Below are 57671 nucleotides of genomic sequence, written 5' to 3'. Positions count from 1 at the left end.
CAGTGACAAAAACCGGGTGGGAGCATGGGTGGTTTTAGGGAGTCATGAATTCTTCAATGATGGCCCTACCAAGCAGGATCTTTCCTCCGCTTCGGGGATCATCCACATCCACTTCGGCCGCAATCACTACGGCGGGTCTGGGACCCAGTTGAAACAAGGGGAAGCGTGGAGAAAGATCTACGGCCCCTATCTTCTTTACGGCAATGAAGGGGGCAATGCGGATCAGCTATGGGATGACGCCCGGAACAAGGCCGCCGCGGAGCGAGCCAAGTGGCCCTATGCCTGGGTGAAGGATGCGGAGCTCTACCCGCCTGCGGATGCGCGGGGGAGCGTGAGCGGACGCTTGGTCTTGCGGGATGCCCTCCACCCGAATCTCACGGCAGCAGGGGCATGGGTCGGACTCGCTCAGCCCGAGCCGGGAGGAAACTGGCAGAATGAGTCGAACCACTATCAGTATTGGACCAAAGCCGGATCCGATGGGTCATTCTCCATCCCTCACGTCCGCCCAGGGGATTACACTTTCAGTGCTTTCGTCGATGGCGTCGTCGAAGAATTCGAGATCCGTGGGGCGAAGGTCCAAGCCGGAGAGAACCAGACTGGAACCTTGGAATGGGAGGTGCCCCATCTCGGCCGGAAGCTCGCCTGGGAAATTGGAGTGCCCAATCGCCGTGCCGACGAATTCCGAGGCGGTGATGACTATTTCCACGGCTACGTTTGGTCTTCTTTTTCTGAGAAATGGAAGAATCCGTTGGTCTACACGATTGGAAAATCCCGCCCGGACACCGACTGGAATTTTGCGCAAGGGGCCTACCTCAAGGGTGACGAGTGCCAGCGCTGGCCGTGGGAGGTGAGGTTTCAGCTGGATGAGGTTCCCAAGGAAGGGACCGCGAGGTTGGTGTTCGCGTGGGCGTCCACGGATGCGGCGCGGATGGAGGTTGCCATGAACGGGCAGCGAATCGCCCGTTTCTACCCGAAGGTCTCGGGTGGCAACGCGTTGCTCCGGGAGGGCATCCACGCCAAGTATGGATACGACCTGATCGACTTTCCGGTGGAGCATCTCAAGCGTGGCACCAACCGATTGGAGTTGGTCCAGGCCCGGACCAACGGTGCTGCCTGCCATGTGATGTACGATTACGTCGCTTTGGAACTCCCCTAACTGCCGCTGGATCTCGACGAGCCGTGATCGGGGGATGGCCAGGGGGGCGTGGACAGCATCCATGGAGCCCCCGTTGTTTTGGCGTTTCGGTCGAGAATCTCGATGCGTCCCCGGTGTCCGGACATCCTCGACCCTCCCATGGGATCCGTGGGGATTTACGGGGTGATCTTCACTGGCTGTTTAGGGGAGGGAGCCGACGCCTCCTCTTACTTGACCCAGGGAAGGTGCTTCACCTGAAAGCGATGCTCACCCGGTTTCAGCAAGAGAGTGCGCTCGTTTCCAGAGGTGCCCAATTCGACCCGTTGATCGTAACGAGTCACCTGCAATCCTTCGCTGGCTGGCAGGCACAAGGTCGCCGTGCAATTCGCGGGCACGCTGGCGAAGATTTCGATGCCCTGAGCCGTCTTCCGCCACCCACTGCGGGCCATGCCTTGGGGGGTTTCCAGTTGGGCGGAGGCGTGCTCAAGGGGGCCACCGGGGCGCGGGCGCACAAAGAAATGCTGGTATCCCGGGTGCTCGGGATCCGGAGCCAAACCCGCGATGCGTTCATACATCCATTGGCCGATGGCTCCGTAGGCGTAGTGGTTGAAGGAATTCATTCCGGCATCCCCGAAGCCATCTTCGTGGCTATAGCTGTTCCAACGTTCCCACATGGTGGTGGCCCCTTGGTGGATCGAGTAGAACCATGAAGGATAGGTTTCCTTGAACAAGGCGGCATAGGCGAGATCGGTGCGCCCAAAGCGGTCGAGCACCGGTGCCAGCAGGGGAGTGCCGAGGAAGCCGGTGCGCAGGTGCCCCTCGGAGATTTCCAACAACTTCGCCAAATGAGTGACGGCTAGAGGGCGAACTTCTTCAGGGAGGAGGTCGAACCCGAGGGCCACCAGGTAGCCGGTTTGCGTTTCCACCGGGGTGGTCAATTTGCCTTGGGCGTCGAAGAACTTCGCGGTGAAGGCCTGGGCGATTTCATCTCTCAACTGCTCCAGCCGCTTCGCCTCATCATCTTTCCCGAGTACCCGCGCCGCTTTGGCGGTGAAATCAGCGGAGCGGGCAAAGTACGCCGTGCCTAAGAGATCCTTGGGCGTATCCGCCTTCGAGTCCTGATTGAGCGGATAGGGTTGCAACCAGTCGCCGTAAGCCGTGATGTCGACGATGCCATCATGAGCCTGATTCGCATAGTAGCCGACCCAGCGGCGCATCATGTCGAAATTCTCCTCCAGGAGCGTGGGGTCGCCCGTGCGCACATACAGCTCCCACGGAATCACCGTTGCGGCATCCGACCAGCCGGGGCCGCCACAGTGATCTTCGAGAATGTTCGGAATCACATTGGGGATCGATCCATCTTCGTGTTGGTCGAGTCGCATGCTTTCCAGCCAGCTGGCGAAGAATGCGTGGACGTCTGCATTGAAGATCGCGGCAGGAGCGAAAACCTGAGCATCACCGGTCCAGCCAAGCCGTTCATCGCGTTGCGGGCAGTCGGTCGGGATGTCGACAAAGTTGCCGCGGAGTCCCCATTGAATGTTGCTCTGCAGTTGCTTCAACAGGGCGTGGGAGCTCTCGAAGCTTCCTTTCCAGCTGAAGTCGGAGTGCAGCACCTCCGCTTTGACCCATGATGTTTCAGGATGGGCCCCTTCAGGCAAGCCACTCAGCTCGACATATCGGAAGCCGTGAAAAGTCAAACGTGGATGCCATTCGACGGTGCCATCGATGGCTGCGGTGTAGGTATCCGTCGATTTCGCACTGCGGTAGTTATCGGTGTAAAGTGTTCCATCCTTCTGCAGCATTTCCGCGAAGCGAATGGTCACGGTTTCTCCGGCCTTCACCGGGAGACGCAGTTTCGGCCATCCTACGAGGTTCTGGCCGAAATCGAAAACAAACCGGCCTGGGGTGGGCTCATTCACCGACACGGCGGGCAGTTCCCGGTCGATGCGCACGGCTTGGTGACGCTTGGGAGCGATCGTGATCGAATCGCCGACGGGGGATGTGGTGACTCCCCGCCATTGGGCGCTGTCGTATCCGGGTTGGTCCCAACCTGTCAGTTCCTTGCGGGCATCATAGGTTTCGCCATCATAGATGCCGGAGAAGCGAAGGGGGCCATCGGCAGTGGCCATCCAGCTATCATCGGTTACCAAAGTGGTGCGCTTGCCATTCTCATCCGTGATCTCGAGTTGCAGGAGCAACTCGGGATTGTGCAGCCCGGAGGCGTGTTGATCTCTCCAGCCGAGTCTTCCTGCATACCAGCCTTCGCCGAGGATGACTCCCAGGGCATTGGTGCCCTCGCGAATTTGCGCGGTCACATCATAGGTGAGGGATTCGAGTTTTTCCGTGTAAGGCGTCCAGCCGGGGGCGAGGTAGTCATTGCCAATTTTGGCACCATTCAAGTGCACCTCGAACAACCCGCGGGCGGTCACGTGGAGGCGGGCTTCGGCGATCTTCCCGGCGACGCCAAATTCTTTCCGGAGATACTCCGGAACAAAGGGGGGAACGGGAGCTGGCGGGGCACCGGTCGCCAAATCATAGGCTTGGTTTTCCGGGACTCGAACCTCGATGGTTTCTCCATTCCGAGCGTATTCCAGATGCAGCTGCTTCACCACTCCATACAATGGATCGCCTCCCGCCAACTCGTTGCCGGAACGAACAGATGTCTGGCCGGCGGCGAGGTTTTGACGGAGTTTGTCGGTCACATCGACCGCTTGATCAGGATGGCCGTCGGGCTCGTAGCGCGCGGAACGGATCGTGATTTTGGGTAATTCGGCGGCGGCGGGAGGAGCCATGCGAATCCATTGTGCCTGCCAATCCGAAGGGTGGAGGAGGCCGAGTTCAAAACCGGTGGGGGCACTCCATGCGGAGACGGCATCCGCACCGTCCCATAATTGTACCTGCCAGTAAACTTTCTGCCGGGAGCCGAGCGGTTTTCCCGCATAGGCCACCCAAGCATTGGTGGAGGAATCGACCTTTCCGCTGTCCCACAAATCCGCGTCATTCGGCAGTTTTTCTGGGGAACTGGCGGCCACGATCCGGTAGGCCGCCTGCATGCCTTCGGCCGCACTGGCAGGGACTTTCCATGAAAATCGAGGTGTGGCGTCGTAGAAGCCGATGGGTTCCACGAAGCCTTCGCTGACGCGAAGGTCATAGGCAGGGTCGGCGGCCAGCAGGGCCCACGTGGTACTGGCAAAAGTCAGAAAAAGGGAACGCATGAAGGAACTGGGTTTTCTTTCCCCAGCATACGCCGCTCGGCGCCCATGCTGTCAGATGAATTCTGTCAGCCTATCGAGTCAATTCGGCCGCAGCCCATAGCATGGCGGCCTGTCCGTGGAGGTCGCCAGTCGCTCTCGGGCGCTCAAGGTAAAACTCTCGGCTTGGGCCCTTGTCGGTGCCGATACAGACGCCTCGCAACTGACCATTGGGTTCAAGGTCTTCCACGAGAGCCAACCACGCCTTGCGCGCGGCTGGACCGTAAACTTCCGCATCGAGCCATTGGTTTTTCACACCTGTCGCGAAAGCAAAGGTGAACATGCCCGTTCCGGAGGTTTCCTCCCAGGATTCGGGATCGTCGAGCAATTGTCGCCACCGTCCGCTCTCCGCCTGGCAGGCGAGCAGAGCCGCCATCATGGTTCGGTAGCCGAGGAGCAACTCCGCCCGATCGGGGTCGTTCTGAGGCATCGAACGCAGCACTTCCGCCAAGCCCACGGCCACCCATCCATTGCCGCGGCCCCAGTAGAAACGCGAATCCGGACCGTGATAAAATAGTCCGTTTGGCTGTTGGAGCTTAGCAAGATAGGCCCGCAATGCCCGGCTCGCGTGGTGGAGGTAGTCGATCTTGCCGCTCGCTCGGTAAGCTTGAACCTGGAGAATCGGGATCATGTACATGTCGTCGATCCAGTAACGAGCCTCGGTCGTGATGCCATCTTCGGTGGTCGTCTCCCATTGGGCATTGGCGAAGCTCAGTCCCAACTCCAAACAGCGGGGATCGCCATTCATCGTGAAAATCTCCAAGGGCAAGGTGCCGAACATGCGGTAGTCCACATGCGCGCTGCGATTGATATGCTGTGCGAGATCTCCCGACACGTAGGGTTCGAACTTGGCAATCAAGGCTGCGGAGAGTTCGGGATCTTCCGCTTCATGTGCCAAGGCCAGGGCGCCATACCAGGCACAGATTTCCGGGTAAATCACTCCGAGGTGGGCCTTGGCGGGCTGCGTTTGGTAGCGGAATTCTCGCGTGAGGAAATCTTCGGCCAGGGTCTTACCAACTTTGGATGGCTCGGCTCCTTGAGGCCAATGGTCGAGTGGTCCAGCTTTCCCGATACCCAGCATCCATCCGGTCCAAGCGAGCACCATCCATGACAAGCATCTCATCTGCCCGTATTGAAGATTCAGCCACCGTTCTTGCTCAATCCCTCGAACGGGGCAGTTGAAGCCTCAGTGACGGGCCCATGGGCGAGCCTTCCGGTCGGAAGGCTGGAGCGTGAACGAGGGGCTCGCGGGAGAGACTCTGAATTCTACTCGAACCGGCCAATCAAGGCTCGGCCTTGCCGACCCCGGTGAGCAGGTAGACTGCGAACGAACCGAGCCAGTGATCCCCTTCGTAGTGGCCGCTTCCGATCCAGCGGAGTCCTGCCTCGGTGTGAGCTTTCGCGGCGGCTTCGAGAACGTTTCGTCGAGGATCGGTGTCATCAAGGGCCGATACGATCCCTCGCATGGTCCAGGCCCGACTGAGATTGAGACCAGCGAGGTGGATGAGGTGTCCATCGGAGGGGTCGCTGACGGTGACGGGAGTCAGAAGATTTCCGGCCTGCCCTTCGGCGAGATGAGGAAAGTAATCCTGGAGCCAGGAGCTGAAGGTCTCGGGAGGTAGGACACGACGCATCAGGTCGGCAACGTTGAGCCCTGGTGAAAAGAAGTCGTTGCCCGACGGTTCGTAGGCCACGGGGTAGTCCCGGTCTTTGCCATAAAACTGAAGAGCGCGGGTCCGTACCAACTCCGCCAGTTCGGAATCTTCGGTCAGTTGGGCGTAATCCCACATTTGAGCGAGGGGAAAGGACGACTCGGGATGGAAGCCACAGCGAACCGGCCAATCCAGTTTGGGCAGGTAGTCTTTGGCATTGCGGACGATGACTTTCTCAAGCGGGGCGTAGCGTTGGGCCCATGATTGGGCGAGTGGATCGTCCCAAGTGCGGAGTTCGGCAGCAAGCCGGAGGGCCCATGCCCACCCATACATGCGCTCGAAGCTCCGATTGTCCTTCTCTTCGAAGTAAGCCGCCTCTGCGGCCAGGGCATCGGCAGTGAATCGATGATCGAGCAGGTCTCGAACGGTGGGGGCGAAGTCGGCATCGGGGAAGAGCTTGAGAAGTCGAACCAAGGTCCAGTGGCCGTGCACGGAAGAATGCCAATCGAAGTGGCCGTAGAACACAGGATGCATTTGGCGGGGAGTCCGCAGGTCCTCAGGTCCGGTGGTGACGTGACTGGTTTTGTTGGGGAATTCGCGGTCGATGCCTGAGCGGGCGAGTTCCACGAAACCGTTGGCTTGCTCGAGGGTCATGGGCGTTTCCTGGGCCAGGGTGGTGCCTGCGACGACAGCCGCGAGGGCGATTTGACGGATCATGGGAGCAACCAATCCTGCGGAGGGGGAGGGAGGAAAGCCGGAAAATGCCGCCATTTCGGGCCCGAGCATGAGGGCGGGTCGAGGTGCTGAGCCTCAAAGCCGTTGGATTCGAAGTCCCCTCCGGAAAGGGGGTGAGCCCCGTTTCAAAATGGACGGATGAAGATCGTCAGCTTCCGTGAGGCGTGTTAGAGAGCGCTTGCATGATCGAGCGACTTTTCAGGCTGCGGGAGCACGGATCGACACCGGCTCGGGAGGTGTTAGCGGGATGCACGACCTTTGCCGCGATGGCTTACATTTTGGTGGTGAACCCGGCGATCCTGGCGGATGCGGGCATGCCGAGGGCGGCGCTGGTGACGGCAACGGCGGTGGGCGCTGCGATGGCGACTTTATTGATGGCCCTGCTGGCAAATTTGCCTCTCGCGATGGCGCCGGGAATGGGGATCAACGCCTTCTTTGCCTATGCGGTATGTGTGGGAATGGGCATCCCCTGGCAGAGTGCGCTTGGTTTTGTGTGCCTGAATGGGGTGATCTTCCTAGCGTTGTCGGTGGGAGGGGTGCGGAGGAAGATCGTCGAGGCGATTCCTCTGCCATTGAAGGCGGCAATTGCTGCTGGGATCGGGTTGTTCATTGCCTTCATCGGTTTGAAAAACGGCGGTTTGGTGGTGGCGAATCCAGCCACTTTTGTGAGCCTTGGGGATTTGACGTCGCCTCCCGTGGCATTGTTTGCAGTGGGGGTTTTGCTGACTTGCGGCTTGGTGGCGCGCCGGACTCCTGCCGCGATTTTGATTTCTGTGGGTGTGCTCGCGGTGATCGGCCTGTGGGTTCCGAATGGTCAAGGGGGCCGGGTGACTCAGCTGCCGGAGACCTGGGTTTCCCTGCCGGCTTCGATCGAGCCCGTGTTCCTGAAATTGGATTTTGGATACGTGCTCCGAGAACCGCTTCGGGCTCTTCCGGTGATTCTCACGCTGTTGCTGGTCGATTTGTTCGACAATATCGGAACGTTGATCGGGGTGACCAAGCGTGCCGGATTGATGAATGCGCAGGGGGAAGTGCCGCGATTGCAACGGGCTCTGACGGCGGACTCCTTGGCGGCGATCCTTTCGTCGCTGCTCGGCACGTCGACCGTGGTGAGCTACATCGAGAGCGCCACAGGAGTGCAGGCGGGGGGACGGACGGGGCTGACCGGGGTCACCGTAGCCGTTTTGTTTCTCCTGGCCTTGTTCCTAACGCCCATTTTGCTGGCCATCCCCGGGGTGGCGGTGGCGCCCGCGTTGGTGGTGGTGGGAATCCTGATGTTTGAAAGCATGGGGGAGATCGACCTGAAGCGGTTCGAACTCGCCGCTCCGGCGGTTCTGACGGTGATCGGCATGCCCTTTACCTTCAGCATCAGCACCGGGATGGGAATGGGGCTGATCGCCGCCGTGGTGGTTTCGCTGGTCAGTGGTCGGGGACGGGAAAACCTGACGCCCTTCACCTGCGGGTTGGCAGGGGTGTTCCTGCTCCATTTTCTCGAGCCGTGGTGGTTGCGGCACGGTGGGTGAAAAAAGTCCGTCGTCGTGCGGTGGATCCTGTTCGTCCTTGGAGGGTCGAACGAACAGGAGGAACAAGCCAAGATGAGTGAGCACCACGATCAAAGTGGCGCCGAGGCCGATCCAGATGGCGGGGCTCATGGGCTCGATGACAGCAGTCCTCATGGTCGGGGTCACGAGGGGAGCAAGTCATGGGGCAAGCCCTCTGGGCTTCAGGGGAGAGTCATGCGAAAGGGCGATGCCGGGAGGCCAGCGCCATTGATGAGGTTTGCGTCCGGAACTGCCGCCCAGCCGTAGCGAACCGAGACGGGGTTCGCCACTTCAGGGCTGGAAAGGCGAAGTTGATTACCGTCAATGGATCCCGTGGCCGGGTGAAAGCTCCCGTCGGATCCGGCAAGTTCGAATCCCTTCAGGGGTCCGCCTAGGGCCTTGAGACCGGCAGCGTGGTCAAACTGGAGCACGAGTTGCGAGCCATCCGCCTTGAGAGTCTTGGCAACGGGGCCTGAGTATTCGAGGGGATCGTTGTAGGCGAGGGCTCGTGCGGCGAGGGCGAGGCGCTCACCCACCGGGGCTTTGGCCGCGGGGTGGATGTCTTTGGCATCGCCAACGTCGGTGGTGACGATGAGGGCGGTGAAGGGGGTTTCCTGAACGGTTTGGTACTGCGCTTCTCGGAGTTCAGGAGACATGCGCTCGTTGGGTGCGATTTGGACGACGAGAAAGGGCATGTCGGGCTGTTTCCACTGGTCGCGCCAATCGGCGATGAGGTTGGGGAGGAGTTGGCGATAGAGCGCGGGATGAGGGTTGTTGGATTCTCCCTGATACCAAAGGACTCCCTTGATGGGGAAGGGAGGGAGAGGTGCGATCATCCCGTTGAAAAGAACCGAAGGGCGGTCGATTTCACGACGCGCTGCCGGGATGTCGGTCGAGCCTTCCATTTTCTGAAGGCGTTGGATGGCCTCTTGGCTGGTCCAGGCTTCGGCAAGGGTGCCGCCCCAGGCGGAGTGGATGATGCCCACGGGGACGTCGATGGCGGAAAGTAGGCTGCGACCGAAGAAGAAGCTGACCGCTCCGAATTGTGGCGCGGAGGAGGGGGAACAAACGGCCCATTCTCCGATCTCGACATCGTCCAGCGGACGGTCACTGAGGCGGTGGCCGAGGTGAAATTCTCGAAACTGAGGGAGTTCGGCGGTCGCCGCAGCTTCACGCCAGCCGAGGATGGGTTTTTGCCCACCGCGGGGGCCGAGTTGGCGTTCCATGTTCGATTGCCCGCTGGCCAGCCAGACGTCTCCGACAAGAAGGTCGTGGACGGCGAGATGACGGTTGCCGGAGACTTCGAGCGTTTGGCCCTCGGCGTTGGCCGTGAGGGGGCGGAGATCGACTTGCCAATGCCCGTCGGCTTGGGCGGTGGTGGTGTGACTCTGGCCTGCAAAGCGGACGGTGATGGAATCGCCCGGTGTGGAGACTCCTAGGATGGGCACGGCGACATCGCGCGGAAGCACCGCATGGTCGGAGAATAAGCGGTGAAGTCGCAGCAGGGTCGCTGAAGGTTCTGCGGCGCCGCTGAGGGAGAGGGCGACCGTTTCCGCCATGATGCCGGCACCTTCGCTGTTGGGGTGGACGCGGTCGGGAATGAGGTCGTCCTTGCCTTCAAGCGGAGCATGGAGGTCGATGAGATCGATCTGGAGGTCGTGAGCAATGCGGTCGATGATGGCGATTTCTTCCTGCACGGCCGGCTCGTTGATGCCGAAGTTGCCTTCGCCGATGACAGGGATGGGGCGACAGACAAAGATGCGGGGCTGGGATGTGAGCTTTTGGAAGACGGCGACCAGATCGCGGTAGTCTTTTTCGAATTGCTCTTTGTGGACCCAGTTGTGCGGCTTGGTGTCGTTGGCTCCGAGGAGGATGATCACCGCGTCGGGAAGGAAGTTCCGCGCTTGCTGAAGTGTGGGTTCTTTCCAGTAGGGACGATCCCCTGATCGCATCAGAGTGCGTCCGCTGAGGCCGAAGTTGCGAACGGTCCAATTGTCCCCCAGCAAGTCCTGAAGTTGGGCTGGGTAGGTGCGACCATTGGTGATGCCAGAGCCGAAAGTGATGCTGTCGCCGATGCAGGCAACGCGGACGGGTTCAGTGAATTTTGTGGGGTCGAGCGGCGCGGCAGTGACCTGCAGAGTCAGGAATAGGGCGAAGAGAAACGTGAGGAGGCGCATGTGGGCTTCTGGGATCGGGTTGCCTTAGGGCTACTGTCCAGGGCGCGGGCTGTCGATGGACATCTCCGATCGAGTTTCAGGGGCCTCAGATGGCCAGAGAATTTCCGTTTCAAACCTGCCATCCGGGGAAGGGCGTGCTGAAACCGTGCCGCCGAGGAGGTGGACGCAAGCCCGGACGATGGACATGCCGAGGCCGGAGTGTCCGGTGCGGGTGTGCGCTGCGTCTTTCTGCCAAAAGCGCTCGAAGACATGCTCGAAATCGGTGGCATCCCATCCGGGTGCGGGATTGGAAATTCGGAAGTGGTGGGGGCTGGCGTCGATCTGGAGGTCCGTGCCTTGAGGAGCGTGGGCAAGCGCGTTGCCGATCAGGTTTTGAAGGATCGTGGACCAGAGCACGGGGTCCGTGTTGAAAGGGCCCTCGGTGATGCGTGTGGCGAGGCTCATTTCCCGTTTTTCGGCGAGCGGCTGGAAGCGCTGGAGTTGGGCTTGAATGGAGGGGCCCAGAGGCAGGATTTCACGATGGATGGGCTGGCGTCCGGAATCGGCACGGGCAAGCAGGGAAAGCTTTTCGAGCAGGGCTTGCATTTCATCGCTCACCTTGACGATCTCGGCACAGCGCTGGGGGGTGGCCTCTTCGGGAAATAGGGTGCCCAGTTCGGCGAGGCTGCGGATCTCAGCTAGGGGAGTACGGAGTTCGTGGGCAGCGTGGCTGCTGAAGCGGCGCTCGCGATCAAAGGAGCTTTCGAGACGGGTGAGCCAGTCGTTGAGCCCGTGAGCAACAGGGGCGAGCTCGCTGGGCATTTGAGAAAGGGATAGGCGCTGGTGGAGGTTGCCGGGGTGAATGGCTTCGACGTCGTCGGCGAGCTGATGGAGAGGTTTGAGCCCACGGCGGAGTCCGAGCCGAATCAGCGGCACCATGAGGATGAGGGCCGCGGCGCCGGCAATGGTGAGGACCGTGGCCAGGAGCGCGAGCTGGAAATGCATGCCGGAGGTGGGACTCGCGACAATGAGGTAAAGGTTTTGGAAGCGCTTCTTTTTGTCGTCTTTTGGGTAGAAGGTTTGGACGTAGAAGCGCGCCCGCCGACCGTCACCCAGCCGAGCCGCGAAGATGCGGGCAAGGTCATCATGGGGAGGCGCGACTCGCGAATCGGAGGAAATGCGAAACGCCCCATTCTCCAAGGATGGAGAGCGGAGAAAGAGCTGATCGCTCAGTCGGCGGATCTCGAAGTAATCTTCACCGCCGGTGCCGAATCCGGCGAAGTTCTGCACGGTGAGGTCGATTTCGAAATCACCGTCGTCGATTTCCGAGGCGGTGATGAGGGCGCTGGCCTTGGCGCGGAGCGTTTCGTCGAATTGATGCTCCAGTAAGCCATGCATGGCGATGAAGACGCCGAGACCCGTGCCCACGAGTAGCGAGCCGACGGCGAGGCAGAGGAGGAGGGTGAGCCGGCGGCGGATGGAAATCATCATTCGAGAACGTAGCCGAGACCCCGCCGGGTGTGAATCAAGGGAGGGGTGCCGGGCGGAGAAAGTTTTTTACGGAGCGAGTAGATCGCTGCGTCGACGGCGTTACTGAGCGGGCCACTCATCTCGCCATAGAGGTGGTGTTCGATTTGTTCGCGGCTGAAAATTTGTCCGGGGCGTCGAACGAGGAGCTCCAACAACGAAAGTTCGCGGGCAGTGAGGCTTAAGGGAACCCCATCGCGTTTCACGGTGCGGGAGCCCGTGTCAAAGACCAGGGGTCCAACTTCGAGGACAGGATCGGGCTGGTCATAGCGACGTCGAACGAGGGCCTCGAGGCGGGCGACCAGTTCTTCGAGGGCAAAGGGTTTGGTGAGGTAATCGTCGGCTCCATGCCGGAGGCCCTGAACTTTGTCTTCGAGGTCGTCGAGAGCCGTGAGCAAGAGCACAGGCACCTTGATTTGATCGCGACGCCAGTCGCGGAGGACGGAAAGTCCGTCCTTTCCGGGGAGCATGCGATCGAGCACCACGGCATCGTAGGAGGTGAAGCGCGCCATCGATTCGCCCTCCAAGCCATCGGCAGCAACATCGACGGCATGACCCATGCGCGTGAGGGCCTTTTCCAAGGTTTCACGGAGGCGCGGCGCGTCTTCGACGATGAGCAATTTCATGGAGATCGGGGCGAACATAGGCCGGAGGCGGACGGCGTCCACCTCTGGCGAAGGGAGAAATTCAGGAGGAAAATCAATCGTCGTGTTCCTCGGTTTCTCGCAGGACGCGACCGGTGGAATCGGTGATCAATTCAAGGTCGGGACGGCCGCGTCGATCGATCTCCAGATGATAGGTCACTTTGCCGTCGGCAGTTTCCATGTCGACGTCGTCGAGGTGGCCCTCGCGTTCTGCTGCCAGAGAGGTGGCGAAGGCAGGGAGCTGGTCTTTGGGCAGATCCTCGCGAGTTTTGACGAGGGTTCCATTGCCCAGGACGTGGATGGCGAGGTCGAGATCACGGGGCAGTTCGACTTCGGCGATGTAGATTTCGCGGTCGCCAATGGCGATGTGTTCGACCTCTTCGATGATGCCCTCACGGGCGTGGGCTTCGATGGTGGCCCGAACTGGTGCCGGGCAGGCATCGAGACGAAGTTCGTGGCCATGATCATCGGCACGAGCAAGAACTGGGATGAGAAGAGCGGAAGTGAGGATAAGATGGAGTTTCATGGGATCAATGGATTGTATGTTGTTTGTTGTTGGAGGGTGAAAGATGGGGGGTGGGAAAGAGTGCGTTCTAACGATGGACGAGAAGGGCGAGAGGCTCGCCCGCGAGAAGACTGTCAAAGATGACGAGGATCTTGATGTGCTCAGGGGTATCTTCGAGGACCAGCAAGCCTTCTGCTTTTCCGCCATTTTCCGGGAGGGTCCCGAGGGTGGTGGTGGAATCACGGCCATCCCAGAAGAGCAGATCAAAACGCGTGTCGGGTAGGGAGATGGCGCTCTCTGGGATCTTTTTGCTCGGGGGAGCACTGGCGTTTCCTGAAACGAGGATGAAGCCTCCTTCGACGGCCACGATTTCACGAATGCCTCGACCGGCGCCGAGAGGCACACGGTGCACCGTCAAAGCCGTTGCTTTCTGGGTGAAAGCGGCATCGGCCGGTAGCTCAAGAACGAGCCCGTCGCCATCCAGGTTGGGAGCTCGGAGGCCGATGAATAGCTGGCCTTCACGAGCGGTGAGCCCCTCAATGTTGAGCCCGTTGTGCTGGAGAGGTTGGTGAAGAAAGGGGCGGAGCAGAGCGGTTTGCCGAATCCATGGTTGGAGCGAGGCACGCTGCATGGCATCGAGCTGGAGGGTGCCGTTCGAGGAGTCGGCTGGGATGCGGAAAATCGAGAGTCGGTCGGGTTGAAGATCTCCCTTTTTCTTTCCCACTCCATGGGAGCCGGTGACGTAGTAGGCGGAGGTGGTAGGGCTCCAGGCAATGCCTTCAATGTCGACTTCCGTTTTGTCGTCGGGAGTGGGGACGGGCAAGGCCACCGGGCGTCGAGATTCGATCCGATAGGCAGCCGCATCGATCACGCCCGGCTGGACATGATACATCTCGTCGCTGCCGACGAGCAATTGGGTCGGGGTGGCCGCGGCGAGGGCGCTGAGGTCGAGTGGATTTTCGAAGCCTGCCAGATGCCACGGTTCATCGAGGATCTCCATGCGGAATCCTGAAGCGGAGGCGGCGGCGACCGTGAGCGCGGCGGCGAGGGGAAGGTGAAACCGTTTCATGCCCTCGATCTACCCCGTGAAGATGACGGGAAGATGAGGGCGGTAGAGAAATCTTATCGGCGACACACTGCGCCAGCGGACCAGCAGTCTTCATCCATCAGCCAAACGGCGCTCGCATGTTGAATTTCCTGCTGGCGGAGCTTGAAGATCTGTTGCCGGCGATTGATGCGATCGAGGTCCTCAAAGCACGGTGTGGAATCTTGGTTTTCAAGACCCTCGGCCTGGGCCTGGGCATCTTTCATCTCGCGCCAATGCTGGATGAGCGATCGGACTTCATTGCGAATGGAGGAGGTCTGGAGGGTGGCGGCAGGTGCTTGCTTGTCGGATCGGACAAGGTCGTTGATTTTTTCCTGAACGATCCGAGTTCCCGGAATCGCGGGAGCGCTCGAGTCGTGACCTTTACGGAGCAGGGCCACAAGTTCCTTGGACCGGTTCAGGTGGCACCAGCGCTGCCACTCGGTGAGGTCGGGTTGACGGACATTGTCGTAGGTGGGGAAGCTCGACTTGTCTTTGACGAAGTGGACGTCGTGATACTCGGCATCAAAGAAGTTGCGGATTTCCCCCAACCACTTCTCGCGTTCGTTGCGAAGTTGGCCACGCCAGGCATCGAAGGCAGAAACGAGCTTGGGATCCGAACCTTCGGGCGGAGAAGTGGAATTGACCCGGGAGAGTTCGCGATCGATCAACTCTCCCATGCGAAGCATCTGGTGGAGCTTCACTCGTTCTTGCCGCATCTCAATCTCCGCATCGACGGAGGTCACCGTATCTTCCCAGACATTGCCTTCGATTTCGTGGGAAAGATTCTTAATTTTGCCGAGCGAAGCCAATTGTTTGGGCAGTTGGGTCGCGGGCGTGCGGATGGATTCAAGGAGCGCGTCGGGCTTGAAGACATCTCCGATGGAGAGGTCGACGGCTCCTTTGATCTCCTCGGTCATCTCGCGGACGACGGGTTTCTTCTTCTTCGCTTCTTGGTATTTCGAGCGCGCGGCGACAAAGCTGGGATTGCGCTTCTCCATCAGTTTGTCGGCCTCGCTCCAACGCATTTCGACTGTTTGGAAGGGCGATTGTGCCTTCACCTCCTGGGCATAGCGGTTGCCCTCGACGCGCGCATGTTCGGTCACCGACTCTTCGACGCGCTGCTGAACGCAGCCGGATGCCGCCACCAGCACCACGGCCATGGATGACATGGGAAAGACCTTCACCCACGCCCATACGATGACGGAGCCGATGTCTTTCGGAAAAGTTGAACAATGACGGGAACAGTTTCGCCATTTTCCGGAAGACTCGGTGGAGAAAGATGGTTAGAAGCGTGACCGATGATCGATGAATTGGAGGGTCAGCTGGAAGCTTTTGAAATGGATGATGCGGATGCGTCATTTCCGTTCAGTGCCCGATTGGCGCGGGATGCCGGGTGGTCGAGGCCTTTCGCGAAGAGGGCCATTCGCGAGTACAAACGATTTGTGTGGTTGGCGATGCGCGCCGGGCATCCGGTGACGCCCTCCGAGGAGGTGGATGAAGTGTGGCATCTTCATTTGTGCTACACCCGATCCTATTGGGATGAGATGTGTGGAGAAATTCTCGGGAGGCCGCTTCACCACGGTCCGACCCGCGGAGGTGACAAGGAAGATGACAAGTTCGCCGACTGGTATCAGCGGACTTTGGAGAGCTATCGCCACCATTTTTGCGAAGAGCCCCCGGCGGATCTATGGCCATCGGTAGATGAACGTTTTCGTCGGCGACCCCTGCGTCGAGTGGATTTGACGGAGCACTGGGTGATTTCCCGCCGTCAGGCGCGTCTTGCGCTGGGAGTGATCGGGCTCACGGGGATGGCGGTGGTTTTGGCCAGCTGCATGGGAGCGATGGGGACGACCCTGCACGCCGATTTGGGGTGGGTCATCGTGATCGTCTTCATTCTGTGCATCGTGGTTCAAGTGAGCCAATCCAAGAAGAAGAAAGGGAAGCGCCGAAAAAGGAGGCGCCGGCGCAATGACAAAGATGGCGGGGGTGGATGGCCATTCATGGGATGTGGTTCTTCGTGCGGCTCGGACGCGTCGGACGATTCCTCGGGCTGTGGCTCGTCGGGATGCGGCTCTTCCGGCTGTGGCAGTGGGTGCGGAGGCGGCTGTGGGGGCGATTGAGTGGAGCTATTCGGAGATAAAGCGGTGCCGCAAAGCACAGTCGTGGCTGAGGGCGAGCAGCGGTTCGGCGTCGCCTTCCCACTCTGCGGCAATCAGCTCGTGTTCTTTCTTGAGATTGGTATGAACGAGGTAGGGGTTGTCGGTATTGATGCAGAATGGGATGTCCCTGCGTGCGAGGTCCTGAGTGAATGAACCGAGGCAGGTGAAATCAGGAATCACCTGAGTCACGCGATTGACCGTTGGACAGATTTCCAGGCAGACCTGATCTCGATAGAGGAGAGCCAGGAGGACGTCTCGCAGGCTCCCCTCGGCTCGCCGCAATTCGATGCCGTGTCCGATGCGGTGAGGACGTACGGTTTCGAGGACGCGAAGGATGCCCTCGGGGCCGGTGCCTTCACTTTCTCCCACGTGATAGGTGATTTTTAGGCCGGCAGCGCGGGCCTGATTCATCATGGCCGCGATTTCTTTCATCCAGTCGGCATCCAGTTCGAGAGCCGAGGATTCTGGGCCCGCCATGTCGATCCCGACGACGCCATTGGCGCGATTGATGGCGCCTCGGCTACGCCATTTGATGGCCGCCTCGATGATCTGCCAATTGGCCTCGATGGAGAGGTCTCGGCCCAAAGACAAAATAATGCCCGTGGTCACGCCGTAGTGCAGCGAAGCGCGTTCCAAACCCTGAATGACGGCCAGGATGATGGCATCCATCGTGTGCAATCCGCCGCGAACACGCTTGTAGGGATTGAAGCGAAGTTCCAAGCCATCGACTTGTGCACGGCGATGGGCTTTCGCCACCACTTGGTAGGCCGAGACGCTGGCCGCGGATGGAGACGATTGAATCTCCTCGGTGACGCGAAAGTATCGGGAAAGGAAATCGTCGAGGGACTTCACCTCCGAAGTCTTCGCGGTCAGGGATTGGTGGAAGGTCGTGAAGTCGTGGTAGCGGGTCCGCAGACCATTGTCGCAGAGGATTTCCCACAGCACGGCGGAGGGAACCGCTCCGCCGAGGTGGATGTGAAGGTCGTGCATGACCCATCCAAGCGGATCGCGTACCGAAAGGCAATCGGGCAGCGGATCCGAGTGGGTTCGGCCATCAGTGGGCTTCGGCGTAGCGGGCCATTTCGGCCGCAGCCATCAGGAAGGCGCCCACACCAAAGTCGGCGGTGGAGGCGGCATCGACGACTTGGCCAGGAATGGCCTTTTCGCCAATCGGCTGGATGTAGCCGACGGCACCATTTTCCTGAAGGGAGGTCTCCATGAGGAAATCCCAGGCTTTCATGGCGACGGGCTCATAGGTTGCAGCGTCGAGGACGCCGTGACGAAGTCCCCAAAGGAAGCCGTAAGTGAAGAATGCCGTGCCGCTGGTTTCCGGGCCAGGAGCGTGGTCAGGATCGAGGATACTGCGGGTCCAGTAGCCTGCGTCCTGCTGGGAGCTGGCGAGGGCGCTCGCCATCGCCTGGTAGATGGCAAGATAGTGGGGACGGTCGGGATGATCGGCAGGCAAGTCATCGATCACCTTCGGCAATGCGGCGAAGACCCAGCCATTGCCCCGGGCCCAGAAGTCTTTCTTGCCATGAGCGGACTTGTGCTTGGGATAGACGTATTTGGCATCGCGAAAAAATAAGCCGGTGTCTTCGTCCAGCATCAGGTCGCGAGCGTAGTCGAAGTAGGTGCGAAGGTGGGTGAGGTAAGCTGGGTCGCCAGTGATTTGGTAAAGCTCACTCATGGTGGGCATGATCATGAACAGGCCGTCGGACCACCAGATGTAGTCCCGAGGTTCCGTGGTGATCTGGTAGGCGAAAACCTCCTTGGCTCTCTTGATTTTGTTTTCCTGGGGCTCGAGGCCGTAGAGGTCGAAGTAGACTTGAAAGCACACTTGCCAATCTCCAAAGAGGACATGGCGGTCATTTTCGCCGTAGTCGTAGCGCCACTCAGCGGGATTTTCGGAACGCGCCCCCTGCCAATCGTTTTTGCGGGCCCAGGCTTCGGAGAAGCTGCGGTAGGCGGGATTTTGGGTCACCTCATAGGCTTCCATGTTGCCCACGTGGTAGACGGCGCGATTCCAGAAAGCGTTGCCGTGATCAGGATGAGTTTCCTGCCAGTGATCGTTCACCCTTTCCAGCACCTTGAGAACCTCCTCATGGGAGCGAATTTTTTCGGCCGCCGTAGTCAGCGAAGTCAGACCGAGGCCGAGCAGGGCGGGGAGCAGGAATCGAGAGATCATGAAGACCTGAAAAAACCTGTCGCTGACGGGAAGAGTCAAACGGATTCGCCCCTGCCATTTGGGGGGGGAGGTGGGGCGGTTCGGGATCGTAAGGCGCGGAGGGTGAGTCCATAAGTGACCACCGCGAAGGGAATACCCAGCAGGGCAGAACCGAGGAGAATGGGGCCTCCTGTGGTGAGCATGGCGTGCCAATTGAAGAGCATCTGCGCTGGATGATGGGCGGGGACTTCGAAGCGGGCGGAGGTCAGGCGATGACCAAGGTCGTACTCGAGTCGCAGTAAAATGGGAGCAAGGGGAAGGCTGAGGTCGTGGAGAGTCACCCCGATCACGGCCGCGATCTTGTTGCCGCGCAGCAACCAGGCGAGGCCAAGTGCCAGAAGGGTTTTGAGGCCGATAAGAGGCAGGAAGCCGATGTACAAACCCGTCGCCAATCCCAGGGCGATGGCGTGCGGGGTGTCACGCACTTCCTTGAGACGCTTCCATGGGCGCTGAACCACCCGTCGAATGAAGGCAAACATGGGTTGGAGGAGATGTCCGCCCATGAAATGCCGGAATCCTCCAGAGCGCAAACCTCTCAGTAGGTCTGGGACGTGCCAAAATGACCATCGCCTTCATTCTCCCAATAGATCAGAGCCCCACGCACATCGGCGGCCAAGTCGAGATCTTCGTCGCCATCGAGGTCCCTGACGAAGAGGTAGTCGATCCAGTGGACGGAGTAGCTCGAGGAGGCGAAGCGTTGTTCGGTTTCATCGACGAATTCACGATGGCCATGGTTGATGAAGAGGCGGAGTTCGGCGCGATCGTTGAGGGAATCCGCCAAGGTGACGAGCAGGTCGCGATCGCCGTCGCCATCCAGATCTTCGGCGTCCATGTCGTAGATGGCCAGGTCTTCGGCGAAGGGGAGGATGAGGCGCTCCGCACCATAGGTGCCACGCGGATTTCCCCAGGCGATGATGCCTCCGGTAGCTTGGGTATCGCCGCCAAACGCGAGGTCGAGGTAACCATCACCATCGAGATCGAAAAACTCGCTGGTCCATATGTTCTCGTCCCACGGCAACCCGACGACTTGGCGCGAAATGGAGAAATGTCCCTGCCCATCGTTGAGCGCGATGAAATGGCGCAGGCCTTGCCAGGGGGTATTGGCCAGGAACAGGTCGAGATCGCCATCACCATCCACGTCGCCGAGGCAGCCCCCATGGTGGAAGGCGGTCCACTCCGGATAGGTTTCGACCGAGATGCCTCCCTCACCATCAGATAGCAAGACCTTGAGCGGAGCTCCGGGGAAGGGATCGGCATCGTATCCGTGATCGATGATGACGGCATCGTCGACGCCATCGCCATTGAGATCCCCAATCAGCAGTTTTCGCGCATGCGTGCTCCCGGGCATGCCATCGTGGAAAATCGAAGCGCCATCGGCAGATGAGGCGGTGTCGATGGAAAGCCGGAGGATGCCAGGGGTTTCCTCGGTCGACAGCCCCGTGCCAGGAAAGGCGAGGTAGTCGAGTTCTCCATCGCCATTGAAATCACCGTAGCCAAAGGCATGCAGAAAGTTTCCTCCCGAACTGTAGGGGTACCAAACCTCGTCGCGGTTCTCCCACCGGTAGTCCTGGGACCAGCGGGTGTAGGAGCTGGTGGCGTCGACATGAGGATCGGGTGCGAGCTGCAGGTTCTTCGGGCCAGCGACTCGCCAGAAGGCCTGGGTGGGGGAATCGAGGGCGGGAGGTGCCCAGGAAATGCGGCCGTCATCGCCAGGGAACTCAGGATCCCCGACAGGTTTCCAATCGAGCAGGTTCGTACTCGATTCAAGTTGGTAAGGAACCAGGACGTTGCCGAAGAACTGGAAGTGGCTGCCGTCATCTTTGGAGATGGCATAGGATTCGAGCCGACTGCGCTGCAGTGCTTGGTGGATGCCGGAGATCTCGCTGGAGCCTTCGCTGACGATCACAGGGAGGGAGTTCTGATCATCAAGGCCACCGCCCCAATAGCAGGGTGTCCATTCGGCATCTTCTTCGAGGATGAACGCGAGTCGAAATTCGCCTGCCGGAATTCCTTCGAGGCGGAAATCGCCTTGGGCGTCGGAGGTGACGGGAGCGAACGTGAAATCCCAGCTTTCGTCTTCTTCGACCCAACTTAAGAGGTAGATGGAGACCCCCGCGAGGGGACTTCCATTGTCTGCACGGGTGGCTTTTCCCGAAAGAGTTGCTGCCTGACCAAGGGGCGAGAAAAGGCCCATCATGAGGGCGGCCAGGGACCCAAGGGAGGCAGAGGAGGGGAGAGAACGAACAGAGGACATGGGAGAGGCTTTGGTGAACCCGCGATAGTCATTTTGGATCGGTGGAACAAGCTGGAAACCTTGATTTATCAGGCTTCCAGCGGCATTCCTGTTGGATAGCAAGGGGATGGGAAAAGACATCCGCCCTTGCCTGTCGCGCCCTTGCGAGCACATTCGGGGCATGTCTTTTCCGTCTCCGTGGCACGAGCGCACCCTCGAGGATGGCGAGTGGCTGTGTGCCGATTTCGCAGATCTTTGCATGGTGGTGCATTCCACCATGGAGGAGTGGCGGGTCGCCACCGTGGACGGAGAACGAGGACAGCGCATCAAGTCGACCGGAAGGCTCCCTGAGGATCTGGAATGGGAGCGTTGGGATCGAGGGGTCAAAGATCGCAAGCTCGCATTTCGACCGGTTTTCCCCGACCGCCCGGTGATTGTGCGGCCACGGTCTCCCTTGCATCTGTCGCCGCGAGCCAAAGCATTGTTCTATGTCGGCATTCCTGCGCGCATTGAACTCTCGGCCGATCTGGAGGGAACCCGTCGGGTGCTGTCATCGTGGCCGAGCGTCCGGCTCTCCAACAGTTGGCATGGGCTGCCGACCGCGGGGCAGCTTTGCTATGCCTCACGGACACAGGCGCGGCGCCGGTATGTGACCGATGAGTGGAAGGCCTTCGACATCGCCACGACCGTGGAGATCTCGAATCAATCGGAGAAAACGCTGCCCTTTGAGCGCTTGTTCTTTGAGACCGATCACCTGGCGATCTTTCTACATGGCTCGAAGCTGTGGTCGAATCACGCCCGAATCCGCATCACCGAAGCGGACGAAGAACTGAATGGGGTGGTGTTTTCCGCGAAACCCTACGGGGATGCGTCGGATGCGGGCCTGCTCAGCGCCGCGCGTCGAGGCATCGTTCGGCGCAGTTTCCTGCGCGCGGCATTCTCCACGGTGCTCGGAACTTTTCAGGACGATTGATGACCATGATTCCCAAGCTCGATCCCAAAGACCTCTGGATTTCGTTCATGGAGAGCGATACTCCCGGGCACCTGATGCGCGCCGTGTTCATTGCGCTGGTGGGTTTGCCTTTGGTGGCCCTGGGATCGCGGGTGCTGGCCCGCATTCTGAGAGCTCGCTTCGGCGATCAGGGCGGGCGCTTGCTGGCACGCATCCTCCGTTATGCCGGATTCATCATTGTGTGCGTCACGATTCTTCAGCAGTTCGGATTCAATCTCGCGGCAGTGCTCGGCGCGGCCGGCGTGGCAGGGGTCGCGATCGGTTTTGCCTCGCAGACCTCGCTGTCGAATTTGATTTCGGGCCTGTTCATTGTGGGTGAGCGCCCTTTTGAAAAAGGAGACGTCGTCGAGATCGCGGGCATTACGGGAATTGTGGAAGAGATCGGTCTGATGGCGTTGACGGTGCGGACCTTTGACAATCGATCCGTCCGTATCCCCAATGAAACCTTGGTGAAAACCAACGTCACCACGGTCACCCGTTACCCGATCCGTCGGGTGGATACGGAGGTTGGCGTGGCCTACGATGAATCCATCGCCAAGGTGATGGAGGTGCTGCGCAAGGTGGCGGAGGACCATCCGCATGTGTTGGATGAGCCCGCGCCTCTGGTGGTCTTTACCGGCTTCGGCGACTCCTCGCTCAACTTCTTGCTCGGGACATGGGGAGTGAAAGAGGACTACCTGACGGTCAAAAATGAGATCCCGCTGAAGATCAAGGAGGCGTTTGATCGGGAAGGAATCGAGATTCCCTTTCCCCATTTGGTTTTGGCCTCGGGGAAAGCGATGCAGGCAATCCCCGTCGACATGGGCGGGGTTCTCAAAACCGAGGCCGAGTAGTTTTTTTATCCATGAAGATCTTCGAAGAAGACCACGTCCACGCTGCGCTGAGCTATCCGGCATTCATCGGTTCGCTGCGCGAAGCATTTGCCGGTGACTTCACCATGCCTGCCCGGCAGGTCATGAAGCTCGATCCGAACTCCGAGCATCACGATGCGTTTGCCATGCTGCCCTCGTGGAACGACGAGGTGATTGCGCTGAAAGCCTTCACCTATTTCCCGGAGAATCCGGAACCCTATCGCTCTCTGTATTCCAAGATCCTGGTTTTCGACCGTCGGCACGGGGTGCCTTTGGCTCTGGTCGATGGGGCCAGCGTGACATACTGGCGAACTGCCGGCGTTTCCGCACTGGCGGCCGATGTGCTGGCGCGGAAGGATGCCGAGTCCTTGCTGTTGCTCGGAACGGGGCGTCTGGCGCCCTATTTGATCCGGGCCCATGCGAGTGTGCGCCCTTTGAAAAGAATCGCTGTCTGGGGCCGTCGACCCGAGAAAGCCCAAGAGGTCGTGGAAACGGTGAAGTCCGAATTTCCGGAAATCGATTTCCAAGTGGCGAGCGAGCTTCCGACCGCTTGCGGCGAAGCCGATGTGATCGTTTCCGCGACGGGGAGCAGCGAGATTTTGGTGCGTGGAGCTTGGGTGAAGCCGGGGACCCATACCGATTTCCTGGGCAATCACCACGCGGACAAACGTGAGTGCGATACGGAATTGGTCACGCGGTCGCGCGTCTACGTCGACACCCGGATCAATTGCTTCCGCGAGGCGGGGGAAATCCTCGTGCCCATTCAGGAAGGGGCGTTCTCCAAGGACCTCGTCATCGGAGAACTGGCGGAATTGTGTCGAGGCCGCGCGCCAGGACGGCAAAGCGATGAGGAGATCACTCTCTTCAAATCGGTCGGTTGCGCGCTCGGCGATCTTTGCGGGGCATTGGCGGTTCACCGAGCAGGCTGAAGACCCCTTCGCCCTCAGCCAGTCCCCATCTGGCTGCGCCAGTAGTCCAGGCGCTCCTTGATCCTTTTCTCAAGGCCGTTTTCGGTGGGGGAGTAGTATCGGCGTCCTTCCGGCAGATACGCCTGCGGGACGTAGCCGCCTTCGTAGTCGTGGGCGTAGTGGTACTGAAGTTTCTCGTCCTCGGTGCCACTCGCGGAGGCGAGCTTCTTGCGCGTCTGGGTCCGCAAGTGCTCAGGAACGGCTAGGGTGCGGCCTTTTTCCACATCCTGAATGGCTGCTCCGAGGGCGGCGTAAGCGCTGTTCGACTTCGGCGCCGTCGCCAAATAGACCGTGGCATGCGCGAGCGGGATGCGGCCCTCGGGGAGTCCGACGAACTCAAATGCCTGCTGGGCGGCAACGGCGACGCGCAAGGCATTGGAGTCGGCCAAGCCAATGTCCTCACTGGCCGAAATCACCAGTCTGCGGGCGATGAAACGTGGGTCCTCACCGGCGTGGAGCATCTTGGCGAGCCAATAGAGTGCCGCGTCGGGATCGGATCCGCGGATCGATTTGATGAACGCAGAGGCGGTGTCATAGTGGGCATCCCCATCGGCATCGTAGGCGATCGCTTTGCGCTGAATGCTCTCCTCGGCGACGGCGAGGTCGAGGTGAATGACGCCATCGTCGTCAGGTGGGGTCGTCAACACCGCGAGTTCAAGCGCCGTCAGCGCCTTGCGCACGTCGCCATCGGACATTTCAGCCAAATGACGCAGGGCACCCGCTTCGCAGCGCAAAGAGAGGTGACCCAGCCCGCGTTGGGGATCCGTCAGAGCTCTTTCGAGGACCGGGATCAGGTCGTTGGTCGCGACCGCTTCGAGCTGGAAGATCTGCGACCGGGAAACCAGCGGAGAATTGACGTAGAAGTAGGGATTGTGGGTGGTGGCGCCGATGAATCGCACCGTGCCGCGCTCGATATGCGGCAGCAGCACATCCTGCTGCGCTTTGTTGAAACGGTGAATCTCGTCGATGAAGAGAATCGTTGTTTGGCCACGCAGATCCCTGAACGTCCGGGCTTGGTCGATCTTGGCGCGAATTTCTGCGACGTTCGACTCGACACCATTCAGGGCCTCAAAGCGGGAGCCTGTGGTGCGGGCAATCACGTGGGCAAGGGTGGTTTTGCCGGTGCCGGGAGGGCCGTAGAAAATGAGCGAAGTGAAGCGATCCGACTCGATGGCGCGACGCAGGAGTTTCCCTTCCGCCAGAATGTGGTGTTGGCCGGCGATCTCGTTCACCGACTGCGGCCGCATCCGAGCGGCGAGGGGCCCGTCGGTCGCTGAATCGGGAGCATTTCCAGGCTCGGGGGCATTGAAGAAAAGATCGGCCACGCAGGGAGTGAAGATTGGGGATTGCGAATTGACGATTTCGGATTTCAGCTTGGGGCATGGAGAGCCTCAAGGTCCTGCTGGAAAACAACAAGTCGTGGGCGGCTGCGAAAGTGGCCGAAGATCCGGGTTTTTTCACTCGGCTCGCGGAGCAACAGGCCCCGGAATACCTTTGGATCGGTTGTTCGGACAGCCGGGTGCCAGCCAACCAAATCACCGGCCTTGATCCCGGAGAGGTGTTTGTTCACCGCAATGTCGCCAACGTCGTGGTGCAGACCGATTTCAATCTGTTGTCGGTGCTCCAGTATGCGGTCGACGTCCTGAAGGTGAAGCATGTCATCGTCTGTGGTCACTACGGCTGCGGGGGCGTGAAGGCCGCCTTGGAAGGTCAGCGTCATGGATTGATCGACAACTGGTTGCGGCACATTAAAACGATTGCCCGGCTCAATCGTGACGAACTCGATAGCTTGGAAGGGCCTCAGCAACTGGATCGACTTTGCGAGCTGAATGTCATGGCCAATGCTTTCAACCTCTCGCGGACGACGATCATTGAGGATGCGTGGTCGCGGGGCCAGAGTGTGGACATCCACAGTTGGATTTACCGACTCGACAGCGGGCTTATTTCTCCGGTCGACAAGGCGATTCTTGGCCCACGGTGACAAACTGGATTTTCCCGGTTGAACAAACCGGGGAGCGGTTCCATCATACCGCCGTTCAGCAAACGGGGGCGTTCTGGTTTCGACGGGATGTTCGACGCGCTGGCTGCACGTGGAGGTTGATCGGCTGGCCTCCTAAAAAGCCGCTCAAAACAAATAATTGCAGACTCTAACGAGCTCGCACTTGCTGCTTAATTGACAGCAACGCCTGAACCCCGACGCCTATTGAGGGGGACGGCGACTACTTAATAGGCTGGCCTCCAAGCCGGGCGACCGGGCGCGGGGGCGAGATTCAACAGGTCGCTAGGAAAAGGAACGCTGCAGACGGGCCGCTCTTCTCCGAAAATACCTGATCGTTTGCTAAACGTGTAGATGCCTGCGCTGAAGGCGTTTCGGACAGGGGTTCGACTCCCCTCGCCTCCACCAGCCTTCGCCAAGGCTTCGGCTGGCAAGCCGGGGCCTTGGCGAAGGCGGGCATTTCAGCCTGAAGACCGATGAAAAACTCCGTCTTCTCCCAGCGCTCCTCCACATCGCCAGATTCGATGCATGACGTCGATCTCCTCCGCGGCGTCGACCACCCCGGGCAGACCTCCATCGGACTGACCTCCATCGGACTGACCTTCAGTTTGAAACTCCGCCTTGCCAAACACAACGAAGGCGGCTCCCCACACACCGCGAAATACCGACCATGGAGGCTCGTCACTTACTTCGCCTTCATCGATCACATGCGGGCTGCTGAATTCGAGGCCTACCTCAAAAACCGTTTCCGGCCGTGCCTTTGCGAAAAAGCGCCTCTGGTAAGGCTTCAGCTGGCAAGCCGGGGCCTTGGCGAAGGCTGCCGGGCACCGTGTGGGCGACGCTTTGCACTTAGATCGAGCATTACCGGAAAGTCTCCGGCCCCGTTTACTTCCGCAAGTGCCAGCGCTTGGTCAGCCCCGAGCTACGCGAGGCCGAATTGATCGAGAGCTTGCCGAAGGACGGCCTGCGCCATACCTGGATCAGCTCGATGCTGGCTCCTGGCGTGGCCCGGGACTGGGCCAGCAAAGCTGGCCGGAAACAGCCCGGAGATTATCCGGATGAACTACAAGCGGCCGCCGCCGGAGAAGGCGGCCAAGAGCTGGTTCGGCATCGCCGCGAATGTTTAGAGGACCGAGGTTTCAGAGTTCCCTCATCAGAATAATGACTCTAGCGTCCTTCCATCCGTGACGATCGGAGCCTCTCCCTCTGAATGTCTTTGACCGGCCACCAAGCCAAATACCTCGCATACGAGCTGACTCGACGCTGGTCGTCGGACAGCGTGGGCAAGCTCGCGGCTGCCGTGGCGGGGGCACAGGTGGATCTGAATCCCCATCAGGTCGATGCCGCGCTCTTTGCGTTCAAGTCCCCGTTCTCGAACGGGGCGCTCTTGGCCGATGAAGTCGGCTTGGGTAAGACCATCGAAGCCGGAATTCTGCTTTCGCAGCGGTGGGCCGAACGGAAGCGCCGGATCCTGATCATTACCCCCTCAAATCTCCGGAAGCAGTGGCACCAGGAGTTGGCGGAGAAGTTCTTCCTGCCTGCCACCATCCTTGAAGCCCAGTCCTACAATCAGGCGGCCAAAGCCGGAAACGACAACCCCTTCCAGCCGGACGAGCCAAGTCTCGTCATCTGCTCCTACCACTTCGCCCGGAACAAGGCGGAGGATGTCGTCTCGACGCCGTGGGATCTGGTGGTGATCGACGAAGCCCACCGGCTCCGCAATGTCTACAAGACCGGCAACGTCATTGCGAATACCTTGAAGAACGCGCTCGAAGGTCGGCCGAAGGTTCTTCTCACCGCCACTCCGCTTCAGAATTCCCTTCTCGAGCTCTACGGTCTCGTCTCGTTCATCGACGAGCATGCATTCGGTGATCTCAAGAGCTTCCGGCAGCAATTCGCCAACCTCAGCCAGAGCGATACCTTTGATTCGCTCAAGGCGCGTCTGGCACCGCTTTGTCACCGCACCCTTCGCCGACAGGTGACCCAATATGTGCCCTACACGGCACGGCACGCCATCGTCGAGGAGTTCACTCCTGAGCAGAGCGAGTCCCAATTGTATCAATTGGTTTCCGACTATCTTGGCAGAGACAACCTCTTCGCGCTGCCTCCGCAACAGCGCACCCTCATGACCTTGGTCCTGCGGAAGTTGCTCGCGTCCTCCACCTTCGCCATTGCCGGAGCGCTGCAAACCATGGCTCGACGGCTGCGTCGGGATCTGGCGGATCAGGAGAAGCTCTCGCTGGTCGATGAACTCGACGAAGACTACGAGTCCTTGGATGAAACCGCCGAGGAGTGGAGCGAAGACGAAGACGCCACCGAGCCATTGTCCGAAGCCGACCGCCAGGCTCTCGCCTCGGAAATCGCCGAACTGAAAGCTTTTGCGGATCTGGCCACCTCAATCACCATCAATGCCAAGGGACAAGCTCTCCTCCGGGCACTGAAAGTCGCCTTCAACAGGATTGCCGGACTCAAGGCTGCCGAGAAGGCCATCATTTTCACCGAGTCCCGCCGAACTCAAGATTACCTCCTCCGGCTTCTCTCGGAGAGCGAATGGAGTGACGGTATTGTGCTCTTCAATGGCGTGAACAACGACGAGCGCTCGAAGGAGATCTACGAGTCTTGGAAAGTCCGCCACGAAGGCAGCGATCGGGTGACCGGCTCACGGACCGCCGACATGCGTTCGGCACTCGTCGACTATTTCCGCGAAGAGGGTCGCATCATGATCGCGACCGAGGCGGGAGCCGAGGGCATCAACCTCCAGTTCTGCTCGCTCGTCATCAACTATGATCTCCCCTGGAATCCCCAGCGAGTGGAGCAGCGCATCGGACGCTGCCACCGCTACGGGCAGAAGCATGACGTGGTTGTCGTCAACTTCCTCAATAAGAAGAACGCTGCCGATCAGCGCGTTTACCAGCTCCTCGCCGAGAAGTTCAATCTCTTCGAGGGCGTGTTCGGGGCCAGCGACGAAGTCCTCGGTGCCATCGGCTCCGGGGTGGATTTCGAAAAGCGCATCGCGACCATCTATCAGCAGTGTCGGCAGCCGGAGCAGATTCAGGAGGCCTTCGACGCCCTTCAGTTGGAGCTGAGCTTCGAGATCAACGAAGCGATGACCTCCACTCGGAAGAAGCTCCTGGAGCACTTCGATGACGAGGTTCGCGAAAAGCTCAAGATCCGCGACGAAGACTCGAAGGCCATTCTTGGCCAGTTCGAGCGGCAGCTCATGCGGCTGACCCGTCACGAATTGAACGGCCACGCGGAGTTTCAGGGCGAAGGCACCTTTCGGCTCCTAACGCCGCCCTTTCCGGAGATCGCCGAAAAGACTCCCCTTGGTCGCTACGAGCTTCCTCGCCGTTCCGGGGAAGCGCACCTGTACCGCCTGGGTCATCCTCTCGCTGAGGCCGTGGTTGGCGCTGCCAAAGAGCGTTCCCTCGAACCCGCCGAGATCTCGTTCAGCTACGAGACTCACGAGGGAAAGGTTTCTATCCTGGAACCCTTCATCGGCCAATCCGGGTGGCTAACGGCTTCCCGCTACACGGTTGAATCGCTCGACCAGACCGAGGACTATCTGATCTTGGCCGCCCATACGGATGCCGGGCAAACACTCGACGAGGAAACCGCCCGCCGTCTTCTCTCCCTGCCGGGTGATCAGTTGCGTACGCTCGCCGAGTCCCCGCCGTCCAGTCTCGATGAACTCAGTCGTAGAGAGCAGGCCCGGATCGGACGCGACATCTCGGAGCGGAACGCCAGATTCTTTGAGGACGAGGCAACCAAACTCGACAATTGGGCCGACGACTTGAAGGTCGGCCTCGAAAGGGAAATCAAGGACATCGACCGCCAGATCAAGGAGGCCCGGCGCGCTGCCTCTGCGGCTCTCACCCTTGAGGAGAAACTGGCCGGACAGAAGCACATCAAAGCCCTCGAGTCCCACCGAAAGGAACGCCGCCGCTCGCTCTTCGATGCTCAGGACGAAATCGACAACAATCGCGAGCGACTCATCGAGAAAATCGAAGGGAAGCTGAAATCGGATTCCTCTGAGGAAGAGCTCTTCACCATCCGCTGGAAGATCCCATGACACCCGCCATAAAGCTCCCCGACAAGACCGCAGAGCGGCTCTTGACCGCCATTTCCACGAAACCACTGCTTGAGAAGTCGGCGGCGGCGGAGGTGATCGATGCGCTCAAGACAGGAAAGCCGGTGAACTGGAATCTCGTCCTCACCAAGCAATTCGAATCCGAACAGGGAGGCCGCGATGAAGCTGAGTCTTGAGGCCTTCCGTGGGGTGGATTCCCCTTTCGAGATCCGTTTCGACACGAAACAGAACCTCACCGTGCTCTACGGCGAGAACGGCAGTGGCAAGACGACCATCTCCGATGCCTTCGAGTTCGTCATCGATGGTACCGCAGGATCCCTCGAGGAAAAGTCGCTCGACGGGAAATCAAAGCTCGGGCAGTTGGTCAACGCGTGCAGGAAAGCGGTCGACCTCAGGGTCTCGCTCGAAGTCGCGGGCCAAACGCGGTCTGCCAGACTGGCCCGCCAAAAAGTCCAGCTTGACGGGCGGCTCGCTTATCGGCTCAAGGTCCTGAGCCGAAAAAACATCACCAAGCTCGTAGAAGAAACCCCAGCGAATCGTTTCAAGCGGATTCAGGATTTCGTCTCCATCCCGGCCCTAGACCGCGAGGAGGCCGCACTCAACGAGCTGGTGCTTTCCGAACAGCGGAATCTGGAAAGCCAGTCGAAGCTCATTGCCCAGGCAGGCGAGATGCTCAGTGCTTTGTTCGAGGAACACGCCGACAAGGCAAAATACGGGAGCCGCCAGGACCAGTGGCAAAGGGATCTTTTGCAGGACAGCGCCGAAACGATCGCTGAGAACTTCCAGATGCTCGACGATCTGAACCAGCAGATCAAACGGCTCCGCGATGACTTCAAGCCGCTCGCGGACAGCTACCCGGCGGTCGCCAAGGCGCAGGAGGCGGTGAAGAAGGAGGAGGCGGCGCTGGCGAAACTCATCGCCGACCACAGCGACGATCTAGCCAAGGCATTCGAAACGCTGCAGCAGGCCCGGGGATTCCTTCGGGAAAGCGGGACCGGCATCTGCCCGGTATGCGATTCGGAAATTGGCCATGCCGCCCTCGTCGAAAAGGTCGATCAGAAACTCGAAGCCCTCAAGGCGGTCAAAGACCAGAGCCAGAAAGCCAAGAATACCAAAGAGGCTCTCCACGCCGCGCAAACCTCGCAGAAAACGCTCCAGCAATCCTTTCTCTCGATTCTCATCAAGCTGAGGGAAGTTCATCAGGCCGCCGTCGATTCCGAGCAATGGCAGCTTCCCGATCTAGTCCCCTCGGTCCTCGGGATGGAGAACGCGGAGGATCTCACCGAAGGATGGTTCGCCGGACTCAAGGCCGAGGCTCCCCAGCTCAAACCTCTCTCGGAGACCGTTGAAAGGGAGCATGCCGCCCTCCAGATCCGGCGCAAGCTGCAGTCGGACGTTCGCGGAGCTCTCAATCGAATCAAGAGTGCGAAGGGCGATGGCAAGCGCATGGAGTTTTCCATCACGCGCGGAGAGGCGATCAAGAAAGTCCTCCACGACGAGAGGATCCGCCATGCCAACGAGACATTGAAGGCGATCTCAGGGGATTTCGCCCAGCTCTACGCGAGAATTCACGACGGCGAGAAAATCGAGACCATCCAGCTTTACCTTCATCCGAACAAGAAGTCCTCCGCGCAGTTCGACGGCACGCTCTTCGGGAAGAAAGAGGCCAGCCCGGTGGCCTTGTTGTCCGAGTCCCATCTCGATACCCTCGGCCTTTGCCTCTTCCTCGCGCTTGAGAAACGGGAGAACCCGGGCAATACGATCCTCTTTCTGGATGACGCCATCGCCTCGGTCGATGACGCCCACATGGAGCGGCTCTACGAGCTTCTCCTGGAGGAATCCGCCCACTTCCATCATGTCGTCATCAGTAGCCATTACCAGCCGCTGCGCTTCAAGTTCCGCTGGGGCATCCTGACCCAAAACAAGGTCGAGTTCCTCGAGCTGGGCCGCTGGACGCTCGACAGCGGACTCTCCCTGAAAAGAGGGCCGAGCTCGGAAGTGAGTTTCCTCCGCCGCTACGTGCGGGAGGCCGAACACCCGTCCGCCATCGCCAACACCGCCGGTCTGGTCCTTGAAAACATCCTCGATTTCCTCACCGGCATCTACCAGTGCCGCCTGCCTCGTTCCCCCGGAGCCGAGCAACGCTGGACCCTGAATGACTACCGCAGCGGACTGGCGGGAGAGAAAAAACTCCTCCCCGCGCTTCGTTGCGAGCATCTCGACGAACAAGGAACCGTCACGAGACCCATCCCACTCGCCCCTCTCCTCGAAGACGTCTTCTCCCGCCTCCAGATCCGCAACGCGATCGGCTGCCATTTCAAGGAACTCGCCGGGCATTTCGATGAACTCGCCGAAGCCCTCGCCCTCGGCAACGCCACCCTCGCTCTTGCCGAAGCCCTCTGCGACGAGCGCGACACCCTGCCCGACCGGAAGAAAGATGGCTGCAGCTGGCACAACCGCGGCGGGACCGTGACCCGCCGTCTTTATCCGCTTCACAAGCCCGAGTGAGCCCGTTGACAATAAAACCATATCCCTGTAAATATTGCTCATGAAAACGACCATTGATTTCCCTGACGAGCTTCTGCACCGGGCGAAAGTGGTGGCGGCACAGCGCCGGACGACTTTGCGCGAACTTGCTGTGAAGGGGCTTGAACAGGCTCTGGAAACCGAGAGTCACAAGGAAAGCACCGAGTCCGCGAGAAAAGAGAGAGTTCGGAACATCCTCGAGGCACTCCAGGCCACGAATACCGAACCCATGGTTCCTCTTGCCAGAGAGGAAATCTATGACCGCCACATGAAAGACTGAGTTGGGAATGGTCTTCTTCGATACCAACATCCTGCTTTACGCCGGCTCCAATGATCCCAAGGACCAGGAAAAGAAGGTCGTAGCCTCCGATCTGATCTCTGCGCTTGATTTCTCGATTTCTTCGCAGGTGCTTCAGGAATTCATTTCGAATGCCCTCGGCAAGAAATCTCTCGGCCTCGGCGAATCCAACATCACCGCGCTGATCGCTTCTCTCTCAGAGAAGCAGGTGGTCCCCGTGACTCTCGATCTGATCCGGCGGGCGATCATTCTCCGCCGTCGGTTCCAGCTCTCCCATTGGGATTCCACGATCCTCGCCGCCGCCCAGGAACTCGGCTGCCAAACTCTTTACTCCGAAGATTTCAACCACGGCCAGGACTACGATGGAGTCCAAGTCGTCAACCCCTTCCGATGAGCAAAAAACAGAAACTCGAACTCACCTGGATCGGAAAGGAGAACCGGCCGAAGCTGAAGTGGTCCGTCAAGACGGAGCCAGAGAGCTTGTTATGATGGGATAGGGTTCGGGTGGCGCAGCCAACCGAACCACCGTGAAACGAAAAAGAAGAACGCACAGCGCCGAGTTCAAGGCGCGGGTGGCCCTTGAGGCACTCAAGGGCATCAAGACCATCAATCAAATCGCGCAGGACGAGGGCATTCATCCAGTGCAGGTTAGCCAGTGGAAGAAGGAACTCCAGGAGCGCCTGCCGGAAGTCTTTGCCTCGGCCAAGTCCGGTCGCGACGAGAAGGAAAAATCCGAGCGCAACCTGTCGCGCATCGAGCGTAAGGTTGGCCAGCTGGTCATCGAAAAGGAGTTCCTCGAAAAAAAGTGCGGGGAGCTGGGGATCGATCTCAACGAAAAGCCATGATCGAAAAGAACCATCCTCAGCTCAGCATCCGCAAGCAGTCCGCCATGCTCGGCATCAACCGCAACCGCCTCGAAACGGCGGAACGTATCAGCGAAGAGGACCGTGCGATCATGCGTGCTCTCGATGAGTTGCACGTCCGCTGGCCCGTTTACGGCGCCCGCAAGCTGGTCGTGGAGCTGCGCAAGCGCGGCTGGAAGGTTGGCCGCAAGCGGGTGCGCCAGCTCATGCGGATCATGGGGCTCGCCGCCGTGGTGCCGAAGCCGCGCACGAGTGTGCCGGACAAGAACCACCGCAAGTATCCCTACTTGCTACGGGACCGCGAGGTCACCACGCCGGACGAAGTCGGGTGCGCCGACATCACTTACATCCCGATGGGCCGCGGCTTCGCCTACCTGGTGGCGATCATGGACTGGCACAGCCGAGCAGTCCTTTCGTGGCGGATCTCCAACACGGCCGACACCCGGTTCTGCCTGGAGGCACTTGGCGAAGCGGTGAAGGTAGCCGGTCGCGCACCGGACATCTTCAACAACGACCAAGGCTGTCAGTTCACCAGCCGTGAATGGGTCGCCGCGGTCGAGGAAACAGGCGCACGCGTTAGCATGGACGGCAAGGGCCGTTGGATGGACAACATCTTCATCGAGCGGCTGTGGCGTAGCCTCAAATGCGAAGACATCTACCTGAAGGACTATTGCAACCTCGTGGAGCTGGAGGCCGGAGTGTCACGCTGGATCACCGACTACAACCGTGAGCGAATCCATCAGCACCACGACTACGCCACACCATGGTCGGTCTACCGGCCGCAACCCGGGCTTGCCGAGGCGGCCTGATCTGCTGGCAACCCGCTCCGGGAAGTTGCCCACAGGAACCCGTCGCTCCGACGAGCGACTTACTGGCCCATTCGCCCCTTTCTCGCGCCGGAACCCGATGGACCACTTTCCTCCAAGGGCGGAAGCAAGCGATACGAAAAACACAGCCAACCGACCCACCCCACCATAACGATCATTCGACCCGATCTGGCTCCGCTCAGGGGACCACCGCGCCCATCAGGATCCGGTCCTCCCAATCAGCGTCCTTGTTCGCTCGCATCACCACTTCAGGTCGATCTCCCGCTGCAGCGGATTTTTTTCGCTCCACCGCTCCCGTTTTATCGGCAGCAAAAGATGCTCCCTTTTCGGATTTAGCCAGCCCGCTTCCTCAAGCCGTCCGCGGAAACCGGTGAGGCGAGGGAACTCCTCGGCGATCAACCGCACGGCATTGAGAAAATATTCCCGATCCCCCCGTGTCGTCCAGAGGTCCTCAAGAGCGCGAAGGAGCAGCACGGCCTCGTCGTAGGCCTTCGTCTCCTTTTTTGCCACCCGCTCATTCACACGGTCCCAAATCTCATCCTCCCGCCGCTCCAGCTCCGCGAGATAGTCGCGACGCCTCTTCTCCTTTTCCTCCTTGATGCGCCGTGCCTCCTGTTCCGCCGCGCAGCGGGCCGCATCGGCCAACTCCCTATAGGAGATGTTCTTCACGGATCGGGATCGGCGGGGCTGTTTGCCGAGACTTCGCAGCTCCCTCCTGAGCGCGCTCTGCACGGCCGTCGCATCCCCGTCCAACAGCTGTTGAAGATACTCCTCCTTCCTCGCCTTCGACAGCTTGCCGAGGTGGTGCGCCAAGTCTTCCTGTGGCGCTGTTTCCGCGGGCAGGGGATCGCTGCGTTCCGCGGCGGCCTTCATCAATCCTCCACACACTCCCACAAAGTCCGCGAGGGTCTTGTGCTCGTCTTTGAGCTGCCCCATACCCATCGGCAGGGGAACGGTGGAGTCGGCATTCTCCTCGAGGTTCAACTCGCAGGCGTTCAGCCAAAGGAGGAAGATCCCCCGGTAGTCACCGTCCATCAATTGCCGGTGAATCGCCTCGAAGGCATCGAGCCGCCAATCGGCTTCGTCATACTCGTCGTAGTAACCATGCGCCGACTCGATCCAGTTCTCCTCGAACCACGCATCGACCAGCACGCTGCCGTCTGCCTCGACCACGGTGAGCGTCTCCCCCATGGCGAACAAGGACAAGTCCGCCACTTCGACGGTGTCCGCATCGAAGCGGAACGCAACATCCTGCGTCCCCCAGTTTGCCTCGTAGAGATGGATGTCGAAGTAGCGCTTCAGGACGGCGATCGGGTCGTGCTTGAATCCGCTCCAGTGGTAGCTGACTTCCGCCGAGTCCGACCTCACAGAGATGTGGGAGGACAGCTCCGAGATATCGCCACGTTGCTTCGCGCTCAAACTCCTCCCGACGACCTTCCACTGGTAGCGTTGAAACTCACTCACGACGACGGAGGATCCACGCTCCGGACCCAGTGCGCAATCCCGCAGCGGGGATGAGGGGATCCGTGACACCCGCAGCCGGGGAGAACGGAAACGTCACAAGGCGGCAATTGCTCGGGTGATCCGCCCCTTCACCTCCACCCAAGGCGGTCCCTCCGATGCCACCGGATCAGGTTCGCCCTCGGCGTTCCCGAACCATGCCAGCCTGCGAATCGCCACGAAGCGGTCGGTGTTGGAGTACTTGCGCTCAAAGAGGTTGAGTGCACCTTCGAGGCACGTCTTGTCGAGGATCCGGACCAGTTCGAAGTGGAGCATCTCAGTGGGGAGCGGGCGCGGACAGGTAGACCCGTGCAGAGGCGGCGGCTTGGGATGCTTGCTGCTCGGGAGCCATGGCCGTCGTGAAGTTGGCGATTCCTCGTGGGTCAAGCCGCCCCGCGAAGCCGCTGGGAAAGGGAAAAGACACTGAATTCGGAGCATCCCGGCGATTTTGAATCTCTGATTTTCGCGGGACCTTATTGGCTCCGAGCCTGAGTGGTTCGCGGCGGAAATGTCAGCCGCCGTGGAAGAGTGGGCTCGCTGATTTTTGCATCGTTCGGAGGCCTCAAAGCACGGGACCGATCATGGCGATGAGGTTGTTGCGAAAGCGAATGCCGATGGGCCAGGTGTTGACGGCTTCGAGGGTGACGGGACGACTTTCGGCGAGGAATGCCTCTTGGCGGGCACGCAGAGCGGCAGTGGTGGAGGGGTCGTGAAGGAGGATGTTGTTTTCGTAGTTCAGGTCGAAACTGCGACGGTCCATGTTGGCAGAACCGATCAGGGTTACTTCTCCGTCCAAGGTGAGGGTTTTGGCGTGGAGAAGGCCGCCGTGATATTCATGAATCCGAACTCCGGCCTCCAGGAGGTCCCGGTAGTAGCTGCGGCTGGCGGCACCGACGACGAAGGAATCGTTGCGAGCCGGGAAGATGATGGTGGTTTCGACGCCGCGGCGGGCGCAGGCGCAGAGTGCCTCCTGCATCGACTCGTCGGGAACGTAGTAGGGGGTGGTGATGAAGAGGTGTTTCCGGGCACCGTAGATCAGGGATTCGAAGACCTCGGGCATGGCAGAGTTGCGGATGGTCGGGCCCGTGCCGATGACTTGAGCTGGGAATCCATGCGACGATGGGGGATCGATAGGGGCGAGGAGGAGGTCGCTGAGATCTTCATCGACTTCGGCCATCCAATCGGCGGCAAACAGGCGCTGATTTTGGCGCACGATCGGTCCTTCAAAACGCAGGAGAATATCGACCCAAGGAGCGTAACGGGCCTTCACGAGGAAGGCGGGGTCGGCGCAGTTTTGACTTCCACAGTAGGTGATGCGGTTGTCGATGACGGTGATCTTGCGGTGATTGCGGAGATCGATGCGGCCTTTGAGGGCACGCACGAAGAGGTTGCCGATAGGAAGGGCGACCGCGAGGTGCACTCCGGCTTCCTTCATCGACTGCCAATGCGGGGAGTCGATCATGGCTCGTGAGCCGAGGCCATCGGCCATGGCGCGGCAGGTCACTCCGCGAGAAGCGGCGCGGCGGAGTGCTTCGACCATTTTGAGGCCGTTGTGGTCGGCCAACCAGATGTAATAGAGGAGGTGGACGGTGGAAGTGGCGGCGTCGATATCGGCGATGATGGCATCGATGGCGGCGTCGGAATCCTTCGTCAAGGTGGCGAGGTTTCCTCCGACCGGGGCGAAGCCATTGACGGAGTGGCCGACGCGGAAGAGGTGATCGTAGTCATCGGGAACGGAGGAAAGGGCTGCGACGGCGTCCCAGCCGGGGGTTTCGGTGATGGGGGGGATTTGGGCGATGGCTTGAAGAGCGGCGTGGGCCCGGCGTTTGCCGATGTTGGTTTCCCCGAGGAGGAGGTAGGCGATGACGCCCAGGAGTGGAACGCTGAGGATGACCACGATCCAAGCCATCCGAGAGGCGGGTTCCCGGTGGGGCCGCAGCACTGCGCGAGCGGCGACGGCGAGGTGGAGAACGAAAATAAGACCGGTCCAGAGGAGGGTGAAAAAATGGGATTCGTTCATGCGATCGCCGGAGCATCAGAGTGGAACTCCCTCTTTCCACTGGCATGATGGACGATCCGCGGAGCGAAAGGGGGGAGGTTCCACCAGTCTGAGATTCGTGGATGGGAGGTGTCAAATTCCAAGGGGGCACTGCAATGCGCGGATCACTCAAGAAGGATGACGGGGGATCCGCTTCTGCTTCTCGATGGGATGACTGTGATCGGCATCCATGGCGGAGAGCCAGGCTTCGATGCGTCGCGAAGTTCCTCCAACCGAAGGTCTCGGTGAGGTGGGGCGATGGCAAGAGGACCGACAAATGGGTCGGTGCCGAGGTGTGCGCGTTTGATTGCGAGACTCCATGAGCCTGCGAGAGGCTGGAGATTCGGGTGTGCTGAGGCGTGGGCGGGTCCAGGTTGGCCGCCAGCTTGCCTTTCGACCTGTGGGACGGGCCGAATCGCGCGGGGTCACGGTGGCACTCGTGTGGGACGGGCGGTGCCTATGTTGGCATCAGGCTCCTACAGGCCTCTGAACGAAATGGAGCGTGAAGGCTCCTTTTTCATCAGGGCGTCCGGAATAGACGAAGTAGCTTCTTCCAATTCCGGGTTCAAAGCTCGCTTTGAGTTCTGAGTAGCTGATGGTGTCGACTCCGATGATTCGGGCAATTTCTCGGCTGGTAACGCTCCAAGATTTCTTTTTTGCAACCTCGTCTTCGGCTTCTCTCCAGAATTTCTTCGAGTTGTATTTCATCGTCAGTTGGGGTGCGCTGACTTTAAGGGTAGGGGTGATTTCAACTGAACGGTGACAGCTTGGTTGAAATTGGCGAGCCTGATTGCCCCCATTTGGGGTTACGTGATGACGGAGGGCGCCCATCCTCAGGCTCTTGGCGCGGGTTCGGCTGGTTGCGCTTGCCGCGGAAATGGGGGGCGATTTGAGTCGGTCTGGAGGAGATCGATAAGGGCAGAACGGGGCAGGATGAGCGGATCCCCTGGAGAGCGGGAGCTGCGGCCTGAGGGCAGAGCGGTGGCAAAAAGCGTGCTGAAACGGGGAAAACACCCGACTTTTTCATTCCCGTGGGTGGGGTCGGGAAGGAGACGTGATCCCGTAATTCACAGGGGGCGAGACGGTTGGAAGAATGTTCGCAGTGAAGGAGACCGGTTGGATCCGGATTCTGCTTCATGGTTTGTCCCAAATCGACCTCGGCCCCACGCGGATTCCCCCGGCGAAGCCTGGGGCTGAGGTCCCCGGGAATGGGCGGCCCCTGAGGTGATGGAGGCCCGGATGAGCGAGGAGATCTGGGGATGGAGCGGGAAATGAATGCGAGGCCTAAAAGCGGGCCGAAATCGTCATTCCCAAGTTATTCACAGGGGGAATGGACTCTGTGGAAGAACTCGGCTGGATTCCGGGAAGAGCAAGGATTCGGGCGAATTCGTCACCTGGCCTGTCGGTGCGATTGGGAATAAGCTGGGGATAAGCTGTGAATGACCCCGAATTTCTCCACAAAAGGCTCCAAATGAGGAGGTTTGGGTGGCTTTTCGGCAACAAATGATCTCCCGAGGTCACCGTGGCCCATTCCGCCCGGAAGAGGCCGATCAGGCGCCGAAAGCGATGAATTCTCAGCCGATTGGGAAAAGAACCGAGATCTCCGTGGGAATTATCCACGAGTTATTCACAATGCCATCCGGAAGCGGTGATGCCTTGAGGCGTAGCTTAGAGGTCGAGGAAGTTTTTCAGCAGGCGAATACCGGCTTGCTGGCTTTTCTCCGGGTGAAACTGGGTGGCGATCAAGTTTCCGCGGCGGATGGCGGCGGCGAAGCGTGTGCCTTCGTATTCGCACTCCATCGCGACCAGGGAGGGGTCGGTCGGTTCTGGGAAGTAGGAGTGGACGAAATAGAAGTAGGGCAGTTCGCCGAGCCCCTGCCATAGGGGGTCGGCGAGGTCGGTGGGGCGAGCGGCATTCCAGCCCATGTGGGGGATTTTGCGTCCGTCTTCCGGAAAGCGGACGACTTGGCCGGGAAAGACCGACAGGCCGGCGATGCCGGGGCTTTCTTGACCGGCTTCGAAGAGCATCTGGTAGCCAACGCAAATGCCGAAGAAGGGTCGATCTTGTGCGATCCATTGGCGGACCGGCTCGGCGAGGCCGCGACGCTGGAGTTCTTCCATGGAATCGCCAAAAGCGCCGACTCCTGGAAGGATCAGGTGAGTGAGTTCTTCGAACCCGCGGGAATCGGAAAGGATTCGAGGGGTGACCCCAAGCGATTGGACGGCATTGGCGGCGCTGCGGAGATTGCCGGCGCCGTAGTCGATGATTCCGACGTTCACGAGCGGTTTAGAGGGCTTCTTTGGTGCTGGGAATGCCGGTGACGCGGGGATCGATGCTGCAAGCGTCACGGAGCGAGCGGGCGAGGCCCTTGAAGATGGCTTCGGCGATGTGGTGTCCATCGCGGCCATAGAGGAGTTCGACGTGAAGGTTGCAGCGCAGATTCGATGCGATGGCGCGGCAGAATTCTTCCACGAGCGAGAAGGGGAAGTTCGGGGCGGACGGCGTGTTCTCGCGGGCCCGGAATTCGAGATGAGGACGGTTGCTGAGGTCGACGACGACGCGGGAGAGAGTCTCGTCCATGGGCAAATAGGCGCAGCCGTAGCGTTGGATGCCGCGTTTGTCTCCGAGGGCTTCGCGGATGGCGTCGCCAAGCACGATCCCCACGTCTTCGACAGTGTGGTGGGAATCGACCTCGATATCGCCGTCACAGGTGAGTTCCAGATCGAACAGGCCGTGCCGAGAGAACAGCGTGAGCATGTGATCGAAGAACGGAACGCCGGTTGCGATCTTCGAGGTGCCGGAGCCGTCGAGGTCGATGGTGAGCTCGATGCGGGTTTCGGCCGTGGCGCGGGAGCGGCTGGCGGTGCGACGGGGCATGACTGCCGTGCATTGACAGCCGGAGTGGCCCGACTGTCAACGCGAGTGTGGTCCTGATGTTGGGAATCAGGGAGCGGGAGTGCCGGCCGGAGCGAGGCCTTCGAGCGTCTTCATGTAGGACGCAGGGACGCCGGCATCTTTGGCGGACTTGAGCGCCGCGGCGGCGGTTTCCGGCTCGGGATTGCCTTTGAGGGTCTTCCAAGCTTCGGCATAGGCCTTGTCGCCATCGGGGATGTCGGAGGCTTTGAAGTCCTTCAATTTTTGGAATTCCTGGGCGAGGGTATTGCGCATTTCGCGCATGCCTTCGAGGTGCCAGACGTTGACGGAGATCCAGCGTTCACCAGCCTTTTTCTCGGCTGCGAGCTTGGTTTCGTAAGCGGCCATTTCATCTTGAATGGCTTTTTTGGTGCGCGGCTTGTCCTGAGTGGGGATCTTTTTGAAGTCCTCGTTGCGCTTCACTTTGCGTTCATCGAAGCTGCGAACTTCATCGCCGAGGCGTTTGTGGAGATCTTTGATGAGTTTCTGCGCGACCGGCACCGAGTCCTTGTAGCCTTGGGTGGTGGGGAAGTTCTTGGCGAGCTTGTCCCAATCGCGGAGGGCGAGAACGTATTGGTTGGAGTCGGCCAGTTCCTTGAACTGATTGAAGGCCATTTCGGCATCCAGGCCGTAGGCATTGCCTTCGCGTTCGGCGGCGGTGACCCACTTGCCGTCGATTTTTTTGGCACCCTTTTTGACGGATTCGTATTCTTCCTGAAGGGTCTTTAGGACCTTTTTGGCGGCGAATTCGTGGATGCTGTCGGGGTAGGAGCTGAGGAAGGCTTCGGCTTCTTTGATGCGCGCTTCGTAGTCTTCGGCAGGGAGGAGGTCGGGGGTGGGAACGAGCTCCTTGACGGCCGGGAAGGCTTTTTCGTCAGCGGATTCCCGAATCACCGAAACGACGTCGGACTTGAGCAGAGTCCGTTGGTCACGAATGGATTCGGTGACCTGGATGAGGGCGACGTAGGATTCGCTGGTCTCCGAAATGATCGTGCCCTCCAGTTTGGTGCCGTCCTTCATTTTGAAGGTGTCCGCCTGGCTGAGGCCGATGAGGAAAGGGAGTAGAAAAACGATGGGCGTTTTTTTCATGAGATTTTGGGTCATTCGCCAGGGAGGGCTTGCACCTGTCCGGCGGACGTCAAGATGCGTTCCTCGCCTCCGGGCGCAATGAATTTGATCGGGTCGGAGGCGGAAGGGTCGATTTTTCTCTCGATCTTGCGGAGAGGCAGGCGGGTGGCCGCGGCTTGGGTGTCCGCATCGGCACTTTCCGCCAAAAGGAGGGTGGAGGAGTTTTCCTCGGCGATCAGGGCGTTGATGGAGTCCATGAAAATCACCGGGAGCTTGTCGATGGGTGGGAGTGCCAAGGTCCAGTGGCGGAGGCCAGGTGGGATGGCTTGGCCGGTTTTGATGAGGGATTGGAGGTTTTGGCGGAGGGTCCCTGCGGTGGAGGGACCGAAGATCATGGAGCGATCTTCGAAGGGGAAAGGAACGATGGCGAAGCCTTCGCGGCTTTCTGAAAGTCGGTCGCCCTCTTGATTGACGAAGTTTTCTCCGAGGAGGGTCATGAGGTCGACTGCCCAGCGGTTCCACTGGTCATCGAGGGTGATGGCGGCGAGATCGAGGGAGGCGCGAGCGGCCATGGCATAGGTGTAGGCGCGGCTATCGCTCATGGGGTCAGGAGTGGCTCCGGGCCGTTCGTTGAGGAAGCGGGCCTGACCGAAGGCGGTGCGGCAGCGCTCGCCGAGTTGGGCGGCCTTTTCTTTCCAGCTGGCATCACCGGTGGCGGTGAAGAGCTGGGCATAGGCGCGGATCATCATGAAACTCGCCAGGGCCGAAGGCGTGTCGTCTTTGGGTGGAGACGGCATGAGCTTCTCGCGAGTTTCGAGGAGTTTCTGGCGTCCGGATGCGTAGAGGGCGGTCGTCTCGTCGACGGGAATGCCGAGCTTGGCGGCGACTTCCTCCATGGAGCGGCCCCGATGGAGGGCGTTTTTGCGAAAGGTGCGACGTTGGGGGTCGGCTTCGGGGGGCAAGTTGCCGAGCGTGCGGAGATCCGAAGCGGCCTTCCAGACTTCGAATTCGGTGTCTTTCAGCGCCATGGAGATGTCGCCGATGCTCCACATCAGCCGCGAGGGGCTGGATGGCTTGGGCTGACGGGTGATGGAAAAGAGTCCGTCGCGAGTAAGAAAGTCGTTTTCGGCGAAAGCGGCGGCATCGAGTGCTGTCGAGAGAGCACCGTCTTGTTGGGTGAACTGGTGGAGATCGACGAGAGCGAGAATGGCTTCCGCTTGGGTGATGCAGTCGCGATTGGAGAGTGTGAAGTTCCAGGAGGGTCCGACCCGAGCAGGGTAGATGCCGCCATCGAGCGGATCGATCATCGCGCTTTTGAGGAGGATCCCGGCCAAACCTTTGGCCGCATCGCGGCAATCGGAACGCAGGGTTTCGGGTAAGCTTGGAGCGACCGAAGCGCGAGACAGGAGAGAGAGAGCCTCGCTGGGGAAGAGGCCACCCAGGGAATCGAGAGTGCCAGTGCTTTCGTCCCACAAGTGGCAGATTTTCTGAACGGCGATGGTCAGTCGGGCGGCTCGTTCTGCGGGATCTTTGATTTCTTCCTCAGGCTGGGGTGGGTTCTCGCGCCGGGTGTTGAGTTTGCCGAGGCTGTCTTTTTTGACGTAGGTCGGATCGTCGTGCCAGAGGCGCTCGATGACCTCAAGGGCCTGATTGAAAAGGTCGGTGACTTCCTGATCGTCGCGGTAATTGATGACTTTCCAGGTAACGGGGGCTCCATCCGGAGAGATGATGACGAGGAACGGGAAGCCGATGGGTTCGTTCAATTCGGCCGAGAGAGCGGCGCTGAGGAGCATCGAATCGCGGCTGATTTCGCCGTCGATGAGCACCGGGATGAAGTCGTTGTTGAGGCGTTTGACGAGGTTGGTGGCGTTGCTGATGGCTTGCAGGGTCTCCGTGCTACCGGGGAAGCGGGCGGAACCGACGAGAGCGACGATCAGTCGCTGGCTTTGTTGGGCATCTTCAAGCAGGGAGGGTCGCCATTGTTGCCAATGCACGGGGCTTTGGGCTTGGCTGGAGAGGAAAGTGGAAGGGGTTCCTGCCAACTGATTGGACTTCAGAACGGTGGGGACCACGGGAGCGACGCGCGCGTTCTCCTGCTCCGAAGTTTTCTTGCTGCACGATGAAACAGCGAAGGCGAAAGCGAGAAGAGAGAGAGAGCGAGCAAAGGGAATCATGAAGACAGTCGGTTGAGGGGAGCGCGTCGGGGTGGGACCACGCGTAGAAAAGGCTTTCTCACCCTTCTGCGCGAGCTACTCTCGGCCGCGGTTTCGGAAGGATAGCAGCGTGATTAGTATAGCGATATCAAGTCAGAAGGGCGGGGTTGGAAAAACCACAGTGGCCATCAACCTGGCACACTCCTTGGCGCGGGCGGGATTCCGGACGTTGCTGGTCGATGCCGATCCGCAGGGCTCGGTGGGTCTTTCGTTGACGCGACAATCGAGGCTGCTTTCTGGATTCTACGATTTTCTTTCGGATCCTGGGATCCCTCTGGAGCGGATCATCGTGCCCACGCGGATGGAGACCTTCAGTCTGGTGACGGCGGGGCAAGGAGGGGACTACGAAATCGGTGGCAGCCCGACGGGCGTGCATTTGTCGCGAGTCAGGAGTTTTCTGCGATCGGTCGAAGCCCGGGGTTTTGAAGTCTGTTTGATTGATACCCCAGCGGGACTTTTTGGGCTGACCGCGGATGTGATTTGTTCGAGCCATGGGGTGTTGATTCCCCAGCAGGCAGAGCCATTGGGAATCCGTTCGCTGCCGAAAATGCTGGAGGGATTGAATCGGCTTCGAGTCATCCACCCCGGCCTGAAGGTGCTCGGGGTTGCATTGACGATGGTGCAAAAGGATATGGAGGAAAGCCGTGATTCCGTGGCGGCGTTGCGGAGTCTATTGCCCGCGGAACTGGTGCTCGGAACCTTGGTTCCGCGCGATGCTCTTTTTGTGAAAGCCAGCGCCCGCGGCCTGCCGGTGGGAGTCATGGAGGACGGAGTGGGGGCTCTGGCGGTCTTTGATTCCATGCGGGCGGAAATCGAAGCGAAATTGCCTTTGGGACAACCCCGTGGAGACCTGTAATCCCTGAGATGGATCCGATTGTGTCATGGATGGATGCCGATGAGGTTCGGCAATTGGCGAGCCAGTTGATGACACCGGTGCCGCGACCTGAGGTGGGCACCCCTGATGATGCAGGCTTCGGGGCGATGTTTGAAGGCTTCGTGGTGGGGCCGTCGAGGGAGCGTGAACAGGCGGCGGTGATGCCTGAGTCCGCGGTTCAATCCGAGGTCACTCCTGAATCAGAGCCCGTGGCTTCCCAGGCTGCGGAAGCCCCGGCGCGACCCTTCTTGCATGCGACGACGCACGAGTCGTCGGATTCGTCCGTGGAGCCCGAATTCAAGGGAGAGTCCGAACCGGAAATCGCTGACGACGGCGGGGAAGGTGAGGAGGCCGACCTCCCGGTGGAGCGGGAGATGGAGGGGGATGAACCAGCGAATCTCGCGCGGCGGATGCAGCGTTTTCGGCAGTGGCTGGAGGAGCGTTACGAAGCCCGCGGTGCATTTGTTTTGGACCGCGAAGGCAATCCGGTGATCGACGATCCGGCGTATGTGAAGCTGCATTTCCTCGCACGAAGTCTGGCTCAAGCGTATCGCCCGGTGAAAGGGGAGGCCGGGAACGTCCACGTCAAAATCGGTGCGGATGCGTTTCTGTCGGTCGTCCCTGTGGACACCGCATTCGGTTGCCTGGTGCTCGGCGTGGTGCTGCCAGTCCCTCTGGATGCCGCACGGGTTCGGGTGGTGGCGGAGGCGCTGTCGCAGGTGGCGACTCCGGTCGTCCGGTGAGGGCGACCGAGGGGAAAGGTCAGGAGGTTCGCCGATTCTGGATGATCAGGGCCAAGGTGGCGAGGCCGCAGGAGGCGTTGATGGTGACAAAGAGAACCAAAGCGGAGAACTGAATGGTGGAAACCTGACGTCCAAACCACGGTTTTTTGTCGGAGAGGAAAATGTCGGTTTCGCGGCCGATTTCCGCGTTGCGGTAGTCGGTGCGGAAGGCGCGAGCTTCCTCAATCATCAATTCGACCCGTTTGTTGACGAAGTAGTCGGAAAGCGGGCGGGCGCCGGGGTGGTCGGGACGGACGGGGAAGGCATCGAGTTCCAAGCGGGTTCCTGAGCGGGCAATTTCGGTCAGGCTGGATGCCCGGCGCATCGCGTCGGTGGGGTTGATGGCATCGGCTCCGACCAAGGATTGAAGGGCGCCCTTCATGATGTCGAAGCGCTCTTCAATGCCGGGTTCGAGGGGTGGGGGGAGTTCCTTGAAGGTGTCGATGCGGCGCTGAATGCGGATGCGTTCGAGGTCAAAGGGGTTGCGAGTGGCTTGGGTCACGACCATGCCTTCATAGGCGAAACGCAGGGGAATGTAGCGGGCAGGAACCGGGATGCCGCCGCGTTCTCGCTCGATCGAGGCGTCGGTGAACAGGCCTCGGTTCATTTCCCGAAAGGGGACAAGAGCTCCCGCAAGCAGCATCTGAGGCACCAGCAACAGTGGAACGGCGGTGAGCGCGCCACGTTCCGTTTTGGCGACAGCGGAAACGAGGAGGGCCAGGGCGGTGCCGGTGCAGGCCGTCAGCGTCATCCACTGCCATTGGTCGATGAGGGTGCCGTGGATCTCGAGCAAATGGTGTCCAAGGAAGGTGTAGATGAAACATTGAACGGCGGCGACCAGTGACAGCGCGGCAAACTTGGCGAACACGTAGAGAATCATGCTACGGCGCGTGTTGCGTTCGCGGCGGAGAATGGGTCGATCGCGGAGAATTTCGGTGGCTGAGTTCGTCAGTCCCAGGAACATGGCCACCGTTGCCGAGAGGAACAGGTAGGCGGGGATGTGCAGCGCGGTGGAGAATTCGTAGGCCCCTTGAGGCGACGACCGCAGGGTGATGGCGATGAGCGCGGCGAGAAGCGGCGATTCGATAAGGGTGGCGTAGAGAGTCCCGCGATTTCGCAGTTTTGACCAAATGGCGCGGTGGAATTGGGTACGGAAGACGCGGAGGTTGGCGCTGAGAGTGCTGCGGCCGCGGCGGAAAGTGGTGACACCCTTTCCCGACAGATCGGGAAGCGATTCGATGCGCGATGGTGGGGTGCCTTTGGAGCCGAGCGAGCGGACCAGGACCCGACTTTCAAAGCGTTCCTGCCAGAAGGTGGGAGGAAAGCGGCGGGCGCCGGTGGGATTCTGGCCACCTCCGATCTGGGCGAGGGGGGTTTCGAGAACATCGAAGACGAAATCGGCCCCGAGGGGAATCCGGGCCTCGATCGATGGATGCTGGATGGCCAGTTCATCGCAGGCGCGACGGAAATACTGGATCATTTCCCGCGGGGAGCCGAAGTAGGCGAGGCGACCGCCGGTATCGAGAAGCAGAACTTTATCACAGAGGCGGAGCACGTTCGCCCCCGGGCGGTGAAGGGAAGCGATGACGATTTTGTCTCGTGCGAGGGAGCGGAGGGTTTCGGCGACGTGTTCGCTGTCTTTGGACGAAAGACCGGAAATCGGTTCGTCGAAGAGAAACAATTCGGCGGCGCTGCCGAGATCGAGGCCGAGGTTGAGGCGACTGCGTTCACCTCCGCTGAGGGTTTTTTCTCCGGGGGCCCCGACCCGCCGCCGTGCCAATCCCTGGAGGCCGAGTTCGGCGAGGATGCTGTCGGCACGGCGCTCGATTTCATTCGCCGGCAGGGAAGCGCGGCGAATGGCCGTGGCATGGCGGAGGTGCTCGCGCACCGTGAGTTGAGGATTCAGGGCCTCCTCTTGGGGCATGTGGGCGATGAACGGCAGCAACCGCTCGCGGTGCTCATAGAGGGAGCTTTCATTGAGCATCACCCGGCCGCGAGTGGGCTTGCGGTGGCCCGCCAAGATGCTCATGAGGGTGCTTTTGCCGCTTCCAGACGGGCCGATGATGCACATCACTTCGCCGCGTCGGACTTCGAATGAAAGGTTATCAAGTGCGCGTTGATCGCGCACGAAGTGGTGAAGCAGATCTTCGACACGGAGGACTTCGATGAGATTGCGTTCTTCATCGATGATGCCTTCGCGGAAACGGCAGCGCAGGGCCTGCGTCCGGGAGAGCCGGATCACCGAGCCTTCCCGCAATTCCGCGGATGCCCGGACCGGAACGCCATCGGCAAGCACTGGACCGGAGGACTCACGGACGAAAACATCGCCGCGCTGGCGTTCGGGGTCGAAGCGGACCCGGAGGACGACTCGCGGGGCCAGACCAGGGCTGAGGAGAAGGTCGCCCCGCTCGATCACCGAAGGGTCGTTGGAGATCCGAAAGTCGCGTTGGTCGGCATGGAGACGGAATCTTCCACCGGCTTCCGCTGCTCGGCGGCGCAAGATATCGAGCGATGCTGAAAAGCCGTGTTCGCCATGGATCCGGTCGTGATGGGTGCATTGAAGAGGCTTTTCGGGAATCAGGGGGCCAATCCCTTCGACGACGGCCGAACATTTTTTGAGGGCCTCGACTTCGGCCGACAGTCCGAATCGGATTCGGATCGTGCTCTGGCGGCTGCGCGAGCGTTCACTGATCCAGCCTTCGTCGGTGGAGGCCAGGAAAATGGTCGAGGGGTTGCCGGTGAGGGCGACGTTGAGAAAGAAGAGCAGGTCTTCGCAGGTGAGTGTCCATCCTGGAACGACCAACTGCTGCCGGGGACGCATGCGGAGGAAGTTTCCAGGCTCCAGCGAGCGCCCACGGACCCACAGCGGGGCTTGGCCGGTATTTCGAACCAGAATCAGGTCGGCGACGCGATAGACTCGGAATTCGTGGTCTGCGGACACGGCCGGGAGCAGGACGTCCACCTGAGAGCCGTGGCCGAAGATCACGCGCTCGAACGATGCAGGCCCCTGGATTCCTTGGCCGTTCATCTCGTCGAGGATCTGGCGACCTTGATCGGGTCGTCCGAGGCGACGCATGAAAATCTCGAAGGCGGCTCGGCTGCGTTCCGACCGACCGACGGCATCGACCAGTGTATAGAGTTGGAGGCCGACAGCGATCTTCTCGGGATCGCTGAGAAGTTCGCGGAGTTCGGCGGCAATGTTGGGCAGGGGGCGCGGCTCGCGGACGGCTCGCCGCACTCGGCGGGCTAGCCAGGAGTGGTCGGCTTCCGGGAATGCGCTGCGCAAAAGGTCGAGAATGAGCTCGGCTTCTCCGGGGTCCAACTTGCCGTCGAGGGTCGCAAAGCCGGCAAAAGCATCGACCATCAAGCCGAGCACCCGCCCGCTGGCCGAGCCCTCGGCGCGGCGTCCGAAGCGGCGTTTTCGAGGCTTCGGCAATGAGGACGAAGGGGCTGGGGCATCATCGCTCCGGTCGGGCATTGGGCGGATGCTCGGTGATCCCCATGGGTCCGGCAAGAACGGGGGCGGAAAAATGGGTTTCCTTTTGAGCGAGCCGGACTAGTCTCCCTCGCCTTTGCCGAGGCAAGAACCTCGTGCTAAGATCCACCCAGGCGGAGCAGGAAACCACTCCCAACAGCTCCGCACTCGATTCACCATGTCCGATCCATCTCAGAATCGCAATCCCCAGGGACCTGGCTCTCGTGGCCCGAATAATGTTCCGGGGTTCAATTGGCGCCTTGCCCTGTTCCTTGGCCTTGCCCTCCTCGCGTTGGGCTTCGCCTTTTTCTACGGGGATGTGGCTACCAAACCCAAGCAGCTCAGCTTCAACGAATTCACCCGCAAGTGGGATCAAGGGTTGATCATCACGGGGGATTCGCAGCGGCTACTTTCAGTGGAGACCGCTGATGGCAGCTCGAATGCCAAAGTGGTGGGCTGGTACCGTGATAAGCCCAACCTCGACGAAATCGAGACCCAGATCCTGTCGTTCCAGCTGAACTTTGGTCGCCGTACCGACCAAGAGCAGGAAGTCATGCAAGCGCTCGGGGAGCACTTGCCCCGGCGTTTCCAGTCCGACGCTCTGCCGACGGTGGAGAATACCGACAAGACGTATACGCTTTCCGATTTCCGTGGGGTGATGGCCAATGGTTGGGTCATCACGGATGACCCGGCCCGTCCGTTGGAGCTGCACACCACCAATTACGATGCGGTCCTGACGGGTTATGCACGGGTTCCGGCCGGGCCCCTTCCGGCGCCCACCCAGGAGCAATTGCACCGTTTTGTGGTGCAGACCTCCCTCTATGTTCAGGCTGAAGAAATCAGCCGACTGCTGGCGCAGAGCGATGCCAAATACATCAATGACGCGGGCATGTTTGGTCGGGTGGTGCTGACTTTCCTGCCGGTGCTGCTGATCATTCTGTTGCTGTTCTTCCTGTTCCGTCAGCAGATGAAGGCGGCTGGCCGTGGCGCCATGTCTTTCGGGAAATCGAAAGCCCGGTTGCTGACTCGTGATCACAACAAGGTGACGTTCAAGGATGTTGCCGGGATTCAGGAAGCCAAAGAGGAGCTTTGGGAAATTGTCGATTTCCTGAGGGATCCGCGGAAGTTCCAGAAGCTTGGGGGTTCGATTCCCAAGGGCGTGCTGATGGTGGGCCCTCCAGGAACCGGTAAGACCTTGCTGGCGCGGGCGATCGCGGGTGAGGCCGATGTTCCCTTCTTCTCGATTTCTGGCTCGGACTTCGTCGAAATGTTTGTCGGTGTCGGCGCGTCGCGGGTTCGCGACATGTTCGAGCAGGGCAAGAAGCATGCACCCTGTCTGATCTTCATCGACGAAATCGACGCGGTGGGACGTCACCGCGGCCACGGACTTGGAGGTGGCCACGATGAGCGGGAGCAAACGCTCAACCAGCTTCTTGTGGAGATGGATGGTTTCGATACCCAAGAGGGCATCATCATCATCGCTGCGACCAACCGTCCCGACGTGCTGGATCCGGCCTTGTTGCGCCCCGGTCGTTTTGACCGCCAGGTGACGGTTTCCCTGCCTGATGTGAAGGGCCGCGAGCAGATCCTCGGGGTCCACTCGAAGAAGATCAAACTTTCCCCGGCCACGGATCTTGCCTTGATCGCTCGAGGCACTCCCGGATTTTCGGGGGCTGAGCTGGCCAACCTGATCAACGAAGCTGCCCTCTTGGCGGCACGGAAGGGGCTGAACGCCGTGACTTTGGCTGAATTGGAAGAAGCTCGCGACAAGGTCCGTTGGGGCCGCGAACGTCGCAGCCTGGCTCTCAGCGAAGAGGAGAAGAAGACCACTGCCTATCACGAAGCTGGCCACGCTCTGCTGTTGGCCACTTTGGAGCACGTCGATCCACTCCACAAAGTCACTATCATTCCGCGGGGACCCTATCTCGGTGCGGCCTTCCACTTGCCGAAGGAAGACAAATATCACTTCCACAAACTTCAGGGCATCGAGCAACTCATCGTGACGATGGGTGGCCGGGTGGCCGAAGAGATCACTTTTGGAGATGTGACCAGTGGCGCTTCGGGCGACATTCGCCAAGCGACCAGTCTGGCCCGCCGGATGGTTTGTGAGTGGGGCATGAGCGAGGAGCTCGGCATGGTCGAGTATGGCGAAAACCAAGGTGAGGTGTTCCTTGCCCGCGACATTTCGCGATCTCGCAACTACTCGGAAGCGACCGCCCAGAAGATCGATTCGGAAATCAAGCGTGTGATCGATCGCGCCTACACCGACGCAAAGCGCATCCTCCTTGAGAAGCGTGACAAGCTTGAGCTGATTGCCCAGGCCCTGCTGGAGTATGAGACTCTCGATGCTCGCCACATCCTTGATCTGATCGAGTTCGGTGAGATGAAGGATCCGCCGAACTCACCGAAGCCTCCGTCGCTTCCTGATGAGCCCCCGGCGAAGAAAAAAGAGTCAACGTCGGGCAAGACCGATGAGGATGATGGGGGTCCGTTGCCGGGAACGGTGGTGGGTGCTCCGGCCTGATCTGCCTTCGATGGTCTTCACTGCAAAGGGGTGAGCGCATGCGCTCACCCCTTTCTGCGTCCCCAGTTTCATCGCAGCCCGATCGAGGAACCAGGGACGGGCCATGGGTCCCTGAGGACCGCTGAGTGTTCTCACGAAACTCTTGGGAGATCCGAGAGCATTGCCTGGGCTCAATCTTCCGGATGGAGCGTTTGGCGGTAGACGACTTTCCCGGCGCGGTTGTGCTGAGTCACGGTGAGGTCGCGGGTGTCAGCATCGAACTCGAGCCCTCCGAAGTACTGGTGGCCCGCGGAGGGTGGCTGATCGACAGGGATTTCCTTGCTGGCAGTTTGGAACTTCACCTCGATGCCGAAGGTGTTGTCGGGCTCATTGGGTCCGAAGTTGCCGGCGTGGAGGGGCCCGCTGACGAATTCCCAGAAGGGCAGGAAGTCTTTGAAGACGGCGCGTTCGGGGGCGTAGTGATGGGCTGCCGCATAGTGGACGTCGGCCGTCAACCACACCGTATTCCGCACCTGATCTCGCTTGAGCCGGGAAAGCAGGCCGGCGATCTCCAATTCACGTCCTCGGGGTGGGCCATTGCTGTTGGCGATCGCCTCCTGTTCTTTGCCATCGGGAACGATCAGGCCGATGGGCATGTCGCAGGCAATGATTTTCCAAGTTGCTTGGGAGGTAGCCAATCGAGTGGCAAGCCATTCGAGTTGGTTGCCTCCAAGGATGGCGGTGTCGGCACCGGCCTGATCCTGTTGGTTGAGGGTATTGGCGCCGCGGTAGCTACGAAGATCGAGCATGTAGATATCGAGATCGGGGCCGTAAGAGATTTCCCGATAGATGCGGTGTGGTTCGTGGGAATCGATGGCGACAGGGGTGTATTCGATGAAAGCTTGATGGGAGCGCTCAGCGAGGACCGAAGCTCGCTTCTCGGTGTAGCGAGGATCGGAAAGGGTTTCTCCGGGATACCAGTTGTTGGCCACTTCATGGTCGTCCCATTGGGCAAAGACAGGTACCTCGGCGAGAAAGCGACGCACTTGGGGATCGAGAAGCTGGTAGCGATAGGCCCCTCGAAATTCCGCCAGGGTCTCGGCTACTTTCGACTTTTCCGGGGTGACTCGGTTTTTCCATACACTGCCGTCGGCCAGCGGCACTTCGGGCTCCAGTGGGTCGTCGGCGTAGATGAGGTCGCCATTGTGAATAAAGAAATCAGGCTGGAAGGCACGCAAGGTCTCGTAGGTTTGCATGCCACCGCGTTCGGGATCGATGCCCCAACCTTGACCGACCGTATCCCCCGACCACGCGAAGCGAACGTTGCGATGGTCGATGGGGGCCGTTTTGAAGCTGCCGGTGTTGCTTGGAGGGGACTCGGAGCCGTCAGGGAAAGTGACTCGGTAGTGGATGCGCGTGCCCGCCGGAAGGTCGTTCAGCAGGGCACGTGCGGTGAAGTCTTGATCGGCTCCCGTGGAGACTTCGGGATGGCGGATGGGATGGGAGAAGTCGGGGTCTGTGTCGGTCTCCACAAGCATGCGGTCGGCGCCGACGCTGCGGCTCCAAACCACGGCGGTGTGACTGCTGACATCCCCGCTGGAGACCGGAGGGGGATCGGCTTGAAGGCCGCAGGTGACAGAAACGAACAAGGAAGCGGAGGTGAGCGAAAGCTTCATGGCGAGAGCGAAGCGAGGACCGGAGGGTGGGGGTGCGCCAAGCTCTACGAGGTGACAATTTTGCTGGCAGCTGTCATGGAGTGGTGCGCAGGACTGCGCCGAAAAAAGGAATGCGGCTGGTCGAGCAGGAAGAGAAATGGCACCGTTTGGGTTAGCAGGGAAGGGGTGGCGGACCGCCCTGATGCCGTTTTGTCGATGTCGCTTGGGCGATCGTCATCGCAGAGACTGGAATGCTATTTTGTTGGATATGAAATCACCTTGGATGCTTCTGATTTTCAGTCTTTTGGCAGCGGGAAAGTTGATGGCGGAGGAAGTGATGGTTTTCGCCGCGGCAAGTCTGAGCGATGCCATGAGCGAGTTGGGCAAAGATTACGGGAAGGCAACGGGGGAAACCGTCCGCTTCAACTTCGCAGGATCGAATACTCTGGCACGTCAGATCGAAGCAGGGGCTCCCGCGGATGTGTTTGTTTCCGCAGACCGCTTGCAGATGGACCGCTTGGAAGAGAAACACTGCGTCGATCCCCAGACCCGGAAAGATGTGTTGGGGAATACTTTGGTGGTGATCACTCCGCCGGAGGGTCCGGTGTTGAAGTCGATTCATGACCTTGGTGGTTCCTCCGTCCGACGGCTGGCCTTGGGGCATCCCGATGCCGTGCCGGCAGGGGTCTACGCCAAGGCATACCTGAAAAAAATAGGGTGTTGGGCAGAGGTGGAGTCGAAGGTAGTCCCGGCAGAGAATGTGCGTGCGGCGCTGGCATTTGTAGAGTCAGGGCATGCTCAGGCGGGAATCGTGTACAAAACCGACGCGGCTTCCACGGATGGCGTGAAGGTGGCCTGGGAGATCCCCGCCGAAGAAGGCCCGCCGATCGTGTATCCCGCTGCGGTGGTTTCGGGAACGCGTCGCGCTCCGGCAGCCAAGCGCTTTTTGGCGTGGTTGCGGCAAGAAGCTGCGACTGAGGTGTTTGAGAAATACGGCTTCAGGGTGCTGGGTCGATGAGTTCCGACGAGTGGCAATTGGTCGTCTTCACCGCCAGCATGGCGTTGATGGCAACCCTATGCCTGATTCCGCCGGGCGTCGTACTTGCTTGGTGGTTGGCGCGTCGGAATTGGCGGGGCAAGATGGTGGTCGAAACCTTGGTTTCGTTGCCTCTGGTGCTGCCGCCGGTGGTGACGGGATTGCTGCTGCTGAAGGCGTTCAGTCGTCGAGGGGTCCTGGGCGCATGGCTTGAGGAGCAGTGGGGACTGGAGGTGGTCTTCACTTGGAAAGCCGTGGTTCTGGCTTTAGCGACCATGTCATCGCCTCTGTTCGTGCGGACTGCGCGGGCGGCGCTGGAGGCGGTCGATCCTCGTTTGGAGCAGCAGGCGCGCACTTTGGGTGCGGGAGAGTGGAGAGTTTTTTTCACGGTGACCCTGCCGATGGCGGCTCGCGGGGTGATGGCAGGGGCCTTGCTGGCATTTGCCCGAGCATTGGGCGAATTTGGGGCGACGGTGATGGTGGCGGGCAATATTCCGGGCGAAACGACTACGCTCCCAGTCGCGATCTATCATGCGGTGCAGCTGGGGCAGGACGAGAAGGCCTGGCATCTGGCGGCCGTGGCCGTGGTCGTGAGTTTTCTGGCGGTGGGCTTGAGTGAGATTTTGGTGCGAAGGAGGTCTGGATGATCGGGGCTCTGCAGTTGAGTTTTTCGCGACGATTTCCGACGGGAGCCATCATTCAAGTGGATGATTTCCTGATTCCTGAAGGACGAGGAGTGACGATTTTGTTCGGAGAATCCGGCGCCGGGAAAAGCACCTTGATTCGCGTATTGGCAGGATTGGAGAAGCCCGACGATGGTCGACTGAGCGTGGGCGAGGAATGGTGGTTCGATACGGAGAAACGGATCGACGTTCCCGCCTCCCGTCGTCGTGTGGGGTGGGTCTCTCAGGATGGGCTGCTGTTTCCCCATCTCAGCGTTGCACAGAATGTGAGCTACGGCATGCGTGGTGGATCGAAAGCTGCCGTGAAGTCGCGGGTAGCGGATTGGCTGGAAAGAATGGGCCTGGGAGGCATGGAGAACCGCCGACCTTCAGAGCTGTCGGGTGGGCAGCAACAGCGGGTGGCGTTGGCGCGTGCCTTGGCATCGGATCCCGCTTTGGTGCTGCTGGATGAGCCGTGGTCGGGATTGGATCGGCCCACTCGGGAACGACTAAGGAGTGAATTGAGACCGTGGCTCCGGGAAGCCGAGGTTCCTGTCTTGATGGTGACGCACGATCGCCAGGATGCGCTGGCACTCGGTGATCGGATGGCGGTGATGAGTCGTGGGCGCCTCGTTGAACAAGGGGAGATGGAGGAGGTTTTTTGCCGTCCCGAATCCGCGGAAACTGCTCAATTGTTGGAAGTGGAAACGCTGGCCCGAGGCCGTGTGTTGTCTTGCGAAAATGGGGTCGCAGAAGTGGATTGCCGGGGAGTTTGTGTGGTGGCCTCCGAGGTTCCGGGCCTTGTGAAAGGGGGAGAAGTTTGGGTGTGTGTCAGGGGAGGAGACGTGAGCTTGGGGGAGGTGTTGCTCGATCATTCCAGCCTCAGGAATCAATGGTGGGGGCGAGTGGTTGGCTTGCGTCAGGAAGGGGTAGCGATGCGTGTGGAATTGGATGTTGGATTCCCCCTGGTAGCTTTGCTAACCGCGGCGTCGGTTGAGGTGCTGGGTGTCACGGTGGGGCGGGAAATGGTGGCTGCTGTGAAGGCGCAGCGGGTGCATGTGATTCCGCTGTGAACTACGGCGCGAGCGTGGCTTCGAGGCGCAGAAACCCCTGGGAACCGGTGGTCGTGGCGGTGGCATAGCCACTGGCACCCACAGTCGGCCGTGGAGTCACGGGAGCAAAGGTACGGAGGTCGTCGGAGTTGGCGGGATCGACGGTGACCTGCAGGGTGTCGGGCAGGCGCAGCGGGTAGCGTAAGGTGAAGGAGGAGTCTCCCCACTGGGTGGTGATTTCATCCGCGTCTGGATAGGTCGGGTCGAGCCCAAGCCCGAATTCGACGGCGGCAGGGATGCCATCGCCGTCCGAGTCGTCATCCTCCGCCGCACCGGCGATGCCGAAGCCACCCATCCAGCTGGCGAAGCTCATGTCGATTTGGCCGCTCGTTTGTTGAAGCAATCCCCCCAGCATTTCGGTCGCGGTGAGTGGTGGAATTTCGCTGCCGTAGGTGCGGTTGAATGCCTGGAGAATCAAGTTGGCGATCACCGCTTGAGCGCTGGTGTTTGGGTGAAAGTTGGCGCTGAACTCACCGTTGAGCCAGAGATCGTTGAGGTCGCCAGTCGTGGTGCCTGCGTTGGCAATGGGGATGCCATGGATAGTTAGCGGCGTGGCGGCATCAAGGTAGCGAAGCGTTGGGTGAAAGATATCGGCGAAGCCGATTCCTCGGGTTTCCGCGAGCGCTTTCATCCGTCCATTGAGATCCTCCAGCATGGTGGTGATGCGTGCGGTCTTTACCGAGTCATTTGGATATTTTCCCCGAATTTCCGGGGTGATTCCGATATGGGGTGCGGCCACGATGACGATAGGAAGATCGGGATTCCACTCGAGAACCTGATCGATGACCTCGGTGGAATCGGCGACAAATCCACTGACGAAAGTTTCGATTTCCGCAGTGCTCAAAGTGTCGTTGTAGACCCCGCCGTAAACTCTGCGGAGATCGTTTCCTCCGACGAAATAGGTCAATCGATCGGCGACGGTTTGAATCTGTTCGCGCAGGTCAGAGACGGCGAAATCGCTGTCATCGATGCCCGCTAAAGTGAGCGCATCGCCGAGCGAAAAGTCAGAGCTGGAGTCGTCGGCAAGGATTTCGGTGAAAGTGCGGCTCCCGAGGACAAAATCGCGGATTTGTTCTGCGGTGGCTCCCGGGATGGCCCAGTTGTAGGCGTGGCGGAAGAGGAGCGTCTGACCGGAAAGAGGAACGGTGTAGGTTTTCCGACTGCCGTTGTCGAAGTGGTCCTTGCGATAGTTGGCATCGCCGAGGATTTCGATCCAGTTTTTTACCGTGGAGCTGAAACCATCGCCGTAGGTCTCAAACTGGAAGGTGCTGGGATTGAAAATGGTGATGCTGAATCCAAACTCGGCCTCGTAGTCAAAGGTGAGAGAGTCGCCGAGGGTGACGATTTGTTCGGCGGCCGGGCAGGTAGGGGCGAGAGTCGCCCAAAGGGCGGCAGAGAGAATCGAGCGGGTCACGATGGGCACCCTAGCGCCGGATGCCTCTGGGGAAAGGGGTTTCCTTGATCATTCTTCTGAGCTGGCCGTAAGGGGGACGGCGCGCACCGGACCGAGGAGGCCTGCTTCTGACGATTGAGACGTCGCGGAAACCACGACTTCGAGG

The 57671-nt window shown here is 60.0% G+C and carries 47 protein-coding genes and 1 other RNA gene (2 of these 48 cut by a window edge); 21 read left to right on the top strand and 27 right to left on the bottom strand.

Going from position 1 to position 57671, the window contains the following annotated elements; translation table 11 throughout:
- Nucleotides 1-1156, top strand: the 3' portion of a protein-coding gene (locus HNR46_RS11485; protein WP_184018891.1) for a polysaccharide lyase family 4 protein. It extends 674 nt beyond the left edge of the window; only the last 1156 of its 1830 coding nucleotides appear in the window; its start codon lies beyond the left edge, outside the window; its stop codon occupies nucleotides 1154-1156.
- Nucleotides 1157-1362: 206 nt separating this feature from the next.
- Here the strand turns inward: HNR46_RS11485 and HNR46_RS11480 are convergent, their stop codons facing one another.
- The 3 genes from HNR46_RS11480 to HNR46_RS11470 form a co-directional block, all read right to left on the bottom strand.
- Nucleotides 1363-4350, bottom strand: a complete 2988-nt coding sequence (locus HNR46_RS11480) for an alpha-L-rhamnosidase (RefSeq protein ID WP_184018890.1) — start codon at nucleotides 4348-4350, stop codon at nucleotides 1363-1365.
- Nucleotides 4351-4420: 70 nt separating this feature from the next.
- Nucleotides 4421-5509 carry a glycoside hydrolase family 88/105 protein gene (locus HNR46_RS11475; RefSeq protein ID WP_184018888.1) on the bottom strand — a complete coding sequence of 363 codons (1089 nt, stop codon included), beginning with the start codon at nucleotides 5507-5509 and terminating at the stop codon, nucleotides 4421-4423.
- 160 nt (nucleotides 5510-5669) lie between these two features.
- The gene (locus HNR46_RS11470) at nucleotides 5670-6755 is read right to left on the bottom strand and encodes a DUF2891 domain-containing protein (RefSeq protein ID WP_221285128.1); all 1086 of its coding nucleotides are present in this window, start codon (nucleotides 6753-6755) and stop codon (nucleotides 5670-5672) included.
- A 200-nt stretch (nucleotides 6756-6955) separates the two neighbouring features.
- On the opposite strand from HNR46_RS11470, the gene HNR46_RS11465 reads away from it, so the two are divergent.
- On the top strand, nucleotides 6956-8296 hold the full coding sequence (locus HNR46_RS11465) for an NCS2 family permease (RefSeq protein ID WP_184018886.1): 1341 nt from the start codon (nucleotides 6956-6958) through the stop codon (nucleotides 8294-8296).
- Between the two features lie 200 nt (nucleotides 8297-8496).
- Here HNR46_RS11465 and HNR46_RS11460 read toward each other — a convergent pair whose 3' ends face one another.
- The 6 genes from HNR46_RS11460 to HNR46_RS11435 all read right to left on the bottom strand — a co-directional run bounded on the left by HNR46_RS11460 (nucleotide 8497) and on the right by HNR46_RS11435 (nucleotide 15402).
- On the bottom strand, nucleotides 8497-10491 hold the full coding sequence (locus HNR46_RS11460; protein WP_184018884.1) for a GDSL-type esterase/lipase family protein: 1995 nt from the start codon (nucleotides 10489-10491) through the stop codon (nucleotides 8497-8499).
- Nucleotides 10492-10521: 30 nt separating this feature from the next.
- Nucleotides 10522-11961: an ATP-binding protein gene (locus HNR46_RS11455; protein ID WP_221285127.1), complete on the bottom strand. Its 1440-nt coding sequence runs from the start codon at nucleotides 11959-11961 to the stop codon at nucleotides 10522-10524.
- A complete protein-coding gene (locus HNR46_RS11450; protein WP_184018881.1) occupies nucleotides 11958-12623 on the bottom strand; it encodes a response regulator transcription factor in 666 nt (221 codons plus the stop codon). The genes HNR46_RS11455 and HNR46_RS11450 overlap by 4 nt, the downstream gene beginning before the upstream one ends.
- A 73-nt stretch (nucleotides 12624-12696) precedes the next feature.
- Nucleotides 12697-13167: a hypothetical protein gene (locus HNR46_RS11445; RefSeq protein WP_184018879.1), complete on the bottom strand. Its 471-nt coding sequence runs from the start codon at nucleotides 13165-13167 to the stop codon at nucleotides 12697-12699.
- A gap of 67 nt (nucleotides 13168-13234) precedes the next feature.
- Entirely contained in the window at nucleotides 13235-14215 is a 981-nt protein-coding gene (locus HNR46_RS11440; protein WP_184018877.1) for a DUF3616 domain-containing protein, read from the bottom strand.
- A 53-nt stretch (nucleotides 14216-14268) separates the two neighbouring features.
- Nucleotides 14269-15402 (bottom strand): hypothetical protein, encoded by a 1134-nt coding sequence (locus tag HNR46_RS11435; RefSeq protein ID WP_184018875.1) that lies wholly within the window; start codon nucleotides 15400-15402, stop codon nucleotides 14269-14271.
- Nucleotides 15403-15531: 129 nt separating this feature from the next.
- Between HNR46_RS11435 and HNR46_RS11430 the strand changes: the two genes are divergently transcribed.
- Entirely contained in the window at nucleotides 15532-16353 is an 822-nt protein-coding gene (locus tag HNR46_RS11430) for a glycine-rich domain-containing protein (protein ID WP_184018873.1), read from the top strand.
- 6 nt (nucleotides 16354-16359) lie between these two features.
- On the opposite strand, the gene HNR46_RS11425 is transcribed toward HNR46_RS11430, so the two are convergent.
- From HNR46_RS11425 to HNR46_RS11410, 4 genes are all read right to left on the bottom strand, one after another.
- The gene (locus tag HNR46_RS11425; protein WP_184018871.1) at nucleotides 16360-17382 is read right to left on the bottom strand and encodes an adenosine deaminase family protein; all 1023 of its coding nucleotides are present in this window, start codon (nucleotides 17380-17382) and stop codon (nucleotides 16360-16362) included.
- Nucleotides 17383-17446: 64 nt separating this feature from the next.
- A complete protein-coding gene (locus HNR46_RS11420) occupies nucleotides 17447-18577 on the bottom strand; it encodes a glycoside hydrolase family 88/105 protein (protein WP_184018870.1) in 1131 nt (376 codons plus the stop codon).
- Between the two features lie 35 nt (nucleotides 18578-18612).
- Nucleotides 18613-19095 (bottom strand): DUF2062 domain-containing protein, encoded by a 483-nt coding sequence (locus HNR46_RS11415; RefSeq protein WP_184018868.1) that lies wholly within the window; start codon nucleotides 19093-19095, stop codon nucleotides 18613-18615.
- 56 nt (nucleotides 19096-19151) lie between these two features.
- Nucleotides 19152-20870, bottom strand: a complete 1719-nt coding sequence (locus tag HNR46_RS11410) for an FG-GAP-like repeat-containing protein (protein ID WP_184018867.1) — start codon at nucleotides 20868-20870, stop codon at nucleotides 19152-19154.
- Nucleotides 20871-21030: 160 nt separating this feature from the next.
- Here HNR46_RS11410 and HNR46_RS11405 point away from each other — a divergent pair, with 160 nt between their 5' ends.
- From HNR46_RS11405 to lhpI, 3 genes are read left to right on the top strand one after another with little or no spacing between them, the layout of a single operon-like run.
- Nucleotides 21031-21822: a DUF432 domain-containing protein gene (locus tag HNR46_RS11405; protein ID WP_184018866.1), complete on the top strand. Its 792-nt coding sequence runs from the start codon at nucleotides 21031-21033 to the stop codon at nucleotides 21820-21822.
- Nucleotides 21823-21827: 5 nt separating this feature from the next.
- Nucleotides 21828-22694, top strand: a complete 867-nt coding sequence (locus HNR46_RS11400) for a mechanosensitive ion channel family protein (RefSeq protein ID WP_184018865.1) — start codon at nucleotides 21828-21830, stop codon at nucleotides 22692-22694.
- An 11-nt stretch (nucleotides 22695-22705) separates the two neighbouring features.
- Nucleotides 22706-23641, top strand: coding sequence for a bifunctional Delta(1)-pyrroline-2-carboxylate/Delta(1)-piperideine-2-carboxylate reductase (gene lhpI, locus HNR46_RS11395; RefSeq protein WP_184018864.1), 936 nt, complete (start codon nucleotides 22706-22708; stop codon nucleotides 23639-23641).
- Nucleotides 23642-23655: 14 nt separating this feature from the next.
- Here lhpI and HNR46_RS11390 read toward each other — a convergent pair whose 3' ends face one another.
- Nucleotides 23656-25005 (bottom strand): replication-associated recombination protein A, encoded by a 1350-nt coding sequence (locus tag HNR46_RS11390; protein ID WP_343076035.1) that lies wholly within the window; start codon nucleotides 25003-25005, stop codon nucleotides 23656-23658.
- A 56-nt stretch (nucleotides 25006-25061) separates the two neighbouring features.
- Here HNR46_RS11390 and can point away from each other — a divergent pair, with 56 nt between their 5' ends.
- Both can and ssrA read left to right on the top strand, forming a co-directional pair.
- Nucleotides 25062-25661: a carbonate dehydratase gene (gene can / locus HNR46_RS11385; protein ID WP_184018863.1), complete on the top strand. Its 600-nt coding sequence runs from the start codon at nucleotides 25062-25064 to the stop codon at nucleotides 25659-25661.
- A 64-nt stretch (nucleotides 25662-25725) separates the two neighbouring features.
- Nucleotides 25726-26084, top strand: a transfer-messenger RNA (tmRNA) gene (ssrA, locus tag HNR46_RS11380).
- Between the two features lie 53 nt (nucleotides 26085-26137).
- On the opposite strand, the gene HNR46_RS21520 is transcribed toward ssrA, so the two are convergent.
- Nucleotides 26138-26383, bottom strand: coding sequence for a hypothetical protein (locus HNR46_RS21520; RefSeq protein WP_246418054.1), 246 nt, complete (start codon nucleotides 26381-26383; stop codon nucleotides 26138-26140).
- Here HNR46_RS21520 and HNR46_RS21515 point away from each other — a divergent pair.
- The 7 genes from HNR46_RS21515 to HNR46_RS11340 all read left to right on the top strand — a co-directional run bounded on the left by HNR46_RS21515 (nucleotide 26285) and on the right by HNR46_RS11340 (nucleotide 34262).
- The gene (locus tag HNR46_RS21515; protein WP_425491693.1) at nucleotides 26285-26617 is read left to right on the top strand and encodes a GIY-YIG nuclease family protein; all 333 of its coding nucleotides are present in this window, start codon (nucleotides 26285-26287) and stop codon (nucleotides 26615-26617) included. The genes HNR46_RS21520 and HNR46_RS21515 overlap by 99 nt on opposite strands.
- A gap of 269 nt (nucleotides 26618-26886) precedes the next feature.
- Complete coding sequence (locus HNR46_RS11370; protein ID WP_184018861.1) at nucleotides 26887-29748, top strand: SNF2-related protein; 2862 nt, start codon at nucleotides 26887-26889, stop codon at nucleotides 29746-29748.
- Nucleotides 29745-29942: a hypothetical protein gene (locus tag HNR46_RS11365; protein WP_184018860.1), complete on the top strand. Its 198-nt coding sequence runs from the start codon at nucleotides 29745-29747 to the stop codon at nucleotides 29940-29942. Before HNR46_RS11370 ends, HNR46_RS11365 begins: the two co-directional genes overlap by 4 nt.
- Nucleotides 29926-32274: an AAA family ATPase gene (locus HNR46_RS11360; RefSeq protein ID WP_184018858.1), complete on the top strand. Its 2349-nt coding sequence runs from the start codon at nucleotides 29926-29928 to the stop codon at nucleotides 32272-32274. Before HNR46_RS11365 ends, HNR46_RS11360 begins: the two co-directional genes overlap by 17 nt.
- A 40-nt stretch (nucleotides 32275-32314) precedes the next feature.
- A complete protein-coding gene (locus HNR46_RS11355; RefSeq protein ID WP_184018856.1) occupies nucleotides 32315-32572 on the top strand; it encodes a hypothetical protein in 258 nt (85 codons plus the stop codon).
- A gap of 7 nt (nucleotides 32573-32579) precedes the next feature.
- On the top strand, nucleotides 32580-32984 hold the full coding sequence (locus HNR46_RS11350; RefSeq protein ID WP_184018854.1) for a PIN domain-containing protein: 405 nt from the start codon (nucleotides 32580-32582) through the stop codon (nucleotides 32982-32984).
- Nucleotides 32985-33117: 133 nt separating this feature from the next.
- Nucleotides 33118-34262, top strand: a protein-coding gene (locus HNR46_RS11340) for an IS3 family transposase (RefSeq protein ID WP_425491692.1) whose coding sequence is annotated in 2 segments (ribosomal slippage) — nucleotides 33118-33388 and nucleotides 33388-34262 — 1146 coding nt in all. Because the reading frame shifts where the segments join, the coding sequence is not laid out codon by codon here.
- 258 nt (nucleotides 34263-34520) lie between these two features.
- On the opposite strand, the gene HNR46_RS11335 is transcribed toward HNR46_RS11340, so the two are convergent.
- The 8 genes from HNR46_RS11335 to HNR46_RS11300 form a co-directional block, all read right to left on the bottom strand.
- Nucleotides 34521-35744, bottom strand: coding sequence for a hypothetical protein (locus tag HNR46_RS11335; RefSeq protein WP_184018849.1), 1224 nt, complete (start codon nucleotides 35742-35744; stop codon nucleotides 34521-34523).
- 93 nt (nucleotides 35745-35837) lie between these two features.
- On the bottom strand, nucleotides 35838-36056 hold the full coding sequence (locus HNR46_RS11330) for a hypothetical protein (protein WP_184018847.1): 219 nt from the start codon (nucleotides 36054-36056) through the stop codon (nucleotides 35838-35840).
- Between the two features lie 286 nt (nucleotides 36057-36342).
- Nucleotides 36343-37800, bottom strand: coding sequence for a cardiolipin synthase (cls, locus tag HNR46_RS11325; protein ID WP_184018845.1), 1458 nt, complete (start codon nucleotides 37798-37800; stop codon nucleotides 36343-36345).
- A 486-nt stretch (nucleotides 37801-38286) separates the two neighbouring features.
- The gene (locus HNR46_RS11320; protein WP_184018843.1) at nucleotides 38287-38526 is read right to left on the bottom strand and encodes a hypothetical protein; all 240 of its coding nucleotides are present in this window, start codon (nucleotides 38524-38526) and stop codon (nucleotides 38287-38289) included.
- Between the two features lie 960 nt (nucleotides 38527-39486).
- Nucleotides 39487-40098: an imidazole glycerol phosphate synthase subunit HisH gene (hisH, locus tag HNR46_RS11315; RefSeq protein ID WP_184018841.1), complete on the bottom strand. Its 612-nt coding sequence runs from the start codon at nucleotides 40096-40098 to the stop codon at nucleotides 39487-39489.
- 7 nt (nucleotides 40099-40105) lie between these two features.
- Nucleotides 40106-40696, bottom strand: a complete 591-nt coding sequence (hisB, locus tag HNR46_RS11310) for an imidazoleglycerol-phosphate dehydratase HisB (protein ID WP_184018839.1) — start codon at nucleotides 40694-40696, stop codon at nucleotides 40106-40108.
- A gap of 66 nt (nucleotides 40697-40762) precedes the next feature.
- Entirely contained in the window at nucleotides 40763-41821 is a 1059-nt protein-coding gene (locus tag HNR46_RS11305; RefSeq protein WP_184018837.1) for a PTPDL family protein, read from the bottom strand.
- 11 nt (nucleotides 41822-41832) lie between these two features.
- A complete protein-coding gene (locus HNR46_RS11300) occupies nucleotides 41833-43974 on the bottom strand; it encodes a DUF255 domain-containing protein (RefSeq protein ID WP_184018835.1) in 2142 nt (713 codons plus the stop codon).
- A 31-nt stretch (nucleotides 43975-44005) separates the two neighbouring features.
- Here HNR46_RS11300 and HNR46_RS11295 point away from each other — a divergent pair, with 31 nt between their 5' ends.
- Nucleotides 44006-44869 (top strand): ParA family protein, encoded by an 864-nt coding sequence (locus HNR46_RS11295; RefSeq protein ID WP_343076034.1) that lies wholly within the window; start codon nucleotides 44006-44008, stop codon nucleotides 44867-44869.
- A gap of 8 nt (nucleotides 44870-44877) precedes the next feature.
- The gene (locus tag HNR46_RS11290) at nucleotides 44878-45630 is read left to right on the top strand and encodes a prolipoprotein diacylglyceryl transferase (RefSeq protein ID WP_184018831.1); all 753 of its coding nucleotides are present in this window, start codon (nucleotides 44878-44880) and stop codon (nucleotides 45628-45630) included.
- Between the two features lie 19 nt (nucleotides 45631-45649).
- On the opposite strand, the gene HNR46_RS11285 is transcribed toward HNR46_RS11290, so the two are convergent.
- Nucleotides 45650-49147, bottom strand: a complete 3498-nt coding sequence (locus HNR46_RS11285; protein ID WP_184018829.1) for an ATP-binding cassette domain-containing protein — start codon at nucleotides 49145-49147, stop codon at nucleotides 45650-45652.
- Between the two features lie 175 nt (nucleotides 49148-49322).
- On the opposite strand from HNR46_RS11285, the gene ftsH reads away from it, so the two are divergent.
- Entirely contained in the window at nucleotides 49323-51668 is a 2346-nt protein-coding gene (ftsH, locus tag HNR46_RS11280) for an ATP-dependent zinc metalloprotease FtsH (protein ID WP_281375574.1), read from the top strand.
- A 170-nt stretch (nucleotides 51669-51838) separates the two neighbouring features.
- Here the strand turns inward: ftsH and HNR46_RS11275 are convergent, their stop codons facing one another.
- Entirely contained in the window at nucleotides 51839-53323 is a 1485-nt protein-coding gene (locus tag HNR46_RS11275) for an alkaline phosphatase D family protein (protein WP_184018827.1), read from the bottom strand.
- Nucleotides 53324-53570: 247 nt separating this feature from the next.
- On the opposite strand from HNR46_RS11275, the gene modA reads away from it, so the two are divergent.
- From modA to HNR46_RS11260, 3 genes are read left to right on the top strand one after another with little or no spacing between them, the layout of a single operon-like run.
- Nucleotides 53571-54320, top strand: coding sequence for a molybdate ABC transporter substrate-binding protein (modA, locus tag HNR46_RS11270; RefSeq protein ID WP_184018825.1), 750 nt, complete (start codon nucleotides 53571-53573; stop codon nucleotides 54318-54320).
- A complete protein-coding gene (modB, locus tag HNR46_RS11265; protein WP_184018823.1) occupies nucleotides 54317-54985 on the top strand; it encodes a molybdate ABC transporter permease subunit in 669 nt (222 codons plus the stop codon). Before modA ends, modB begins: the two co-directional genes overlap by 4 nt.
- Nucleotides 54982-56073, top strand: coding sequence for an ABC transporter ATP-binding protein (locus HNR46_RS11260; protein WP_184018821.1), 1092 nt, complete (start codon nucleotides 54982-54984; stop codon nucleotides 56071-56073). The genes modB and HNR46_RS11260 overlap by 4 nt, the downstream gene beginning before the upstream one ends.
- A 1-nt stretch (nucleotide 56074) precedes the next feature.
- Here HNR46_RS11260 and HNR46_RS11255 read toward each other — a convergent pair whose 3' ends face one another.
- A complete protein-coding gene (locus HNR46_RS11255) occupies nucleotides 56075-57526 on the bottom strand; it encodes an SGNH/GDSL hydrolase family protein (RefSeq protein ID WP_184018819.1) in 1452 nt (483 codons plus the stop codon).
- Between the two features lie 48 nt (nucleotides 57527-57574).
- Nucleotides 57575-57671, bottom strand: the end of a protein-coding gene (locus tag HNR46_RS11250) for a glycosyl hydrolase family 2 protein (RefSeq protein ID WP_184018817.1). It continues 2237 nt past the right edge of the window; the window shows 97 of its 2334 coding nt (coding positions 2238-2334); the start codon falls outside the window, past its right edge; the stop codon is at nucleotides 57575-57577.

It is taken from the genome of Haloferula luteola, from assembly GCF_014201715.1.
GTDB classification, from domain to species: Bacteria; Verrucomicrobiota; Verrucomicrobiia; order Verrucomicrobiales; family Akkermansiaceae; genus Haloferula; species Haloferula luteola.
The sequence above is the reverse complement of the archived record's forward strand: the minus strand, read 5'-3'. Positions and strand labels throughout refer to the sequence as shown.

Coding starts and splice junctions, on each gene's coding strand:
- HNR46_RS11440 (WP_184018877.1), bottom strand. CDS start 14,215: ATGAAACGGTTTCACCTTCCCCTCGCCGCCGCGCTCACGGTCGCCGCC.
- HNR46_RS11420 (WP_184018870.1), bottom strand. CDS start 18,577: ATGATCTCTCGATTCCTGCTCCCCGCCCTGCTCGGCCTCGGTCTGACT.
- HNR46_RS11470 (WP_221285128.1), bottom strand. CDS start 6,755: ATGATCCGTCAAATCGCCCTCGCGGCTGTCGTCGCAGGCACCACCCTG.
- can (WP_184018863.1), top strand. CDS start 25,062: ATGGAGAGCCTCAAGGTCCTGCTGGAAAACAACAAGTCGTGGGCGGCT.
- HNR46_RS11460 (WP_184018884.1), bottom strand. CDS start 10,491: ATGCGCCTCCTCACGTTTCTCTTCGCCCTATTCCTGACTCTGCAGGTC.
- HNR46_RS11355 (WP_184018856.1), top strand. CDS start 32,315: ATGAAAACGACCATTGATTTCCCTGACGAGCTTCTGCACCGGGCGAAA.
- HNR46_RS11275 (WP_184018827.1), bottom strand. CDS start 53,323: ATGAAGCTTTCGCTCACCTCCGCTTCCTTGTTCGTTTCTGTCACCTGC.
- HNR46_RS11360 (WP_184018858.1), top strand. CDS start 29,926: ATGAAGCTGAGTCTTGAGGCCTTCCGTGGGGTGGATTCCCCTTTCGAG.
- HNR46_RS11455 (WP_221285127.1), bottom strand. CDS start 11,961: ATGATGATTTCCATCCGCCGCCGGCTCACCCTCCTCCTCTGCCTCGCC.
- HNR46_RS11435 (WP_184018875.1), bottom strand. CDS start 15,402: ATGTCATCCATGGCCGTGGTGCTGGTGGCGGCATCCGGCTGCGTTCAG.
- HNR46_RS11445 (WP_184018879.1), bottom strand. CDS start 13,167: ATGAAACTCCATCTTATCCTCACTTCCGCTCTTCTCATCCCAGTTCTT.
- cls (WP_184018845.1), bottom strand. CDS start 37,800: ATGAACGAATCCCATTTTTTCACCCTCCTCTGGACCGGTCTTATTTTC.
- HNR46_RS11480 (WP_184018890.1), bottom strand. CDS start 4,350: ATGCGTTCCCTTTTTCTGACTTTTGCCAGTACCACGTGGGCCCTGCTG.
- HNR46_RS11465 (WP_184018886.1), top strand. CDS start 6,956: ATGATCGAGCGACTTTTCAGGCTGCGGGAGCACGGATCGACACCGGCT.
- HNR46_RS11320 (WP_184018843.1), bottom strand. CDS start 38,526: ATGAAATACAACTCGAAGAAATTCTGGAGAGAAGCCGAAGACGAGGTT.
- ftsH (WP_281375574.1), top strand. CDS start 49,323: ATGTCCGATCCATCTCAGAATCGCAATCCCCAGGGACCTGGCTCTCGT.
- lhpI (WP_184018864.1), top strand. CDS start 22,706: ATGAAGATCTTCGAAGAAGACCACGTCCACGCTGCGCTGAGCTATCCG.
- HNR46_RS11400 (WP_184018865.1), top strand. CDS start 21,828: ATGATTCCCAAGCTCGATCCCAAAGACCTCTGGATTTCGTTCATGGAG.
- modA (WP_184018825.1), top strand. CDS start 53,571: ATGAAATCACCTTGGATGCTTCTGATTTTCAGTCTTTTGGCAGCGGGA.
- HNR46_RS11365 (WP_184018860.1), top strand. CDS start 29,745: ATGACACCCGCCATAAAGCTCCCCGACAAGACCGCAGAGCGGCTCTTG.
- HNR46_RS11475 (WP_184018888.1), bottom strand. CDS start 5,509: ATGAGATGCTTGTCATGGATGGTGCTCGCTTGGACCGGATGGATGCTG.
- modB (WP_184018823.1), top strand. CDS start 54,317: ATGAGTTCCGACGAGTGGCAATTGGTCGTCTTCACCGCCAGCATGGCG.
- HNR46_RS11370 (WP_184018861.1), top strand. CDS start 26,887: ATGTCTTTGACCGGCCACCAAGCCAAATACCTCGCATACGAGCTGACT.
- HNR46_RS11425 (WP_184018871.1), bottom strand. CDS start 17,382: ATGCACGACCTTCACATCCACCTCGGCGGAGCGGTTCCCTCCGCCGTG.
- HNR46_RS11415 (WP_184018868.1), bottom strand. CDS start 19,095: ATGTTTGCCTTCATTCGACGGGTGGTTCAGCGCCCATGGAAGCGTCTC.
- HNR46_RS11350 (WP_184018854.1), top strand. CDS start 32,580: ATGGTCTTCTTCGATACCAACATCCTGCTTTACGCCGGCTCCAATGAT.
- HNR46_RS11285 (WP_184018829.1), bottom strand. CDS start 49,147: ATGCCCGACCGGAGCGATGATGCCCCAGCCCCTTCGTCCTCATTGCCG.
- HNR46_RS11450 (WP_184018881.1), bottom strand. CDS start 12,623: ATGAAATTGCTCATCGTCGAAGACGCGCCGCGCCTCCGTGAAACCTTG.
- HNR46_RS11290 (WP_184018831.1), top strand. CDS start 44,878: ATGGATCCGATTGTGTCATGGATGGATGCCGATGAGGTTCGGCAATTG.
- HNR46_RS11330 (WP_184018847.1), bottom strand. CDS start 36,056: ATGCTCCACTTCGAACTGGTCCGGATCCTCGACAAGACGTGCCTCGAA.
- HNR46_RS11260 (WP_184018821.1), top strand. CDS start 54,982: ATGATCGGGGCTCTGCAGTTGAGTTTTTCGCGACGATTTCCGACGGGA.
- hisB (WP_184018839.1), bottom strand. CDS start 40,696: ATGCCCCGTCGCACCGCCAGCCGCTCCCGCGCCACGGCCGAAACCCGC.
- HNR46_RS11410 (WP_184018867.1), bottom strand. CDS start 20,870: ATGTCCTCTGTTCGTTCTCTCCCCTCCTCTGCCTCCCTTGGGTCCCTG.
- HNR46_RS11430 (WP_184018873.1), top strand. CDS start 15,532: ATGATCGATGAATTGGAGGGTCAGCTGGAAGCTTTTGAAATGGATGAT.
- HNR46_RS11300 (WP_184018835.1), bottom strand. CDS start 43,974: ATGATTCCCTTTGCTCGCTCTCTCTCTCTTCTCGCTTTCGCCTTCGCT.
- HNR46_RS11305 (WP_184018837.1), bottom strand. CDS start 41,821: ATGAAAAAAACGCCCATCGTTTTTCTACTCCCTTTCCTCATCGGCCTC.
- HNR46_RS11405 (WP_184018866.1), top strand. CDS start 21,031: ATGTCTTTTCCGTCTCCGTGGCACGAGCGCACCCTCGAGGATGGCGAG.